Origin of the sequence: Rhodococcus sp. 4CII (genome assembly GCF_014256275.1) — a bacterium.
Taxonomy (GTDB): Bacteria; Actinomycetota; Actinomycetes; order Mycobacteriales; family Mycobacteriaceae; genus Rhodococcus_F; species Rhodococcus_F wratislaviensis_A.
Genome location: NZ_JACCFE010000002.1, coordinates 860,193 through 916,968, shown reverse-complemented (window position 1 = coordinate 916,968; position 56,776 = coordinate 860,193). Strand labels below are relative to the sequence as shown.

The window sequence follows — 56,776 nt, the reverse complement described above, 5'->3', positions numbered from 1 at the left end:
CAGCACCACGCGCACGGAGCCCTCGGGAAGGCTCGCGTCGGTGTCGGTGGGGAGCCCGCCGAGCGCGGCGGCGACGGCCTTCGCGCTGTCGTCGTCGGCGGAGTGCGCGAAGACGGTGGTTCCGTTCACCGACTTGCCGGTGTAGTTGCCGACCTCGCCCTGGCTGTAGCCGAGCGAGTTCAGCGCCTCGGCGACACCGTTCGCGAGACCTCCGACGTCGCTGGCGTTGGCGACGTCGACGGTGACGGTGGACTTGTCGATGTCGGGTGTCTTCGACGTGGTGGTGTCCTCGGACTCGGTGGGCTCTTCGCCGACGAGCCCGGCCACGTACTTCTTCACGTCCTTCGGCTTCACCTCGACGATCGACTCGCCGTAGTCGGTCATGCCGTTGAGGTCGGCTACCGGAATCGTCTCGAACTGCACCTTGCCGCCGGCGAGGTCCTGCAGTTGGGTGGCGAACTCGATGATGTCCCAGTCGTCGTCGAGCACCACCGAACGTTGCACCGCGTCGCTGAGTTCGTTCAGCTTGCCCGGGTCGCTGAGCGTCTTCGCGGACAGCACCTTGCCGACGAGGGACGCCATGAACACCTGCTGACGCACGATGCGGTCGAGGTCGCCGCGCGGGAGGTCGTGGCGCTGGCGGACGAAGCTCAACGCGTCCGCACCCTTCAACGTCTGTTTCCCGGCGGGGAAGTGTGCGCCCGACAGATCCTCGTCGACCGGCTGGTTGAGGCAGACGTCGACGCCGCCGACCGCGTTGGTGAGGAGCACGAACCCGAGCAGCCCGACCTCGGCGTAGTGGTCGACGGTGATGCCGGTGAGGTCTGCCACCGATTTGACGAGTGCCTCACGGCCGGCCTTCGTCGACTCCGCCTCGGCCTCCTTGTCGGTGGCTCCGTCCTCGACGAGTTTCAGCCGCTCGGTCTCCTTGGTGGCGCCGTAGGCGGCGTTGATCTTCGACATGCCGATGCCCGGCACGTTCACGTAGGAGTCGCGGGGGATCGAGATGGCGGTGGCGGAGCTCCCGTCGTTCGGGACCCGGATGAGGACGATGGTGTCGGTGTTGGACGCCACTTCCTCGCCGGCGCGCAGGGAGTCGAGCTCCTCCTGCGAGAGGGGGTTGCCGTGGGCGTCGGTGCGGCTGTCCGTGCCGACCATGAGGATGTCGACGGCGCCGTCGGCGCTACCGCCGAGTCCCAGACCGCCCGCGGTTGCCAGATTGTTGCGCAGCGAGTCGATGCTGCGCCACGCGAATCCCGTGACGGCGAGGGCGAGCACCGACAGCACCGCGACAGCGATGTGAAGCGGCCGCCGAGCCGTGCTCGGGGGTGCGTCTGGTGCGGGTTGCTCGTGTGACACGGAAACCAGGCTACTGGTCGACGCGCCGGGAGCAGGGAGGCGTGGATCGGCGTGCCAGACTGGTCCTCGTGACGAACATCCTTGTGACCGGTGCCGGGGGGCAACTGGGTGGACACCTTCTCCGACGGGCCGGCGCGATGGGCGTCACGGCCCGTGGTGTGGGGTCGAACGAGCTCGACATCACGGATCGCGCCGCGGTGGATGCGCAGGTCGAGGGCGGATCCGTGGTGATCAACTGCGCGGCCTACACCGCGGTCGATGCCGCGGAGTCGGACGAGCAGACCGCGTCGGCGGTCAACGAACTCGGGCCGGCGAACCTGGCGGCGGCGTGCGCACGGGTGGGGGCCCGGCTGATTCACGTCTCCACCGACTACGTGTTCGCCGGTCAGGGCGACACGCCGTACGAGGTGGACGACCCGACCGGTCCCGCGACTGCGTACGGACGCACCAAGCTAGCGGGCGAGCGGGCCGTCCACGCTGCGCTTCCGTCAGCGCACGTCGTCCGCACCGCGTGGGTGTACACGGGAGTCGGTTCCGACTTCGTGTCGACCATGCGCCGACTGGAGCGGGAACGTGACGCGATCGACGTCGTCGACGATCAGGTGGGCTCGCCCACATTTGCCGGCGACCTGGCGGACGCGCTGCTCGAACTCGCCGGTCGCAGCGATGTCGACGCACCGGTGCTCCACGCCACCAACGGGGGCCGGGCGAGTTGGTTCGACCTCGCGCGGGCCGTGTTCGAGGAGGCGGGTGCCGACCCGCAGCGAGTGCGCCCGTGCACGAGCGCCCAGTTCGTGCGGCCTGCGCCGAGGCCGGCCTTCTCGGTCTTGTCGGGCAGCGCCTGGTCCGGCGCCGGGCTGACCCCGCTGCGCCCGTGGCGGGACGCACTGCATGCGGCGCTGCATGCAGTGGTGTGAGGCGGACCCTCGTCCAACGGCTACGCTTGCCCGCGTGAGTTCGAAGCTGGCCGTGGTGACGGTGACCTATTCGCCAGGTGAGCATCTGGAACAGTTCCTGTGCACTCTCGCCGAGGCGACGAAGGAAGATCCGCAGGTCGTGATGGCCGACAACGGATCGACGGACGGCGCCCCCGAGGCCGCGGACGCGGCGCACGAGCACGTGCGCCTGCTGCGGACCGGCGGGAACATCGGCTATGGCGGTGCTATCAACAGGGCTGTGGCGGAGATCGACGAGGACATCGAGTTCGTCGTCATCGCCAATCCGGATGTGCGCTGGGCGCCCGGATCGATCGACGTTCTCCTCGCGGCCGCTGAGCGCTGGCCACGGGCGGGCGCGCTCGGACCTCTCGTTCTCGAACCCGACGGAAGCGTCTATCCGTCTGCGCGCCAGGTACCCGACCTCGTGTCGGGGGCGGGGCACGCCGTGCTGGGCACGGTGTGGCCGTCGAACCCGTGGACCGCCGGTTACCGGCAGGAGAACGAGACGGTCAGCGAGAGGACGGTCGGCTGGTTGTCCGGCTCGTGCCTGCTGATGCGTCGTGTGGCGTTCGACTCGATCAACGGTTTCGACTCCCGCTACTTCATGTACATGGAGGACGTCGATCTCGGTGACCGCCTGGGCAAGGCCGGATGGCTCAACGTGTACGTGCCGTCCGCCGAGGTCACCCACGCGAAGGGTCACGCCGCGGGCAAGCACCCGGAACTGATGCTGCCCGCGCATCATCAGAGCGCATACCGGTTCCAGGCCGACCGCCATCCGCACTGGTGGCAGGCGCCCCTGCGGTGGGCGCTCCGGGGAGGATTGGCGGTGCGGTCGAAGATCGCCGTGGCTGCGGCGGTCCGGGAACGTCGGAAGAATCGGAACGAGGGGGGAACGACTCATGGCAATTGAGAAGACGACGGATGCGGTGGTGCTGGTCGGCGGTCAGGGGACGAGGCTTCGTCCGCTGACACTGTCGGCGCCCAAGCCCATGCTGCCCACTGCGGGCCTTCCGTTCCTCCAGCATCTGCTCGCGCGGATCGGGGCGGCGGGGATCACGCACGTGGTTCTCGGGACGTCGTTCAAGGCGGAGGTCTTCGAGGAGTACTTCGGCGACGGATCCAAGCTGGGTCTGGAGATCGACTACGTCACCGAGACCGAGCCTCTCGGAACCGGCGGTGGCATCCGGAACGTTCTGCCGAAACTACGCGGCGAACACGCCATGGTCTTCAACGGCGACGTTCTCGGGGGCACCGACCTCGGAGCGATCCTCGACACCCACCGGACCCGGCACGCCGACGTGACCCTGCACCTGGTTCGGGTCGGGGATCCGCGGGCGTTCGGCTGTGTGCCCACCGACACCGACGGCCGGGTCACCGCGTTCCTCGAGAAGACGCAGGACCCGCCGACCGACCAGATCAACGCCGGGTGCTATGTCTTCAAGCGGGAGATCATCGAACAGATCCCCGAGGGACGCCCGGTGTCGGTGGAGCGCGAGGTGTTTCCGTCGCTGCTGGCCGACGGCGCCAAGGTGTACGGCCACGTCGACTCCTCGTATTGGCGCGACATGGGTACCCCCGAGGACTTCGTGCGGGGTTCCGCGGACCTGGTCCGCGGCATCGCCCCGTCACCCGCGCTGGACGGCCCCCGCGGCGAATCGCTCGTCCACCCGGGTGCAGGTGTCGCCCCCGGCGCACTGCTGATCGGCGGAACGGTCGTCGGCCGCGGCGCCGAGGTGGGTGCGGGTGCGCGCCTCGACGGGGCGGTGCTGTTCGACGGTGCCGTGGTCGAGGCCGGAGCGACCGTCGAACGGTCCATCATCGGATTCGGCGCGCGGATCGGTCCGCGGGCCCTCGTGCGTGACGCGGTGATCGGTGACGGCGCCGACGTCGGCGCCCGATGCGAACTTTTGCGCGGGGCACGCGTGTGGCCCGGTGTGACGCTGCCCGACGGCGGGGTCAGGTTCAGCACGGACGTGTGAGAGGCGTAGCGCCGCTACCGCAGTCCGGCCACGTGCACGAGGTGGTCGATCGTCGCCTTCTCCGCGTTCGGCGGCAGCGCGTCGACCGGCCACCACCGGAGATCCGTCGATTCGGAGCTTCGCACGATGTGCGCATCGGGACGCGCGCGGACGAGGAATCGGAGATCCAGGTGCCGGGTCGGCTGTCCGAGTGAACACGTGATCGGGTGGGTGTGCGCCGACAGCAGGTCCGGGTCGATCCGGAGGTCGGGAATTCCCGATTCCTCGCACGCCTCCCGCAGCGCGGCGTCGACGACCGTGTCGTCGGAAGGCTCACAGTGCCCACCCAATTGGATCCACCGGCCGACCCGAGGATGCAGGGTGAGAAGCACATGACATCCTCCCTCGTCGAGGACGAGGGAGGACGCCGTGATGTGTCCGGGTGCGTATTCACGCAGGCAGCCGAGAGGCGCCGACGCGAGGAACGCGAGCATGGTGTGCCGCAGCGATTCGTCGTTCTCGTCGAGGGTCTTCCAGCCCTCGAGCGCGGCGGTCGCGGTTCGGTGTAGTGATTCGGCGCTCATGGCTCGACGGGTTATTTCTCGATCAGGGCGTCGCCGGGGTCGGCGGCGGTGCGGGGTGTCAGTGGTTCGAGGGGGTGACCGACCGCGATCGCGCCGAGGGGGTGCCAGTCCGCGGGCAGGTCGAGGACGTCGCGGACGGTGTCGGCGGCGAAGATCGTCGAACCGATCCAGCAGCTCCCGATTCCCTTGGTCGCCAACGACACCAGCAGACCCTGCACCGCCGCACCGACCGCGACGGTGAACATCGTTGCCTCCGCCGCCCGCCTCCGCGGATCGGGATAGTCGTGGGCGCCGTCGGGGATGCAGAACGGGACGATCACCTCCGGGGCATCCCACAGGATGTTCCCGCGGGCCACCCGCGCCTGCACGGCATCGGCGCTCAGGCCGTCGGACGTGAGGTCGCCGCGCCACTGCTCGGCCATCCGGGACAACAATTCGTCGCGGACCGCGCGGGTGCGGACCCACACGAACCGGACCGGCCGGGTGTGGTGCGGCGCCGGAGCGGTCAGCGCCTGCGCGATCGACGCCCGCACCGCCGCCGGGTCGACCGGGTCGTCGGCGAACTCCCGCACCGAGCGGCGCAGCAGCACCGCCTCCGACCGTCCCATCTCGACGGATTCGGCGGTGCCGAGCCAGAACAGGTCCTCGGCGCCGCCGCGGATCAACTGGCGGGCCCGGGACCCGTCGTCGGGCAGGTCCAGACCGCGCAGCACCGCGACCGGGACCCCACCGAGTTTGCCCTTGACGAGGTCACCGGCGGCGGCGATCTCGTCGGCGACCGCGACCTCCGTCACCAGCAGTTCGTTGCCCTGGCCGTCCACCGCGCCGGCGTAGCCGTGCAGCACCGGAACACCGGCCGCGCCGATCGCGGCGTCGATCTGCCCGTTGCGCCACGCCCGGCCCATGGTGTCGGTGACCACCACGCCGACGGTCACCCCCAGGGCGGCGAGGATCGTCTCGCGCAGGGCGGCGGCGCTGCCGTCCGGATCCTCCGGCAGCAGAGCGAGTTCGGAACCGTCGACGTTGGAACCATCGATCCCGGACGCCGCTTGGACGATCCCGAGCCGGTTCTCGGTGATCAGGGTCCGGCCCTTGCGTGCGACGACGCGCACCGCTTCCTGCTCGACCAGCCGGCGGCGGGCCGCGTCCCGTTCCTCGGGGTCGGTCGGGGACGTCACGATCCGGCCCTCGACCTTCGAGAACACCTTGCTGGTGACCACCAGGACGTCCCCGTCGCGCAGCCACGGCGCCGCCGCGACGATCGCCGCGGCCAGGTCGTCGCCGGGCCGGAACTCCGGCAGCCCGGTCACCGGGACGATCTCGATCGTCCCGCCGGGCGCGTGATCACGCCGCACGGCGGTGGGGTCGGTCATCGGGTCACCCTCACCACATCGAACGCGGCCTGAACCATCGCCGCGGTGACGTCCGGGTCGGTCATCAGCAGCGGGACCGCGGCCACCGCCACCCCGGGCACCTCGGCGGAATCGGTGTCGTGAATCAGCCAGCCGTCGAGGATCCCGGTCCCGCTCCGCGCCCCGTACCAGCGGCCGATCGCTTCCGCGGAGGTCTCCACACCGATGACGTCGAGGCAGGCGTCGGCCATGCCGCGCAACGGTTTTCCGCCGATGATCGGGGAGATCCCGACCACCTTCGCCGCGGTGGTCCGCAACGCACCCCGGATCCCGGGGACCGCGAGGATCGCCCCGACGCTGACCACCGGATTGGACGGAGCCAGCAACACGATGTCGGCGTTCTCGATCGCCGCGAGCACCCCCGGTGCCGGGGTGGCCTGCTCGGCGCCGATGTGCGCGAAGCTGTGCGTCGGCACCTGCGCGCGGTGCCGAACCCACCACTCCTGGAAGTGGATCGCCCGCTGCTCCCCGTCGTAGGGATCGGTGATCACGACGTGAGTTTCACTACGATCGTCGGTCACCGGGAGCAGCGTCACCCCCGGCTGCCACCGGTTGCACAACGCCTCCGTCACCGCCGACAACGGATACCCGGTGCGCAGCATCTGCGAGCGGATCAGGTGCGTGGCGATGTCCCGGTCGCCGAGCCCGAACCACTCCGGCTTCGCCCCGTACGCGGCGAGTTCCTCCTTGGCATTCCAGGTTTCGCCCGCATGCCCCCACCCTCGCTCGGGATCGATACCCCCACCGAGGGTGTACATGCAGGTGTCCAGGTCCGGGCAGATCCGCAGACCGTGCATCCACACGTCGTCACCGACGTTGACCACCGCGGTGATCCGATCCGCAGAATCCGCACCGAGCAGGCTGCGCACCCCCTGCAGGAACCGGGCCCCACCGACCCCACCAACCAATACAGTCACGTTCACGATGCAAGCCTAGGCGGTGGGCGCCGCCTTCCCGGAAGTGCTTCCCCCGGGTGATTCGAGAGCGCGAAATAGTAATGGACTTTCGACGCTTAGCTTGACCGCGACACGCTGGGCGTGTCTAATCACAAATATGTCATTCCAACGTTGCGGGCGTGGAATCACTTGCAGCGGGGATCAATTCGAACAGCTGTTCGAAGGGGTGGCAGGGGTGTTCGGTTCGGGGTTCATGATCAATCGAAATTTTCTGCGCTATCACAGGTGAGGAGGCGGAACGATGCCCAATGAGCAGGTTGAGTCGGAGACTCGCTGGAGCACAGTAAGCGACGAACCGCAGACCAATTCCGAAGCAGGCGCAGTGGACAGCGTCTTTGCTCGAGAAGTCTGTGTGCAAGAAGACAATGTTGTGCAAGAAGGCCGTGTGAATCACAGTCCTGTGCCGGAACTCGTCGCACAGGAAGTCGAGACGACGGGCACTCGGCCCGCGTTGAGTCTGGTGACCGGTTTCGACGAGCTTTTCGAGACCATCGAGGATCAGTGGCAGGAACGCGCGCTGTGCGCGCAGACCGACCCTGAGGCCTTCTTCCCGGAAAAGGGAGGGTCCACCAGGGAAGCGAAGCGTATCTGCCTGGGCTGCGAGGTCCGGGACGAATGCCTCGACTACGCATTGGCCAACGACGAGCGGTTCGGAATCTGGGGTGGCCTGTCGGAGCGTGAGCGCCGGCGCCTGAAGCGGGGGATCGTCTAGGTCAGTCTTCGTCGCCCGGTAAGTCCGGGTCGATGACTTCGGGTTCGACCCCGAGATACGTACTCACCTGCTGTACGAGCACGTCGTGCACCAGGTCGGTGAGGTCGTCCGGGTCCTTGGCGCGCTGTTCCAGCGGTCGCCGGAACAGGACGACCCGCGCCCGCGTCGTGGCCCCGTGGCGGTCGATACCCGCGGGGATCAAACGCGACAGCGGCACGGGGCCGTCTGCCACGACCTCGGCGGGCCAGTTGACCGAATCCGGGTCGAGCGCATGAATCTTCGGGACCTCGTCGACGGCGATGTCCAGTTTCGTCAGCCGCTCGCGCCAGCGCGCATCGATCGGCGCGAACGCTTCCAGGACCACGAGGTCGAATTTCTCCGCGCGGCTTCGACGCGCCGGCGCGTCCGGAGGGAACACGGACCCGCGGATCCCACGTCCCCGTCGGTCGACGGATCGGGTGGTGACGGGACGCCTGCGTCGTGCTCTGGACATGGTGTGGACATTACGACAGCCGCACACTCTCGGTGTGTCCGAGTAGGTGTCGGGCCCCCGTGGGGCTAGGCTCCCTAGCTGTGAGATCTCTGCGTCGATGCTGCCGCCCCGGGTGCAAGAACCCCGCTGTCGCGACGCTCACGTACGTCTACTCGGACTCCACTGCCGTCGTCGGCCCGCTCGCGACGGTCGACGAGCCGCACTCGTGGGATCTGTGCGAAACGCATGCGTCGAGGATCACCGCACCCAAGGGCTGGGAACTGGTTCGCTACGAGGGCGGATTTTCGTCGAGCACTCCGGACGAGGACGATCTGACCGCGCTGGCGGAAGCCGTGCGGGAAGCGGGTCTCGGCGATCGCGGGCGGTCCGAACGGTCCGTGTCCACCGAGGATCGTGCGGAGACCGGCACCCATCCCGGCCCGGCGCGCACCGGTCGCCGCGGTCACCTGCGGGTTCTTCCCGACCCTGCCAACTGAAGTCCCAGCTCGTCCCGGGCCCGAGGTCCGCGGCGTGCCGTGCCCGCAACGGGCAGGCATTAGGCTTGCGCCAGCACTGGTGCTCGTAAAGGAGAAAACAGAAGTGGCGCGATCAGCCGAGTCCGTTCATGCCGTGATCAAGGCTTACGACGTGAGGGGTGTCGTCGGTGAACTCATCGACGCCGCGTTCGTGCAGGACGTGGGTGGCGCATTCGCCCGGCTCGTTCGCGAGGAGAGCGCCACGAAGGTCGTGATCGGCTACGACATGCGCGCATCCTCCCCGGAACTGGCCCGCGCGTTCGCCGACGGCGTCACCGCTCAGGGTCTCGACGTCGTCCTCGTCGGTCTCGCATCCACCGACCAGCTGTACTTCGCGTCGGGGCTGTACGACTGCCCGGGTGCGATGTTCACGGCGAGCCACAACCCCGCGAAGTACAACGGGATCAAGCTGTGCCGCGCCGGCGCCAAGCCGGTGGGGCAGGAAACGGGCCTCGCCACGATTGCAGCCGAGGTCATCGACGGGGTTCCGGAGTACGACGGCGCCCCCGGCACGGTATCCGAGGAGGACGTCCTCGATCAGTACGCGAGTTTCGTCCGCGGGCTCGTGAACCTCTCTGACCTCCGTCGGCTGACGGTTGCCGTCGACGCAGGCAACGGCATGGGCGGCCACACGGTTCCCGCCGTGTTCGAGCCGATGCCGGTGAAGCTGGAACCGCTGTATTTCGAGCTCGACGGCACGTTCCCGAACCACGAGGCGAATCCGCTGGACCCCGCGAACCTCGTGGACCTGCAGCGGTACGTGCGGGAGACCGGCGCGGACATCGGTCTGGCCTTCGACGGCGACGCCGACCGCTGCTTCGTGGTCGACGAGCTCGGCAACCCGGTGTCGCCGTCCGCGGTGACGGCGCTCGTCGCCGCGCGCGAGCTGGCCAAGGAGCCCGGCGCGACCGTCATCCACAACCTGATCACCTCCCGCGCGGTGCCCGAACTGGTCACGGAGCTGGGCGGACACCCGGTGCGCACCCGGGTGGGGCACTCGTTCATCAAGCAGCAGATGGCTGAGACGGGTGCGATCTTCGGAGGCGAGCACTCCGCGCACTACTACTTCCGCGATTTCTGGGGCGCCGATTCGGGCATGCTCGCCGGACTGCACGTCCTTGCGGCTCTGGGGGAGCAGGATCGCCCGCTGTCCGAGCTGATGGCCGAGTACGAGCGGTACGCGGCGTCGGGAGAGATCAACTCGACCGTCGCGGACGCGGCCGAGCGGACGGAGGCGGTGGTGACGGCATTCACCGATCGCACAGCAGGCGTGGACCGGCTGGACGGTGTCACGGTCGAATTGACGGACAATGCATGGTTCAACCTGCGTGCGTCCAACACCGAACCGCTGCTGCGACTCAACGTCGAAGCGCCCACGAAGGCAGACGTAGATGCACTCGTTACCGAGATATTGGGCATCGTCCGAGCCTGACTGCCATAGTTGGAACTAACGGATTCTGCTCGTGCTGCGAATGTGGCGTGCACTGACGAAGAAAGGGGGTGCGGTGTCATGACAGCGCCGACGCCCCTGCTCGATCTGGACGACGGGGACGCATTGGTCGCCGCGGACACCGAGGGCGTCCTGCGGTCCGCGGCGATGGGGGGCGCCCAGATCCGGGCGACCCGCTCCGCGGTCGAGGAAGGGACCCTCGAGCGACTGCACGGGCTGCGGCCGCGCAGTGTCGTGGTGGTCACCGGTGCCGGCCGGGCCAGCCGCGGTGCGGCGATCCTCACCGCGGTCCTCGCCGAACGGATCGGATTCCCGCTGCTGCGCACCACCCGCACTCCCGTGTGGGTCGGCCCGCTCGACGTGGTCGTCGTGGCCGGCGACGACGCCGGCGACCCTCGGCTCGTGCAGGCCATCGATGCCGCCGTGCGGCGCGGCGCCGAAGTGGTGGTGGCGGCACCGGACGAGGGACCTCTGCAGGCGGCGGCCGCGGGGCGGGTCGTGATGTTCGCGCCGCGGGTGCATGCTCTCACACGGCACGGTCTGTTGCGGTACTTCGCCGTCCTGCTCGCCGTCCTGCGGGTGGTCGGTTCGGAGCGCTGGGGCGACGAGGTCCCCGACCTCGAGCAACTCGCCGACGCCGTCGACGGTGAGGCGCTGCGCGACAGGCCGAACAGCGAGGTGTTCCACAATCCGGCGAAGTCGCTGGCCTCCCGCATGCAGGGGCGGCGCATCGTGCTCACCGGCGATTCGGAGAGCACGGTGGAGCTGGCCCGGCACGGCGCCGAGGCGCTCCTGCACGCGGGCCGGGTGGCCACCGCGTCCGAGCTGCCCGACGTCCTGAGCGCAGCGGGCGCGTTCCGCGTCGACCAGGCGCTCGCAGCGCACGACTCGATATTCCACGATCCCGAACTGGACGGTCCGTCGCCGGCGAGCCCGGTCCGCACGTTCGTGTTCTCGGCAGATGCGGACCGCATGCTCACCGAACGCAAGATCATGGTCCTGGGCGACGCCGACCTCGTCGTCGCGTCGTCCGACGAGGGGCAGGTCGCCTCGCAGCGTCCCGAACTGGAACAGGCGGCGGTTCTCGTCGGCCGGCTCGACATGACTGCGGCGTATCTGCAATTGATGGGTGGTATCTAGTGCACCGACTCGAAGGTGCGCTTCGGTCCTACGCATGGGGATCGCGCACAGCCATCGCTCAGCTGCGCGGACTTCCGGTTCCGACGGCACATCCGGAGGCGGAACTCTGGCTGGGCGCGCACCCCGGCGATCCGGCCCGCGTCCTCACCGACGAGGGGCCCCGGTCGCTTCTGGACCTGGTGCATTCGGAACCCGAACGCCAACTCGGGAAGAGGAGTGTGGAGTCGTTCGGCGAGCGTCTCCCGTTTCTGCTGAAGTTGCTCGCATCGGAGGAGCCCCTGTCGTTGCAGGCGCACCCGAGCGCGGAACAGGCTTGGGAGGGATTCGCGCGGGAGAACGACGCGGGCATCCCACTCGAGTCGCCGGTCCGCAACTACAAGGACGCCAGCCACAAACCGGAACTGGTGGTGGCGCTCAGCCGGTTCCACGCGCTCGCCGGTTTCCGGGATCCGCAGCGCACCGTCAAGCTGCTCGAGGCGATCGCGGTCCCGGAGTTGCAGCCGTATGTCGGACTGATTGCGGGGCAACCCGACTCGGACGGTCTCCGCGCGTTGTTCACCACATGGATCACGCTGCCGCAGCCGGTGCTCGGCGCGCTGATGCCGCGGGTGCTCGACGGCTGCGTCGACTACCTGTCGAACACCAAGGACGGGGAGTTCGCGGCGGAGATACGCACGGCCCTCGAATTGAGCGAGGTGTACCCCGGGGACGCGGGTGTGCTCGCGGCGCTCCTGCTGAACCGGGTCACTCTCGAACCGGGGCAGGGCCTGTACCTCGACGCGGGCAATCTCCACGCCTACCTGCACGGTATGGCCGTGGAGATCATGGCCAACTCCGACAACGTGCTGCGCGGGGGACTCACTCCCAAGCACGTCGACGTTCCGGAGTTGCTGCGTGTCCTCGACTTCGACACCGTCGACATTCCGATCCTGGAGGCGCAAGAGTGCCCGGGCAGTGGCGAATTCGTGTACTCGACGCCGGCGCCGGAGTTCGTGCTCGCACGGATCGACCTGTCGCCGGACGGCCCCGCGGAGCACCGCCTCGACACGGAGGGACCGCACATCCTGCTGTGCACATCGGGTTCGGTGGAGCTGCGATGCGGATCCGATTCCCTCGATCTGACTCAGGGCAACGCGGTCTGGATCGCGGCCCAGGACCCCGAAGTGGTGGTGACAGCGGGGACCGATCACGCCCAATTGTTCAGTGCGAGGGTCGGCCCGCCGATCGCGTAGCCTGTGAGCCGCCCTGCGATCCGAGAAGGGCACCGCGGCCCGTCGTGAGGACCGTGTGCGACCGAGAGGAGAAGTCAGTTGTCGGCTCATGGGGGAAAGAAGGCGATCCTCGCCGCTCTCGGCGCCAATGCCGGTATCGCGGTGGCCAAGTTCGCCGGCTTCCTGATCACCGGTTCGTCGTCCATGCTGGCGGAGTCCGTGCACTCGGTGGCCGATACCTCCAACCAGGGCCTGCTCCTGCTCGGTCAGAAGAAGGCCGAACGCGCCGCCGACGATCTGCACCAGTTCGGTTACGGCCGTAGCCGCTACTTCTACTCTTTCGTCGTCGCGCTCGTGTTGTTCAGTCTCGGTTCGCTGTTCGCAATCTACGAGGGCATCCACAAGATCCAGCACCCCGAGGAATTGTCGTCGCCGCTCGTCGCGGTGATCATCCTCGTGATCGCCATCGCATTGGAGGGGTTCAGCTTCGTCACCGCCGTGCGTGAATCGCGTCCGCTCAAGGGACGGGCGACCTGGTGGGGATTCATTCGCACGTCGCGCAGTCCCGAACTGCCCGTCGTGCTGCTCGAGGACACCGGGGCGCTGATCGGCCTGGTTCTCGCGCTCGGCGGCGTCGGACTGACGATGCTGACCGGCGATCCCGTGTGGGACGGCGTCGGCACCCTGTGCATCGGCGCGCTGCTCGGAATCATCGCGATCATCCTCATCGTCGAGATGCAGAGCCTGCTGATCGGGGAGGGGGCCACCGCCGACGAGGAGGCGAGCATCCTCGCCGCTCTCGTCGACGGCGACAAGATCGAACGTGTCATCCACTGCAAGACGCAGTACCTCGGACCGGAGGAAATCCTCGTGGCCGCGAAGGTGGCGGTGGCCGCCGGATCGGACATCGGCACGATCGCCGACGCCATCGACGGAGCCGAGGCGCGGGTGCGTGCAGCCGTCCCGGCGGCTCGCCGCATCTACATCGAACCCGACCTGTTCCGGGCGAGTGAAGGCATAGGCTGAACGGCAACTTTCGATTGAGGAGGCTGATGTGGCCATCCAGGACAAGGACAGCGGAGAACCGGACCTCGGCGGCAGGCCGACCGGATTGTTCCGCACCAAGTCGATCGAGCAGTCGATCCGAGACACGGACGAACCGGAAACCAAACTCCGCAAGGATCTGACCGCGTGGGATCTCACCGTCTTCGGTGTCGCGGTCGTCATCGGTGCCGGTATCTTCACGCTCACCGCGCGTACCGCGGGAAACGTCGCGGGGCCCGCGGTGTCGGCGGCGTTCGTGATCGCTGCCATCGCGTGTGGTCTCGCGGCCCTCTGCTACGCCGAGTTCGCCTCGACCGTTCCCGTCGCGGGCAGCGCTTACACGTTCTCCTACGCGACGTTCGGTGAACTCGTGGCCTGGATCATCGGCTGGGACCTCATCCTCGAATTCGCGCTCGCCGCGTCGGTCGTGGCGAAGGGCTGGTCGCTGTACCTCGGCGAGGTGATCGGCAATCACACGCCGATCGCCCAGATCGGTTCGGTGACATTCGACTGGGGCGCGGTCCTGATCGTCGCGATCATCACCGTCGTGCTGGCCACGGGTACGAAGCTGTCGTCGCGGGTCTCCCTCGTGATCACCTCGATCAAGGTGGCCGTGGTGCTCGTGGTGGTCGTCGTCGGCGCGTTCTACATCGACCCCGACAACTACTCCCCGTACATCCCCCCGTCCGAGGCGGGCAGCACGGGTGAGGGAATTCACCAGTCCCTGTTCTCCTACGCCACGGGTGCGGGCGGCAGCACGTTCGGCTGGTACGGCCTCCTCGCGGCGGCGAGCCTGGTGTTCTTCGCGTTCATCGGTTTCGACATCGTCGCCACCACCGCCGAGGAGACGAAGAATCCGCAGAAGGCGCTCCCCCGGGGAATTCTGGGATCCCTGCTCATCGTGACGATCCTCTACGTGGCGGTGACGCTGGTCCTCACCGGTATGGTCGACTACCACGAATTGGCCGGGGACAGTTCCAATCTGGCCACCGCGTTCGGCATCCACGGGATCACGTGGGCCAAGAACCTGATCTCCTTCGGTGCGCTGGCGGGACTGACGACCGTCGTGATGGTGCTGATGCTCGGGCAGACCCGGGTGTTGTTCGCCATGTCCCGGGACGGGCTGATGCCGCGACAGCTGGCGCCGACCGGCAAGCACGGCACCCCCGTTCGGATCACCGTCCTCGTCGGTGTCGTGGTGGCGGTACTCGCGGGCGTCTTCCCGATCGGCACCCTCGAGGAGATGGTGAACATCGGAACGCTGTTCGCGTTCGTCCTCGTGTCGATCGGGGTGATCGTGCTGCGCAGGACCCGCCCGGACCTGCCGCGCGGATTCCGGGTGCCGCTGGTTCCGTTGGTGCCGATCCTCGCCGTGCTCGCCTGCTTGTGGTTGATGATCAACCTGTCCGTCGAGACGTGGATCCGGTTCGTCGTCTGGATGGTGCTCGGTGTGATCATCTACTTCGCCTACAGCCGACGGCACTCGATGATGGAGCGGCGCAGCCGCGGCGAGGTCTGATCCGGCACCGGTGCGGGTTCTCCGGCTGGGGCGCAGGAGGTTTCGCAGGCCCGGGGCAGCGGCGCGCCGGAACTCGTTGGGACGACGTCCCGCACGTCGCCCGGATTACGGTGGGGCGAAAGCGGGGCACTACAGTTCTCGTCATGACTTCGTCGCGTGTCCGGGTGCCCTATCAGGAGGCCGCTCGGCTACTGCTGCGTCAGTCGGTGCTCGACGCGATGCGGGATCTCTTGTTCGAGAAGGACTGGTCGGACATCACGATGTCGGATGTCGCGGCCGGGGCCGGAGTGAGCAGGCAGACGCTCTACAACGAGTTCAAGTCACGGCAGGGCCTGGCCGAGGCGTACGCCCTGCGCCTGGCCGACGAACTGGTCGACGCCGTCGACGGCGCGCTGGTGGCGAACGTCGGGAAGGGCCGCGCCGCGCTCCTCTCCGGGTTCACCGCGTTCTTCGCGGGCAGCCTGTCCGATCCGCTCGTTCAGTCGCTTCTGCGCGGCGAGACCAAGCCCGACCTGCTGCGGCTGATCACCACCGAGAGTGCCCCGATCATCGAACGGGCGTCCACGAGACTGGCCGAGGTCTTCCAGCGGGGCTGGGTGCGGGCGAGCCCGTCGGACGCCGGGATCCTCAGCCGGGCCATCGTGCGCCTGGCCATGAGTTACATCTCGATGCCCCCCGAATCCGAGGCCAACGTCGCCGAGGACCTGGGCGCTCTCCTGGGACCGTTCGTGGACGCGGCCGTGGACGGAGTCGACCGGGAGTGACCGCACGGTGGTGCGGCGTCATGTGAGTGTCACCCTCGGGCCGTCGTACCGATAGCCTTGATCGAAACAGCAGTCAAACAGGAGAGGCAGATGACGACCTCAGTTTCAACCACGCCCGTGGCCGAGAGCCGAAACGGGATCGATTTCAAGGTGGCGGACCTTTCGCTCGCCGAGTTCGGGCGCAAGGAGATCCGGCTCGCCGAGCACGAGATGCCGGGACTGATGGCGCTTCGCCGCGAGTACGCAGAGGTGCTGCCGCTGAAGGGCGCTCGAATCTCCGGTTCGCTGCACATGACGATCCAGACGGCCGTCCTCATCGAGACGCTCACCGCGCTGGGCGCCGAGGTCCGATGGGCGTCGTGCAATATCTTCTCCACGCAGGATCACGCCGCCGCCGCGATCGTCGTCGGACCGCACGGAACGCCCGAGGAGCCGCAGGGCACCCCGGTCTTCGCGTGGAAGGGCGAAACCCTCGAGGAGTACTGGTGGGCGGCGGAGCAGATGCTCACCTGGCCGGACGCCGACAAGCCCGCGAACATGATCCTCGACGACGGCGGCGACGCAACGATGCTCGTCCTCAAGGGCGCGCAGTTCGAGAAGGCCGGCGTCGTGCCGCCCACGGACGACGAGCAGGATTCCGACGAGTACAAGGTATTCCTCGCCCTGCTGCGTCAGTCCCTCGAAGCGGACAAGACCAAGTGGAGCACGGTCGCGGAGTCGGTACAGGGTGTCACCGAGGAGACCACGACCGGCGTCCTGCGCCTCTACCAGGTCGCGGCTGCCGGTGAACTCGTGTTCCCGGCCATCAACGTCAACGACTCGGTCACCAAGAGCAAGTTCGACAACAAGTACGGGACGCGCCACTCGCTGCTCGACGGCATCAACCGCGGCACGGACGTCCTGATCGGCGGCAAGGCGGCGCTCGTCTGTGGTTACGGCGACGTCGGCAAGGGATGCGCCGAGGCTCTGCGCGGCCAGGGCGCCCGCGTCGCGGTCACCGAGGTCGACCCGATCAACGCCCTGCAGGCATTGATGGACGGCTTCGAGGTGAAGACGGTCGAGCAGGCCATCGGCTGGGCCGACATCGTCATCACGTCCACGGGCAACAAGGACATCATCACGTTCGACCACATGCAGAAGATGAAGCACCAGGCGATCCTGGGCAACATCGGCCACTTCGACAACGAAATCGACATGGCCGGGCTCGAGCGTTCCGGTGAGGTCACCCGCATCAACATCAAGCCGCAGGTGGACGAGTTCCGGTTCAAGGACGGCCACTCGATCATCGTGCTGTCCGAGGGTCGCCTGCTGAACCTCGGCAACGCCACCGGCCATCCCTCGTTCGTGATGAGCAACAGCTTCTCCAACCAGGTGATCGCGCAGATCGAACTGTGGACGAAGCCGGAGGAGTACGACAACGAGGTGTACCGCCTCCCGAAGCACCTCGACGAGAAGGTCGCGAAGATCCACGTAGAGGCGCTCGGTGGCACGCTGACCAAGCTCACGAAGGAGCAGGCGGAGTACATCGGCGTCGATGTCGAGGGCCCGTTCAAGCCCGAGCACTACCGCTACTAGAGATCACGGCGTCCCCCGGTCCGATCGGTACGGGCCGGGGGATAGCCTTCTTCCTCGTGGGAACACTGATTGCGCTGGAAGGCCTGGACGGCGCCGGCAAGCGAACGCTCGTCGGCAAAGCGGTGTCACGCCTCACCGAGCAGGGCGTGACCGTCGGCACGCTGGATTTCCCCCGGTACGGCAGGTCCGTGCACGCCGACCTGGCGTCCGAGGCCCTCAAGGGTGCGCACGGTGACCTCAGTGACTCCGTGCACGCGATGGCCGTGATGTTCGCCCTGGACCGGTCCGGCGCCGTCGGGGAGTTGTCCGCCCTGCTCGCCGGTCACGACCTGGTGATCCTCGACCGCTACGTGGCGTCCAACGCCGCCTACGGTGCCGCCCGGCTCCACCAGGGGGCGGACGGGGAATTCGTGGGCTGGGTCGCGCACCTCGAGTTCGAGCGGCTGGGACTCCCAAGGCCCAGCCTGCAGCTGTATCTGGACGTTCCGGTCGCACTGGCCGAGCAGCGGGCCCGGGGCCGCGAATCGGCCGACGCGAGCCGGGTGCTCGATGCCTACGAGCGCGACCGCGGACTGCAGGAACGGACCGGCGAGGTGTACCGCGAGCTGGCCTCGAACGGGTGGGTTTCGCCGTGGTGGGTGCTCACCCCGGACACCGATCCGGTCACGCTCGCCGAAAACCTGGCACTCTGGAAAGACAGCACGGCACGCCGTGACGAGAAAGAACACGGCACGCCGTAACGGCGAACGGGCTGTTACGGCCTCCGAAGATGCAACGATAGGGACATGAAGCCAAGGATTCTGGTTGTCGACGACGACACTGCGCTCGCGGAGATGCTCACGATCGTGCTCCGCGGCGAGGGATTCGACCCGTATGTGGTGGGGGACGGGACCCAGGCGCTCACCGCGGTCCGGGAGACACGCCCGGACCTGGTGCTGCTCGACCTGATGCTGCCCGGCATGAACGGTATCGACGTGTGCCGCGTCCTGCGGGCCGATTCCGGTGTCCCCATCGTGATGTTGACCGCGAAGACGGACACCGTCGACGTGGTTCTGGGGTTGGAATCCGGCGCGGACGACTACATCATGAAGCCCTTCAAGCCGAAGGAGCTGGTGGCGCGCGTCCGGGCCCGGCTCCGCCGCACCGAGGACGAGCCGGCCGAGCTGCTCAGCATCGCCGACATCGTCATCGACGTTCCCGCCCACAAGGTGAGCCGGGGCGAGGAACTGATCTCACTCACCCCCCTCGAGTTCGACCTCCTGGTGGCCCTGGCGCGCAAGCCCCGTCAGGTGTTCACCCGTGAGGTGCTGCTCGAGCAGGTGTGGGGTTACCGACACGCAGCCGACACCCGCCTGGTCAACGTGCACGTTCAGCGTCTGCGGGCCAAGGTCGAGACTGATCCCGAGAATCCCGAAGTGGTTTTGACGGTCAGGGGGGTCGGCTACAAGGCCGGACCGCCGTGACAGGTGTTTCCCGATGGCGGCGTCGTGTCAATCGACGCGTTTCGCCGATCCTTCGGTGGGGTCACTCACTGAGCAATACCCTCGCGCACACGTGGCGTCGTTCGCTGCAGCTGAGGGTCGTCGTCTCGACGTTGACGTTGTCGCTGATCGTCATCGTCGTTCTCGGTGTGGTGCTCACGAGCCAGATCACCGACCGCCTGCTCGAAACCAAGATCAACGCGGCCACCGAGGAGATGGACCGTGCCCGCAGCACCGTCGAGGGGCAGCTGGCCGGTGCGGACGACAGTAGTTCGCCCACCACCCAGCTCGACGGCGCGCGGGCCGCGCTGACCAACCGCGAACCCGACGCCGGGCAGGCGTCGGGTTCGGCGGGGACGTTCGACCCGGTGCTGATCGTGCCCGGCGACGGCCCGCGCGCGCCGACGTCGAGTGGTCCGGCGGACCAGATCCCGGAATCGCTGCGCGCGTTCGTCCAGGCCGGACAGGTGGCCTACCAGTTCGCCACCGTCAACGACCCTGAAGGCTATTCGGGCCCCGCGCTGATCGTCGGCAGCCCGACGGCGTCGGCCATCTCCACACTCGAGCTGTACCTCGTGTTCCCGCTGGCCAGTGAGGACCGCAGCCTGTCGCTCGTCCGCGGCACCCTGCTGGTGGGCGGTGCGGTGCTCGCGGTGCTGCTCGCGGCGATCGCGCTTCTCGTCGCCCGGCAGGTGGTCCTGCCCATCCGGTCGGCGTCGCGGATCGCGGTGCGTTTCGCCGACGGCCGGTTGAAGGAACGCATGCCCGTGCGCGGTGAGGACGACATGGCCCGGTTGGCGATGTCGTTCAACGAGATGGCGGAGAGCCTGTCCAAACAGATCACCCAGCTCGAGGAATTCGGCAATCTGCAGAAGCGGTTCACCTCCGACGTGAGCCACGAACTGCGGACACCGCTGACCACGGTGCGCATGGCGGCCGATCTGATCCACGACGGCAGTGACGATCTCGATCCCGTGCTCCGACGGTCGTCGGAACTGTTGGTCGCGGAACTCGACCGGTTCGAAGGCCTCCTGGCCGATCTCCTCGAGATCAGCAGGCACGACGCCGGTGTCGCGGAGCTGGCCGCCGAGCAACTCGACGTCCGGATGTGTGCGCGGGCGGCGATCTCGACCGTGCGCCATCTCGCGCGGGAAAGCGGGACCGAGCTGATCGTCGACCTGCCCGACGAGGCAGTGATGGCCGAGGTGGACCCGCGCCGGGTGGAACGGATCCTGCGCAACCTCCTCGCCAACGCGATCGATCACGGAGAAGGCAAACCGGTGCTGCTGCGCCTGCGCGCCGACGACAGCGCCACGGCGTTCATCGTGCGCGACCAGGGTGTGGGACTGCGGCCGGGCGAGGAGAAGTTGGTGTTCAACAGGTTCTGGCGGTCCGATCCGTCGCGCGTGCGACGGTCGGGCGGTACCGGCCTCGGTCTCGCGATCAGTGTGGAGGACGCGAATCTCCACGACGGCAAGCTCGAGGCGTGGGGTGAACCCGGCCACGGCGCCTGCTTCCGGCTGACGTTGCCCCGGGTGCGGGGCCGCAAGGTCGTGACGAGTCCGCTGCCGCTGAAACCGGGAACCGCGAAATATGTTCAAGGACAGCCGGTCCCGGGTGACTCGACGCTGCCGGTGCGCAACGAGAGCGCGCAGACGTCGGTCGACGAGTCCCGCACGCCTCCGCAGCAGCGGGAGCGTGAGCGGGCGCACGTCGGCGATCGCGAGGGCTCGCAGCTGCCGGAGCAGGACCTGTGACGCGCCCGCGGACCGTTCCGGTGTCGCGTTCGGTGTGCGGTGCGATCGTTCTGGCGGCGCTCGTCGCGGTCGGTGGCTGCGCGAGCCTCCCTGATTCCTCGACGCCGCAGGCGATCGGCACGATCAACCGGGACTCGCCGGGATCGAGTGTGGCGGCCCCGGCGCCGGGGCGTGAGCCCGACCTGTTGCTGCGCGACTTCTTCAAGGCCAGCACAGACCCGACCGATCGGCATCTGTCGGCCCGCCAGTTCCTCACCGCCGGGGTCTCCGGCAGCTGGGACGACGCGGCCAGCGCGACCATCGTCGACAAGGTCGACGTCCTGCCGGAGACACGGTCCACCGACAAGGCGACCTACACGATCCGCGCCAACAAGGTGGGGCAGCTCGAGCCGGGCGGACTGTATGTGGCGGAGGAGGGCAGCTTCGAGACGAAGATCAGCCTCGAACTCCTCGACGGCGAGTGGCGGATCTCCGAACTCCCGGCCGGCGTGATCCTGGACCGGGCGCAGTTCCTGAACACCTACCAGCGCAAATCGCTGTACTTCCTCGACCCTGCCGGGACGACGGTCGTACCGGATCCGCGGTGGGTGTCGGGCCCCCAGGACCAGATGGCGTCGCAGCTGATCAGCCTGCTGATCGACGGGCCGAAGGCGGCCCTGGCGCCCGCCGTGCGCAACGAACTGGCCGGCGTGTCGGTGCGCGGCCCGATCACGAAGGCCGACGGCCGCACCGCGCAGGTCGGTGTGGGGCTCGGCGGGATCCGGATCGACTTCACCGGGGTACCGCCGATGGACGAACAGGCGAAGCAACTGTTCGCGGCGCAGGTGATCTGGACACTGGCCAATGCGGAGATCTCGGGACCCTACGTGCTGCTCGCCGACGGTGAGCCGTTCGACGAGCGGTTCCCGAACGGGTGGACCACCGCCGACGTCGCGTCGATGAATCCGTTCGCGACGTCGAGCGCGACCGTCGGACTGCACGCGCTGCGTGAGGGTTCGCTGGTGAGCGTCACCGAGACCGGGGTCACGCCGGTCCCCGGATACTTCGGTTCGGCCCGCAACATGCGCTCGCTCGCGCTGTCGCAGGACGGGAAGCTGGTCGCCGCGGTCGCGGACACCGGTCGTCCCGCGCCGGAACCCGCGAGTTCCCTGATGGTCGGCGCCTACGAGGACGGTGCCGCGTCGGTGCTCGAGGGCGGCGCGATCACCCGCCCCACGTGGGCCCCCGACAACTCGGCGATCTGGGCTGCGGTCAACGGCAACACGGTCATTCGCGTGCTGCGCGAACCCGGCACCGGCCGGACGTCGGTGGTCAACGTGGACGCCGGAGCCGTCACCGCACTGGGCACGACGATCACGGAGTTGCGGCTGTCCCGGGACGGGGTGCGAGCGGCGCTGATCGTGGACGGGAAGGTCTATCTGGCCATCGTGACGCAGATGCCCGGAGGGGAGTACGCGCTGACGAATCCGCGAGCTGTCGCGATCGGCCTGGGGAGCCCGGCGCTCTCCCTCGACTGGAGCACGAGCGACACGATCGTCGTCGCGCGCGCCGCCTCCGACATCCCGGTGGTGCAGGTGGCCGTCGACGGTTCGCGGATGGACGCGCTGCCGAGCCGCAACCTGACCGCGCCGGTGGTGTCGGTGGACGCGTCGACGACCACGGAGTTCGTCGCCGACTCGCGAGCGGTGTTCCAGTTGAACAACAACGATCCGGCAGGGGACCGCTACTGGCGGGAGGTTCCCGGGCTGACGGGAGTGAAGGCCATCCCGATCCTGCCGGGCTGAGGCTCTCGGACGCGGCCTGTCGGTGCGGTCACGGATACTGCCCGCATGCCCGTCCTGCCCGGTCTTCGGAGCCTGCTCGACCTCATCCTGCCGGCCGAATGCGGCGGGTGCGGGGTACCGGGCCCGCAGTGGTGCGCCCGCTGCGCCGCGGAGTTGGCCGACGATCCCGTGCTGCTTCGGCCCCGCGTGGATCCCGGTGTCGACGTGTGGGCGCTGGGACCCTATTCGGGTCCACGCCGGCGAGCGGTGATCGCCGCGAAGGAACGGGGCCGCCGCGATCTCGCAGTGCCGCTCGGAGCCGCCCTGGCGGGCGCGGTGAGCCGTCTGCAGCAGTGGGGTGAACTCGACCCACCGGACGTCGCGCCGGTGGTTCTCGTGCCGGCTCCGACGCGGCCCCGGGCCGCCCGCGCCCGCGGCGGCGACCCCGTCACCCGGATCGCCGTCGCGGCAGTGGGGGCGAGGCGCGTGTGCCCGGCCCTCGTCATGCGGCGTGGCGTGCGCGATTCCGTCGGATTGAGCGCCGATCAACGTCGAGTAAACCTCGAGGGTGGCGTCCGGCTGACGCGCAGCGGTGCAGGATTCGCCCGTTACTTTTCCTCGGAAACCGCTGCGCTGCAGCGTGTCTCGGTGATTCTGGTGGACGACGTGTCCACTACCGGCGCGACCGCTGCCGAGTCGGTTCGGGTGCTGTCGCGAGTGGGTATCCGAGTGGGTGCGGTTGTCGTCGTGGCGGGTGTTGGATGAAATTCTGCCGAACAGTGGCACTCACGCGAGTTACGTACTAGCGTCGCGGACACACCCGAAAACACAGGTAGGAGGTGGAACTTCGAACCTGGTGCCGGGCGGACCCCCTTCCGGCATTGCTCAAACTCGCCGCCGCCCACCAAGGGCGGGGCCGTAATCGGGAGGTACGAGTGACGACCCCTTCGCAAGCCTCGGTTTTCGTCGACGACCGCACTACGGACGCAACAGAGAAGACGGATACCCCCCACGCCGAGATCGTAGTCAAGGGACGCAACGTCGAGGTACCCGACCACTTCCGCGTGTACGTCTCCGAGAAGCTGTCGCGCCTCGAGCGCTTCGATCCCTCCATATTCCTGTTCGATGTCGAACTTCAACACGAACCCAATCGACGCCAGAGGAAGAGCTGCCAGCGCGTCGAGATCACTGCCCGAGGCAAGGGGCCGGTAGCCCGAGCCGAGGCATCCGCCGACAGTTTCTACGCAGCATTCGAGTCGGTGACCGCCAAGCTCGAGAGCAGGCTCCGCCGCACCAAGGATCGGAAGAAGGTTCACTACGGGGAAAAGACCCCGGTGTCGGTCGCGGAGGCCACCGCCGCACTCGCCGAGGACGAGAGTCTCGGGATCAGTCCCGACATCTCCCTGGACGGTCAGGTGTCGGAAGAGCACACACCGGGTCATGTCGTGCGTACCAAGGAACACAAGGCAACGCCGATGACCATTGACGACGCGTTGTACGAGATGGAACTGGTAGGGCACGACTTCTTCCTGTTCCACGACAAGGAGTCGGACAAGGCGACCGTCGTCTACCGGCGGCACGCGTTCGACTACGGATTGATACGTCTGGCGTGATGTAGCCCGTTCCGTTCGACGATCCGAGCGGTCGGTCTACTCGTCCGATCGCAGAAGCGCCTACCATGGAATCCGGCCGGGGTTCTCGGACCTCCGGCCGGATTTTGTGTGTCACCCATCCACTGCCGAAGATTGAGGACGAACAAGACTGTGCCGTCGCTGTCGCTATCGAAGCTGCTCCGTGTTGGTGAAGGTCGCATGGTCAAGCGGCTCAAGCACATCGCCGACCACGTTTCCTCGCTGTCACCCGAGGTCGAAGACCTGACCGACGAGCAGCTGCGCGCGAAGACCGAGGAGTTCCGCGCCCGCTACCGGGACGGCGAGACCCTCGACGAACTGCTTCCCGAGGCGTTCGCGGTCGCCCGCGAGGCGTCCTGGCGGGTCATCGACCAGCGCCACTTCCACGTGCAGATCATGGGCGGCGCGGCCCTGCACTTCGGCAACATCGCCGAGATGAAGACCGGTGAGGGCAAGACCCTGACCTGCGTGTTGCCCGCGTACCTCAATGCGATCGCCGGCGACGGCGTTCACGTCGTGACGGTCAACGACTACCTCGCCAAGCGCGACTCCGAGTGGATGGGCAGAGTCCACCGTTTCCTCGGCCTCGACACCAGCGTGATCCTGTCCGGCATGTCACCCGCGGAGCGCCGCGCCGCGTATGCGGCCGACATCACATACGGCACCAACAACGAGTTCGGGTTCGACTACCTGCGCGACAACATGACGCATTCGCTGGACGACCTCGTCCAGCGCGGTCACAACTTCGCCGTCGTCGACGAGGTCGACTCCATCCTCATCGACGAGGCCCGGACGCCCCTCATCATCTCCGGCCCCGCCGACGCCTCGAGCAAGTGGTACGCGGAATTCGCGCGCATCGCGCCGCTGCTCAAGCGTGACGTGCATTACGAGGTCGACATCCGCAAGCGCACCATCGGCGTCCACGAGGCCGGTGTCGAACTGGTCGAGGATCAGCTCGGCATCGACAATCTGTACGAGGCCGCCAACTCGCCCCTCGTGAGCTACCTGAACAACGCCATCAAGGCCAAGGAGCTCTACACGAAGGACAAGGACTACATCGTCCGCGACGGCGAAGTGATCATCGTCGACGAATTCACCGGCCGCGTCCTCGTCGGCCGCCGGTACAACGAGGGCATGCACCAGGCGATCGAGGCCAAGGAGAAGGTCGAGATCAAGGCCGAGAATCAGACCCTCGCCACGATCACGCTGCAGAACTACTTCCGCCTGTACGACAAGCTGTCGGGCATGACGGGTACGGCCGAGACCGAGGCCGCCGAGTTGCACCAGATCTACAACCTCGGTGTCATCCCGATCCCCACCAACCGGCCGATGGTGCGCGTCGACAACGGTGACCTGATCTACAAGACCGAGGAAGCCAAGTTCGATGCGGTCGTCGACGACGTCGTCGAGCGCCATCAGAACGGCCAGCCCGTCCTGATCGGTACCACGAGCGTCGAGCGGTCCGAGTACCTGTCCAAGCAGTTCACCAAGCGCGGCGTGGCCCACAACGTGCTGAACGCGAAGTTCCACGAGCAGGAAGCCCAGATCATCGCGGAGGCCGGCCGGTCGGGTGCGGTCACCGTGGCGACCAACATGGCCGGCCGTGGTACCGACGTCGTGCTGGGCGGCAACCCCGACATCATCGCGGACATCGCGCTGCGCAAGCAGGGACTCGACCCGGTGCACACACCGGAGGACTACGAGGCGGCGTGGGACGACGTCCTCGACCAGGTCAAGGCCGAGGTGAAAGCCGACGCGGACAGGGTCCGCGAGGCGGGCGGGCTGTACGTGCTCGGCACGGAGCGGCACGAGTCCCGGCGTATCGACAACCAGTTGCGCGGCCGGTCCGGCCGTCAGGGCGACCCCGGTGAGTCGCGGTTCTACCTGTCGCTCGGCGACGAATTGATGCGGCGGTTCAACGGCGCGGCGCTCGAGTCGATCATGACCCGGCTCAATCTGCCCGACGACGTCCCCATCGAGGCGAAGATGGTCTCGAAGGCCATCAAGAGCGCTCAGACGCAGGTCGAGCAGCAGAACTTCGAGATCCGTAAGAACGTCCTCAAGTACGACGAGGTGATGAACCAGCAGCGCACGGTCATCTACAACGAGCGCCGCCAGATCCTCGAAGGCAAGGACATGGAGGGCCAGGTCGAGAAGATGATCACCGACGTGGTCACCGCCTACGTCGACGGTGCCACCGCCGACGGGTACGTCGAGGACTGGGATCTCGAACAGCTGTGGACGGCCCTCCGGACGCTGTACCCGGTCGGCATCGACTACAAGGAACTGGTCGGCGACAGCGACGAGGGCGACACGAAGGACATCACCGCCGAGGAGTTGCGCGAGACCCTGCTGAAGGACGCGCACGAGGCGTACACCCGCCGGGAAGCCGAGATCGACGGTGTGGCCGGCGAGGGATCCATGCGTGAGCTGGAACGCCGGGTCCTGCTCAGCGTGCTCGACCGCAAGTGGCGCGAACACCTCTACGAGATGGACTACCTCAAGGAGGGCATCGGTCTGCGGGCGATGGCCCAGCGCGATCCGCTCGTCGAATACCAGCGCGAGGGCTTCGACATGTTCGGCGGCATGCTGGAAGGGCTCAAGGAGGAGTCGGTCGGATTCCTGTTCAACCTTCAGGTCGAGGCCGCCGCACCGCAGGCGGCGCCGGCTCCGGGCATCGCCGTCACCGCGTCGTCCGCCGCGGCAACGGCGTCCGCCGCACCCGCTCCGGCCCCGCCGCGTCCGCTGCCCACCCAGGAAGCAGCACAGCAGGCGCAAGGCACGGCCGCGCCGTCCGCCCTCCGCGCCAAGGGACTGGACGACGGCGAGCCGCGCGGGCTCACCTATTCCGGGCCCGCCGAGGACGGCAACGCCCAGCTCAGCCGCCGTGGAGCGGCCGAGTCGGACGATGCCGCCGACGCCGGCACCCGCCGCCAGCGGCGCGAAGCCGCGCGGTCGCAGGCGAAGGGCAAGAAGGCTCCGCGGACCAAGCGCAAGCGCTGACCTCCCGGATCAGCCGACCACCATCGAGGTGACGGTCCAGCCCGTGTCGGACGCTCGTTCGACACGGGCTGCGATCACGAAGACCCGGGAACCCCGGCCGTAGGTGCCGAACGCCTCGTACGCCCCGGGTCCCACCGCGCGCAGATGCACGCGGACGAGCGTCGCGACGCCGAGTCGCCTGCCCGGAGCATCCGCCAGCGCGAGCGTGCGCACGACGTCGATCAGCGACGGCGACACCAGCGGCCGCAGTTGCCGCACATTGCGGCGCCGATCCAGAACTTCGAGAACGAGCCGGAACGCCTGCTCCGTGAATCGATGGACATCCCGCGGGGGAAGCGGCGCCGTGTCCGGCTGCGCCGCGGGAGATCGCGGCGACGCCCCCGAGTGGGGCGACGGACGGTGCCGACCGCGGCCCGGTGCGGGGCGCCCACGCGCAGGCGCGTCCGGAGCTGCCGGCAGCGGCGGTGCGGGAACGTCGCGGGCGGCCGGCTCGAAGTGCGGCACCCGTGACAGGAACGTGTAGGACTCACTCATTTCTTACCCCCCGGTTTCGGCATGAGACGGCCGTCGTAGCGGTCATACTCGCACGGATCCCGTCGTCGTGTCGCCGAACCGGGGAGCGGACCCTAGGGTGGGGACGTGCGGGGATTGATTTTGGACTTCGGCGGAGTTCTGGCGGGCCCCGGTTCGGACATGGACGGCCTGTCGTCAGTCCTTGCCGGTGCCCGCAACCGTGGTGTGCGCACTGCAATCCTCAGCAACGATCCGGGGGGCCCCGCCGCGCAGTGGCTGCGGGAACTCGGCGACGGCCGGTTCGTCGACCACGTCGTGCTGTCCGGGGATGTCGGTGTTGCCAAACCTGATCCGCGGATCTACCGGCTGACCGCCGATGCGCTCGGCCTGGATCCGGGGGACTGTATCTTCGTCGACGACCTGCCGGTCAACGTCCGGGGTGCGGTGGCGGCCGGGATGGTCGGGGTTCACCACGTCGACGGCGCGGCCACCGCGGACGAGATAGCGATACTTCTCGACGTGGATCGAGACGGGATGCAAGGGGGACAGGCGCCGACATGGTGACGAGACTGACTACGCAGGACGCGTCGTTCTACTTCCTCGAGGCGAGCAGTACGCCGATGCACGTGGGTTCGCTCGCGATCTTCCGGAAACCGCGAAACGGGTTGTCCTACGAGGAATTACTGAGCCTCGTCGAGGAGCGGCTGAGTCTGGTGCCGCGCTACCGCCAGAAGGTGCGGGAGGTGGCGCTGGGGCTGTCGCGTCCGGTGTGGGTGGACGACCAGGACTTCGACATCGAGTACCACGTCCGGCGGTCGGCGCTGCCGAAACCCGGATCGGATGCCCAGTTGCACGACCTGGTCGCGCGGCTCACGTCCCGCCCGCTCGACAACACGCGCCCGCTGTGGGAGATGTATCTGGTGGAGGGGTTGTCGAACAACCGTTTCGCCATCTTCACGAAGTCTCATTCGTCGCTCGTCGACGGCGAGACGGCGCTCGAGATCGGGCAGGTGATCCTGGACCCGGCGAAGACCCGGCGGCCGATGGCCGAGGAGTTGTGGATGCCGAGCCCCGCGCCCAGCGAGTCCACGCTCATCGCCGGTGCGCTCGCGGAGATGGTGTCGCGGCCGGGCGAGGGACTGGCGGCGCTGCGGGTGACGTTGGGTGACATGGCGTCGGCGGTGGGTGAGACCGTGCGCGCGGTCGGCAAACTCGCCGCCGTGGTGCGTACCGCCACGCAGGTGGCGCCGGCGAGTCCGCTCAACGCGACCATTTCCCGGAACCGGCGCTTCGCCGTCGTCAAGACCGAATTGGGCGATTACCGGAAGATCCGCGCGCAGTACGGGTGCGAGGTCAACGACGTGATCCTCGCCGTCGTGTCGGGGGCGATGCGGTACTGGTTGCTGTCCCGCGGCGAACCGGTGGCCGAATCGACGACAGTCCGTGCGATGGTTCCGATGTCGGTGTACGCGACGGACCCGGAGGACGCCGAGGAGGCGTCGCGTCGCGGCGAGTGGGCGGATCCGCGGAGCATGGTGTCCTCGTTCCTCATCGACCTGCCGGTGGGGGAACCGAATGCTGTGGTGCGGCTTTCGCACGTGGCACACGCGATGGAGGCGCACGCGAAGCAGAGTCAGCGGGTCACCGCGGAGACCCTGGTGCGGTTGTCGGGTTTCGCACCGGCCACGCTGCACGCGATGGGTGCCCGGGTGGCGAGCAGCTTCTCGCAGCGGATGTTCAATCTGATGATCACCAACGCGCCGGGTCCGCAGCTGCCGCTGTACGTCGGGGGAGCGCGGATGCTCGAGATGTATCCGGTGTCGCCGCTGCTGAAAAACCAGACTTTGAGCATTGCGCTGACGTCGTACGACGGCAACGTCTATTACGGTTTGAATGCAGACCGTGACGCCATGGCCGACGTGGACGTGGTGGCGGCGCTGCTGCACGAATCTCTCGAGGAGTTGTTGGATGCCAGCCGGTGAGAAGTCCGCGGTGCGAATGACGGGTGTCGCATGACGAGGGTGTACGTTCCTGCGACGATCGAGATCCTCCATCGGCTCGTGGCCGACCAGGAATTCGACCCGATGAGCCGTACCGCCTTCGCCGTCACCGCCACCCTCCGTGAGGCGTACTCGTCGGGAGACGACGACGAACTGGCCGAGGTCGCGATGGCGGAGGCAGCCCGGGCGTCGCTGCGTCTGATCGCGGGCCGGGTCGCGGAGGGCGGAACCGACGGGGTCCGCTTCCGTCGCGCCGTGGTCGCCGCGGACGTGGATGACGTGACGCCGCGTCCGGACCTCGACGACGCGGTGGTCCGCCTGCCCGGTCCGGTGACGATCGGCCGGGTTGCGTCGGTGCACGTCGACCTCGCGGAGGCGGAGCCGGACATCGAGCGAGCGGTGTCGGCAATCGACGAGGCGGATCTCGGGGACCCGGACGCCGAGTTCGTTCTGGGTGACGCCGAGGATCACGTACTGGCGTGGTATGCCACCCAGGAGCTTCCGTTCCTGCTCGAACTGCTCTGACCGGTCCATCCTCTTACCTTGGGGTAACCTACGGTACCGTAACTTAAAAACCTACGGTAGCGTAGGTCGTGACGGAAAAGGTGGAGGTCGAATGGGTCTCAAGGATTGGATCGAGGCGCCCGCAGCAGCGGTCGTGCCCGCCAAGCGGTCCAAGCTCAATTGGTTGCGCGGTGCGGCGGCACGTCTGACGACGCCGTTGCTCCCCGACGACTACCTGCACCTGGCCAACCCGCTGTGGTCGGCCCGCGAACTGCGCGGACAGATCGTGGAGGTACGCGCGGAGACGGCGGACTCTGCGACGATCGTCATCAAGCCGGGCTGGGGATTCGACTTCGACTACGAGCCCGGCCAGTACATCGGCATCGGCCTGCACATCGACGGACGATGGCACTGGCGTTCGTACTCCCTCACCTCACCCCCGAACTGGGACGACAAACTCATCTCCATCGCCGTCAAGGCGATGCCCGAGGGATTCCTGTCGAGTCACCTCGTCAACGGTGTGCCGTCGGGCACGATCGTGCGGCTCGCGACGCCCACGGGCAACTTCGCGCTGCCCGACCCGCCGCCGCAGCGCATCCTGTTCCTCACCGCGGGCAGCGGCATCACTCCCGTCATGGCGATGCTCCGCACGATGAACCGGCGCGGCCAGCTTCCCGACGTCTTCCACGTCCATTCGGCGCCCACCGACGCCGACGTGATGTTCGCCGACGAACTCACCCAGCTCCACGAGGAGCACGACGACTTCCGGTGCAAGATCCAGCTCACCCGCAGCCAGGGCAAGTTCGCGTTGTCCTCGCTCGACGAAGTGTGCCCGGACTGGCGCGAACGGCAGACGTGGGCCTGTGGGCCGCTGCCGATGCTCGACGAGATCGAGACGCTGTGGCGCGACGAGAACATCGAGGACAAGTTGCACCTCGAGCGTTTCGCCGTCTCCCGCGCGGACACGTCCGGCGAGGGTGGAACGGTGACGTTCGCCAAGGCCGACAAGACCGTCGCGATCGACGGTGCCACCACTCTCCTCGAGGCCGGTGAGAAGGTCGGGGCACTGATGCCGTTCGGCTGCCGGATGGGTATCTGTCAGACCTGTGTCGTGCCGATTCTCGCCGGGCACGCGATCGACCTGAGGTCCGGCAAGCAGCATGCCGAAGGTGACCGAGTCCAGACTTGTATCTCGGCGGCGGCAGGGGACTGCACGCTCGACGCGTGAGCGTGAGCGTGTTGTTCACCTGACTCCGCTATTCTCGGACTCTCACCAGACGGAGGAGCACGGTGGCGATCACCGACATCAAAGAGTTCGCGCATCTGACCGAAGCGGACATCGAATCGCTCGGGCGTGAGTTGGATGCGATCCGGCTCGACGTGGAGGATTCGCGAGGCGTCCGCGACGCCCGTTACATCCGCCGGGCCATCAGGGCGCAACGACTGCTGGAGCTCGGTGGCCGGCTCGCGCTGTTCGGCAGCAGGTACCGGCCGGCCTGGCTCGCGGGCACCGCGATGCTCTCCCTCTCGAAGATCATCGAGAACATGGAACTCGGCCACAACGTGATGCACGGCCAGTGGGACTGGATGAACGATCCCGAGATCCACTCGATGTCGTGGGAGTGGGATCAGACGGGCCCCTCGGAGCATTGGAAGCGGGCCCACAACTACTCCCACCACACGTTCACCAACATCGTGGGAATGGACTCCGACGTCGGTTTCGGCATCCTCCGGATGACCCGCGACGAGGAGTGGCGGCCGATCAATCTGCTGCAGCCGTTCGCCAACATCGTCCTCGCCGCCACGTTCGAATGGGGGATCGCGCTCCACGACCTCACGTTCGCGGCCGAGTTGGAGGGCGCCGAGAAAGGGCAGCTCAACTCGCAGGCCAACAAGGATTTCGCCCGCAAGATCTTCCGGCAGGTCGGCAAGGATTTCTTCCTGTTCCCGCTGCTCGCGGGCCCGGCGTGGAAGTCGACGCTGTCGGCGAACACTGCCGCGAACCTCGCCCGGAATCTGTGGGCGTACGTCGTGATCTTCTGCGGCCACTTCCCGGACGGTGCCGAGAAATTCACCGTCGCGGAGTACGAGAACGAGACCCGGCACGAATGGTATCTCCGGCAGATGCTGGGCAGCGCCAATTTCGATTCCGGCAAGATCATGGGCTTCATGAGCGGCAACCTCAGCTACCAGATCGAGCATCACCTTTTCCCGGACCTGCCCAGCAACCGGTACCCGGAGATCGCCGTGAAGGTGCGGGCGCTGTGCGAGAAGTACGACCTGCCGTACACGACGGGTTCGCTCGCGAAGCAGTATCTGCTGGCTCTGCGCACGATCCACAAGCTCGCGCTGCCCGACCGCTTCCTGCGGGCGACGGCCGACGACGCCCCTGAGACGTCGTCGGAGCGCAAGTTCCGCGAGGCCCGCGATGCGGGTGCAGCGATGGTGGAGACGCTGCGCACGGACCCCGTCACGGGGCAGCGCCGGGGTCTGCTGTCGGCGCTTCGTGCCCGCGCCGAGGCCAAGATTCCTCGACGCCGCCGGTGATTTCACTCACACCTACACTCAGGTAACCTACGGTGTCGTAACTTACGGTACGGTAGGTCGAGTCAGCGCCTACCGGGTGTGAACTGTCGACCCAGCCAGGAGGAGGTCCCCCATGGCGATTGCAGATGTCAAGGAATACGCACATCTCACCGAAGCCGATGTCGAGGCGCTCGGGCGCGAGTTGGATGCGATCCGCCGCGATATCGAAGAGTCCCGCGGGGAGCGCGACGCGCGCTACGTGCGGAACACCATCAGGCTGCAGCGCGGACTCGAGATCAGCGGGCGCGCAGTGCTGTTCGCGAGCAAGCGGCGTCCCGCCTGGCTCGCGGGCACGGCCTTGCTCTCCCTCTCGAAGATCATCGAGAACATGGAACTCGGCCACAACGTCATGCACGGCCAGTGGGACTGGATGAACGATCCCGAGATCCACTCCACCTCGTGGGAGTGGGACGTGACGGGACCGTCCGCTCACTGGAAGCAGACGCACAACTACATTCACCACAAGTACACCAATGTCCTCGGCATGGACGACGACGTGGGATACGGGCTGCTGCGCGTCACGCGTGACCAGCGGTGGAAGCCGTTCAATACCGGCAACCTCCTCTACAACACCCTGCTCGCGCTGTTCTTCGAGTACGGCATCGCGGCGCAGCACCTCGAACTCGGCAAGGTCGCCAAGGGGCGCGTACCGAGCGAGGAGACCCAGCGCAAGCTTCGCGAGGTCGGCGAGAAGGTCGGCAAGCAGATCCTCAAGGACTACGTGATCCACCCCGCGGTCACCGGTCCCGCGTGGAAGAGCACGCTCACTGCCAACATCGCCGCGAACATGATCCGCAACGTGTGGACCAACGCGATCATCTTCTGCGGGCACTTCCCGGACGGCGCCGAGAAGTTCACGAAGGCCGACATCGACAAGGAAACGCCCGCGCAGTGGTACCTCCGGCAGATGCTCGGTAGCGCGAACATCGACGGCGGCAGGCTGATGGACTTCATGTCCGGCAACCTGAGCTACCAGATCGAGCACCACCTGTTCCCCGACCTGCCGAGCAACCGCTACGCGGAGATCGCCGTGCGGGTGCGGGAACTGTGCGAGAAGTACGACCTGCCCTATACCTCCGGGCCGTTCCTCGTGCAGTACGCGAAGTCGTGGCGGACCATCGCCAAGCTGTCGTTGCCGAACAAGTACCTCAAGGCGACCGCGGACGACGCGCCGGAGACGGCGTCGGAGCGTAAGTTCGGTGGAAACACCACGGCGACAATCGATCCCGTGACCGGTCGCCGTCAGGGGCTCGGTTCCGCGATCAAGCGCACGCGCAAGCGCGGCGGTCTGCGCGCGCTGCTCTCCCGCTAGAAGGTTCCGCTACAGGCGCGGTTCGTCCCTCACCAGGCTTCGTTGGACGCGATGGCCGTGAGGAGGTGACGGACCGCGTCGACGCGTTTGGCGGCCTTGCCCTCGAGGTGGTCGAGCGCGCATTCCGGGTCCGCGGGCGGGCCGAGGTGGGTACAGCCTCGCGGGCAGTCCTCGATGGCCGCGGCCAGGTCGGAGAACGCGGCCACCACGTTCTCCGGGGAGATGTGGGCCAGCCCGAACGAGCGGATGCCCGGCGTGTCGATGACCCAGCCACCGCCCGGGAGGGGCAGCGCGACCGACTGCGTGGAGGTGTGGCGGCCCTTGCCGACGCCGGAGACCACACCGACGGCGCGGTCGGCGTCGGGCACGAGGCGGTTGACGAGAGTCGACTTGCCGACCCCGGAATGACCGATCAGTGCGGTGAGCCGGCCGGAGAGCATCGACACGACCTCATCGACGGGATCGTCCCGTCCGGCCACGACGACGGGCACGTCGAGGTCGGCGAACGCGCTCGCGAACTCCTCGGGTGACTCGAGATCGCTCTTCGTCAGGCACACGATGGGGCTCAACCCGCCGGCGTACGCGGCGACCAGTGCGCGTTCGACGAATCCGGTTCGCGGCGGCGGGTCGGCGAGTGCCACGACGATCAGCAGCTGCTGGGCGTTGGCCACGACGATCCGCTCGTACGGATCGGTGTCGTCGGCGGTGCGCCGCAGCACGGTGGAGCGGTCGGCCACCCGCACGATCCGGGCGAGTGTGTCGGGTTTGCCGGACAGATCGCCGACGACGCTCACCTCGTCGCCCACCACGATCGGGGTGCGGCCCAGTTCGCGGGCGCGCATCGTGACGAGGGGCCGTTCGGGGTCACCGCCCAGTACGCATCCCCAGCGGCCGCGGTCGACCGAGACGACCATCGCGGATTCCGCGGCGAGATGTTCCGGCCGGGTCTTCGTGCGCGGACGCGTGCCTCGGCCCGGGCGCACCCGGACGTCGGACTCGTCGTACTGCCTGCGGCTCAGAAGCTCGCCTTCCGTTCGGTCGCTGTGCCTGCGGACAGCATTGTGGCCCACAGGTTCTCGAACCCGGGAAGGGTCTTGGCCGTCGTGCCGACGTCCTCGATCTCGATGCCGTCGACCGTCAGGCCGACGATGGCCCCGGCGGTCGCCATCCGGTGGTCGGCGTAGGAGCGCCACGTCCCCCCGTGGAGGGCTGCCGGGACGATGGTGAGGCCGTCCTCGGTCTCGGTGGCGTTTCCGCCCAGCGCGTTGATCTCGTGCGCGAGAGCGGCCAGCCGGTCGGTCTCGTGACCGCGTAGATGCGCGATGCCGCGCAGGTGGGACGGCCCGTCGGCGAGAGCGGCGAGTGCCGCGACGGTGGGGGTGAGTTCGCCCACGTCGTGCAGGTCGATGTCGATCCCGGTCAGCTTGTGGGGGCCGCGCACCGTCAGACTCGACCCGTCCAGCCGGACGTCCGCGCCCATCGCCAGCAGGATCCCGCGGATCGCGTCGCCGGGCTGCGTCGTCCGGCTCGGCCACAGCGGAACCGTCACCTCACCCCCGGTGACGGCGGCGGCGGCCAGGAAGGCGGTCGCGTTGGACAGGTCGGGCTCGATCACCCGGTCGATCGCCCGCACGACGCCGGGGCTCACCCTCCACGTATCGGCCTCCCCACCGGTCGCGGGGGTCGACACCTCCACACCCGATTCACGGAGCATGTCGACGGTCATGTCGATGTGCGGCATCGACGGGACGGTCTTGCCGTCGTGATGGACCGTGACGCCCTCGTCGAACGCGGCCGCCGACAGCAGCAGCCCGGAGACGAACTGCGACGAGCCCGACGCGTCGATCGTGACCCGCCCACCGCGCAGCGAGCCCGCGCCGCGCACGGTGAAGGGGAGGGAGTCGCCGTCGATGTCCGCGCCGAGGCCGCGCAGCGCGTTCAGGATGGTGTCGAGGGGGCGGGTCCGGGCCTGCTCGTCGCCGTCGAAGTGGACGGTACCGTCGGCGAGAGCGGCGACCGGCGGAAGAAACCGCATCACGGTGCCCGCGAGCCCGCAGTCGACCGCACCGCCCCGGAACCGGCCCGGCGTGACGCGCAGCATGGTCTCGGCGTCGACGGTGTCGATGCTCGTTCCGAGCGTGCGGAGGGCGTCGATCATGAGGTCGGTGTCGCGGCTGCGCAGTGCTCCGGTGAGGGTGGACGGCCCGTCCGCGAGTGCGGCGAGGATCAGCGCGCGATTGGTGATCGACTTCGATCCGGGGAGGGCGACCGTCGCGACGACGGGCACTTCGGCACGGGGGGCGTTCCACAGGCTCAGGCTCACGGTCTCCATCTTCGCCTATCGGACGGGCCGCCGGGCGGGGTGGGCGGCGTGTCGCGGGTGTCGGTGGTTCGTGCCACTCTGGTGGGCATGTGCGGCAGGTATGCGACCACTGCGAATCCGGCGACACTCGCGGTCGACCTCGATGCGATCGACGAGACGGGCGACGACGAGAGTCAGCCCGACTACAACGTCGCACCCACCACGCAGGTGCTGACGGTGGTCGATCGTCACAACGCCCGCCGGATCCGGAGAATGCGGTGGGGGCTCGTCCCGTCGTGGACGAAGGAACTCGGCAAGGGTCCTGTGCTGTTCAACGCACGAGCAGATTCCGTCGACACCAAACCGGCTTTCCGGAACGCCTTCAAATACAAGCGCTGCCTCGTCCCGATGGACGGCTGGTACGAGTGGCAGACGGAGGTCGACGAGGCGCCCGCCGGGAAGAAGGCGGGCAAGGCGAAGAAGATTCCGTACTACATGTCACCGGACGACGGCTCCCGCCTGTACATGGCCGGGCTGTGGTCCGTGTGGCACGATCCCGCGGTCGCGGAGTCGCCCCCGGTCCTGAGCTGCAGCATCATCACGGTCGACTCCGTCGCGCAGCTCGAGAACGTGCACGACCGGATGCCGTTGGTGATGCCCCGCGACCGCTGGGCCGCGTGGCTCGATCCCGAGCATCCCGCGTCGACGGACCTGCTCGCGGTGTCACCCGACGCCATCGCCGACATCACGGTCCGGCGGGTGTCCACACTGGTGAACAGCGTGAAGAACAACGGACCGGAACTTCTCGACCCCGACGCCGGGCGTGACGAGGCGCGGGTAGGGGAGCAGATCAGCCTGCTGTGACCGCCGCGGTGACGGCACCGCTGAGGCGCACCAGGTCGGCGGGCGCGAGTTCGATCTCCAGCCCGCGCCTGCCGGCGCTGCACAGTACCCGGTCCCAGTCGAGCGCCGAGGCGTCGACGACCGTCGGAAGAGGCTTGCGCTGCCCGAGCGGGGAGATGCCTCCGAAGACGTACCCGGTGGAGCGCTCGGCCTCGGCGCGGTCGGCCATCACGGCCTTTCCCGCGCCGAGCGCCGCAGCCGCAGCCTTCAGCGACAATTTCTCCGGCACCGGCAGCACCGCGACCGCCAGTTTGCCGGTGTCGAGTTTGATCACGAGTGTCTTGAACACCTGGTGGGCGGTGACGCCGACGGTCGCACCCAGCGCGTCGACGGCCTCGGAACCGTACGAGTCCGCCCGCGCATCGTGCACGTAGCTGTGCACGGCGTGGTCGATCCCGTGCTTGTCGAGCAGCGTCGTCGCGGGAGTGGCGGTTCCGGCCATGGACAGACACTGTGCCACCCCTGGGCCGGGGCCGTGTCACGCGGTCCGGGAACACTGAGGGCGGGAGGCGTGTTGGTACGTGGTGAAGATCAGCGTGCATCGAAGGGAGTGGTCCGTAACGTGATGTCCTCGGTAATGGAGCCCGCGTCGCGTCTCCGGTTGGCGGTAACCTTGACGCCCACGGCGACCGAAGGGATCAGCGTGCAGGAACATGACCGTCCGACGGCAGACCAGGCCGAGCCACAGGACGAGTTGATCGCGCGTTTCGAAAGGGATGCGCTCCCACTTCTGGATCAGTTGTACGGCGCTGCCCTGAGGATGACCAGGAATCCGGCGGACGCCGAGGATCTGGTGCAGGAAACGTACGTGAAGGCCTACACGGCGTTCCGTTCGTTCCGTGAGGGCACCAATCTCAAGGCGTGGCTGTACCGCATTCTCACGAACACGTACATCAACTCGTACCGCAAGAAGCAGCGCCAGCCCGCGCAGTACCCCACCGACGAGATCACCGACTGGCAGTTGGCGGCAACGGCGGAACATTCGTCGACCGGTCTGCGGTCCGCGGAGGTCGAGGCGCTCGACGCGCTCCCCGACGATGACATCAAGGAAGCACTCCAGGCCCTGCCGGAGGAGTTCCGGATGGCCGTCTACTACGCCGACGTCGAGGGTTTTCCCTACAAGGAGATCGCCGAGATCATGGGCACCCCCATCGGGACCGTGATGTCGCGACTGCACCGGGGGCGCAAGCAGCTCCGGGGCCTCCTCGCGGACGTCGCACGTGAACGTGGATTCAATCGTGGGGGCACCGAAGACGTGCCCGCCGGCGCTGTCGTGAGTTCGGAGCAGGAGGTTTCCCGGTGAGCGAGCAGGACGAATTCGAGCAGCTCGACTGCTCCGCCGTCATCGCGGACGTCTGGCTGATGCTGGACCGCGAATGCGACGAGGCGTCGAGGGCGCGGTTGCAGCGACATCTCGACGAGTGCGGATCGTGCCTCGAGGCGTACGGAATCGAGGAGAGGGTGAAGAGCCTCGTGAACCGCAAGTGCGGCGGTGAGCACGCACCGGAAAGCCTCCGTCAGAGGCTCTCCGTCGAGTTGCGCCGGACGATCCTCATCACGAACACCGAACCCGACTCATAGCCCGTCAGAACAGCAGTCAGGGGCCGGAAAGCAGCGATGCTCTCCGGCCCCTGGTGCGTTCTACGGCGCGTCAGGCGTTGGGACGCTTGCCGTGGTTTGCGGCGTTGCCCTTGCGACTGCGCTTCTTGCGACCACGCTTACCCATGAGTAGATCTCCCTTCTTTTCACCACAGTCTTCCACGTGTGGTTGGGTGTCCTTGCAACAGGGCTTTCTCGACACCCGGGAGTGAAGGATCACGATGGCAGAAGACGTGCGGGCCGAAATGGTTTCGACGGTGTACCAGGTTGTGGTGAGCGCGGGTGACGAGGTGAAGGAAGGCGACACGCTCGTCATCCTCGAGTCGATGAAGATGGAGATCCCCGTCATCGCCGAAGAGCCCGGCACGGTCACCTCCGTGGACGTCAAGGTCGGCGACGTGATCCAGCAGGGCGACCTGATCGCGGTCATCTCCTGAGCTGACACCCACCGACGATGTCCACACTGAGCGACCTGCTCGCCGAACACACCGACCTGCCGGGTGAGGCCGTCGACCACCTCCAGCGGGTGGTCGGCGAATGGCAGTTGCTCGCCGACCTCTCCTTCGCGGACGTCCTGCTCTGGGTCGGAACGGACTCCGCGGCCACCGACCCGGCCGGCACCGTGATCTGCGTCGCGCACTGCAGGCCCACCACCGCGTCGACCGCGTTCCCGGAGGACGTCGTCGGGACGGTCGTGTCGGAGTCCGAACACCCACAGGTGCTGCAGGCTCTCGTCCAGGGCAGCGTCGTCCGGCCCGAACCCGGTGGCGGTCACGCCGGCCTGCCGCCACGCGGGGAAGCGGTGCCGGTGCGATGGGGCGGTGACGTGATCGCCGTCCTGAGCCGCGATACGAATCTGTCGCATCAGCGGGCGCAGAGCCCGCTCGAGGTCGCGTATCTCGACTGCGCCGAGGATCTGTGCCAGATGATCAGCGACGGCACCTTCCCCATCCGCGAGGCCCGCTCCGACACCAACTCGAGCCCCCGCGCCGGCGACGGTTTCATTCGCCTCGACACCGACGGCAGTGTGGTCTACGCGAGTCCCAACGCGCTGTCCGCCTATCACCGGATGGGTCTCAGTTCGGACCTGATCGGTCAGAACCTCGCCGCCACCACCCGGTCGCTCGTGACGGACCCGTTCGAGTCGCAGGAGGTCGCCGGGTACATCCGCGACACGATCGCCGACAAGCCCGGCCGCCGCATGGAGATCGAGGCCAGGGGAGCGACGGTCCTGCTCCGGGCGCTGGTGCTCAAACCCGGCGGGAAGCGGGTCGGCGCCGCCGTGGTCGTGCGTGACGTCACCGAGGTCAAGAGGCGGGATCGCGCCCTGCTCAGCAAGGATGCGACGATCCGCGAGATCCACCACCGGGTGAAGAACAACCTGCAGACCGTCGCGGCCCTCTTGCGACTGCAGGCACGCCGCACCAACAACGAGGAGGCCCGGCAGGCGCTCAGCGAATCGGTGCGCCGCGTCACCTCGATCGCCCTCGTGCACGACACGTTGTCGATGTCGGTGGACGAGGAGGTGAACCTCGACGAGGTCGTCGACCGCCTCGTGCCGATCCTGTCCGACGTGGCGACGGTGAGCACGCCGATCAAGGTCCGCCGGGAGGGCAGTCTCGGGGTGTTCTCCGCGGAACGGGCCACGCCCCTGGTGATGGTGCTGACCGAACTCGTGCAGAACGCGATCGAGCACGCCTTCGAACCGGGTGCCCCGGGCACGGTCACGATGCGGGCCGAACGGTCCGCGCGGTGGCTGGACGTCGTGATCCACGACGACGGGAGGGGATTGCCGCCTGGATTCAGCCTGGAGCGGTCCGACCGCCTCGGTCTGCAGATCGTCCGGACGCTGGTGGCCGCCGAGTTGAACGGCTCCCTCGGATTGCATCCCGGGGCGGACGGGGGAACGGATGCCGTGCTGCGGGTACCGCTGGGGCGCCGTGGACCACGCTACTGATCGCCCCGGGGCAAGCAAAAGGCCCGGCACCATGTGGTGCCGGGCCCGTCTCCTTCTGAAGTGTCAGACGGTGGTGCGGGCACGCGTCCGAGCGTTGCGGCGCTTGAGTGCGCGTCGCTCGTCTTCGCTCATGCCGCCCCACACACCGGCGTCCTGGCCCGACTCGAGTGCCCACGAGAGGCAATCGGCGGTCACCGGGCAGCGGTTGCAGACAACCTTGGCATCGGCGATCTGCGCGAGAGCCGGACCGCTGTTGCCCACAGGGAAGAACAACTCGGGGTCTTCGTCGCGACAGATTGCCTTGTGGCGCCAGTCCATCCTTCTGCTCCTTAACTGGGTGCGTCGTGCACCGTTTCGTCTTGGTGAGTTCATGTGTGCGTAGAGAATGTTTCCGCACTGTTGCTTGTGAATGCTTTCACGAACTGGCGGGATGTCAATAGAAAACCGCCGCACCGTGGGGGAGCTCACGTAGTTAGGCTGTCCTAATAAGGACGTGGTCCTTTATACCCGCTGCGGGCAGATCCCGCTAGGTGAAAACAGGAATTCCGAAATGCGCTCAGGGCCGAGCCGGCGCGACCACGTCCAGCGCATCCGGCACCGACACGAACTCGACCACCTTGCGCAATCCGATGTAATCGCCGTCCATCTGGAGTCCGATGGGCTCCGTCGCGGTGATCCGCACACAGGGGACGTCGTCGACCCGGACGAGTTTCTTCGCCTTCGGGCGGGTGCCGGGGGTCAACAGCTGCCGGGCCACCCGCAGTGTCGTGAGGATCGCGGTGGACCTCATCGCGAAAATGCCGAGTCCGGTGTCGTACGTGGTGTCGGGATTCGTGTGAACTTCGCGCTTGTTGAGATAGGTCCACGGACTGGCGTTCGACACGAAGGCGTAATGAACGCCCTCGACCGGGTCGCGATCGGGAACCTCTACGGTGAGCGTCGGATCGGCGTACTTCGATCGGAAGAACACCCGGACCGCCGCGCGGACGTACTGGGCCGGTGTAGCGGGGCGACCGTTCTTGCGGTGCATGTCGACCGCCTCACACACCTGGGCGTCCCAGCCGAGACCGGCGTTGAACGTGAACCAACGGTGGTCACAGTGCGCGAGGCCGATCCGGCGCCGCTGCCTGCGGGCGAGGAGGTCGATGAGCTGGTTGGTGGCGTCCACCGGGTCGGGCGCGATGCCGAGCGAGCGGGCGAAGACATTTGCGGAACCGCCGGGAACGACGGCGATCGGGGGAATGGGTCCCACCGTCACCGCGCTCATGGATGTCGGTTCCGGGGTGCCGAGCAGGCCGTTTACCACCTCGTTCACGGTGCCGTCACCGCCATGGATGATGATCAGGCCCATTCCGTCCACGCACGCCTGCTGCGCCAGCTCGGCGGCATGGCCACGGTGGGTCGTGTGCGCCACCGTCAACCGCACGCGGCTGGACAGTGCGTGGGCGAGCAGATCACGCCCGGCCGGGGTCGTCGACGTGGCATTGGGGTTGACGATCAGCAGCGCGCGCACGGGGCCCAAGCCTAGCCGGGGGAGGCGGTGTCACCGTCCCGAGGCCGACGGCGACGGGGTGTTCTAGGCTGGCCGACGTGCCGAATCCGTCTCTCCGCAAGTCCACGCCCACCACGGTCCGCGCGGCGGGCGCCCTGGTGGCGCTCGAGGGCGCGGTCGCCGTCGGCGTGGCCGTCGTGCTGGTGATTCGCGGTCTGCTCGGACACGACCAGAGTGTCAGCAGTGGATATGGAACCGCGGCGTGGTTCGCGATTCTCGGTGGCGCGGTGCTCGCCGCCGGACTCGCTCTCATCTTCGGCCGGCGCTGGGGACGGGCCATCGCGATCGTCGCCCAACTGCTCCTGCTCCCGGTGGCGTGGTCGCTGCTCACCGATTCGCACCAGCCGTTCTTCGGTGTGCTCCTCGGCGTCATCGTGGTGGCGGCCCTCGGGTGCCTGTTCAGCAGTCCCACCTCGAAGTGGCTGGCAGCCGAGTACGGGCAGGATGCCGACGCCGACAACCCGACGGACCGCTAGCTCACCTCGGCGGCGAGGCGCCCGAGCGGATCCCCGGTGAGCCGGTACGTGGTCCATTCGTCCTGCGGGTGTGCGTCCAGCGACTCGTAGAACGCGATCGACGGCTTGTTCCAATTGATCACCGACCACGACAACCGGGTGTAGCCGTTGTCGACGCACTCCTTCGCGAGTGTGGCGAGCAGGGCCTTGCCGTGCCCCGAACCGCGCTCGGACGGGCTGACGAACAGGTCCTCGAGGTAGATGCCGTGCGTTCCGTCCCAGGTGGAGAAGTTCCGGAACCAGACCGCGATCCCGACCACCCGGTCGTCGTCACTGACCGCGACGTGGGCGAACGTCGACGGCCGCGGACCGAACAGGGCGACGTCCATCTGCTCGGCGGTGACGGTGCACTGGTCGCGGGCCTTCTGGTAGTCGGCGAGTTCGTAGATCATGGCGGTGATCGCGGCGACGTCCTCGGGTACTGCGCGTCTTATCATCGGGCACCTTTCTCCGTGGTCACGTTGTGGCTGATCACCTGTTGCGCCCCGTGCTCGAAGCCGAGGACGGAGTACGCGCCGGGTGACATCGCGAAGCGGCGGCCCTCGCTGACGGGAAGTTCCGCCCAGCGGGCGATGAGTGCGCGGGAGAAGTGCCCGTGCCCGACCAGGATCACGTCGCGGTCGACGAGTTGTGAATGCGCGACGGACAACACGAGGTCGCACCGGGTGTGTACCTGCTCGGCCTGCTCCCCGCGCGGACACGGATGGGTCCACACGGTCCAGTCGGGCACCTGCTGCCTGATCTCCGGGGTCGTCATGCCCTCGTAGATGCCGTAATCCCATTCGGCGAGGGCGTCCCAGGTGCGCTGAATCTTCAGTCCCGCCAGTTCCGCAGTCTCCTGGGCGCGTTGCCGCGGGCTGACGATCACGAGGGGGTCGCGCAGTTCGAGCGCGTCCATCGCCGGACCCAGCGCCCGCGCCTGGGATTCGCCCAGTTCGGTGAGGTGGACGTCGGTTCGACCGGTGTGTTTACCCCAACGGGCCCACTCCGTTTCGCCGTGTCGGAGGAGGACGATCCGACGGCCGCGCGGCGAATCACTGGGTGGCATCCATTCATCATGTCAGTCAATCTGCGTGTATGGCTCGCCTCCGGCGACGAAGTAGGTAAGGATCGAGCCGTGACAACGGTTCTTGCAGTGGCAAATCAGAAGGGTGGGGTCGCGAAGACCACCACGGTGGCCTCACTCGGTGCGGCTCTCGTCGCGCTGGGTCAGCGGGTTCTGGTGGTGGACCTCGACCCACAGGGGTGTCTGACGTTCTCCCTCGGGCACAACCCCGACCGATTGGACGCCTCCGTCCACGAGGTGCTGACAGGCGATCTGGCGGCGCAGGACGCGGTGATCGACACCGAGGACGGTGTGGCGCTCCTCCCGGCGACAATCGATCTCGCGGGCGCGGAAGCATTGCTGCTCATGCGTCCCGGTCGCGAGTTCGCCCTCAAACGTGCTCTGGCGCCGCTGCTGGACGACTACGACACCGTCATCATCGACTGCCCGCCCTCGCTCGGCGTCCTCACGCTCAACGGGCTCACGGCGGCGCAGTCGGTCCTGGTGCCGCTGCAGTGCGAGACGCTCGCGCACCGCGGTGTGGGGCAGTTGCTGCGGACGGTCACGGAGGTGCAGCAGATCACCAACCCCGACCTGGTGCTGCTCGGCGCGCTGCCGACACTGTACGACGCCCGCACCACCCACAGCCGCGATGTGCTCTCCGACGTGTCGGACCGCTACAACCTGCCGGTCCTCGCACCGCCGATCCCGCGGACGGTGCGTTTCGCGGAGGCGACGGCCTCGGGGGCCACCGTCCTGGCGGGGCGGAAGAACAAGGGTGCCCAGGCGTACCGGGATCTGGCCGAGAACCTTGCCAAGCACTGGGCGGGATCGGAACTCGCTACTTTTTCGCCTGGAAGTGCCGAGTAAGTTCTTCCGTCGTGGGATTCCACGCGGCGGGCCAATCCCGTTGGCGTAACTGGGCATCCGTGCCCCCGTCAGCGAAGACGACGCTGCCGCAGAGCAGCGTCGACCCCGGCCCGAGCAGAAATTCGACGAGCGCGGCGATCTCGTCCGGACGTCCGCGTCGGCCGAGCGGCACCGGGTAGAAATCCAGCGCCTTCGCCAGTTCGGGGTCGAGATCGTCTCCGCTGGTCATCGGTGTGTCGATCATGCCCGGCGCGATCGCGTTGAGCCGTATCCCGGAGCCGATCCATTCGGGTCGTACGGCTTCACGCCGGATCCACCAGGCCAGCGCCAATTTGGAGGCCGGGTACGCGGGGATCGCGGTCACCTCGTCGCCGATGCGCCTCGCCTCCGCTTCGTCGCCGTCCAGGCACGCGGTTACCAGATGGTCGGGAATTCCCGGTTGCGTGGTGGTGCTGCTCGACGAGATCGCCACCACCGAGGCGGCGCCGGCCCGTTGCAGCGCGGGCTTCAGGGCCGTCACCAGTTCGACGGCTCCGAAGTAGTTGACGGCGACGAGTGTGCCGCCCGGGACGTGGGACAGCGAACCCAGTCCCGCGCAGCAGACGAGACCGTCCACGACGCCCCCGGTCGCATCGTCGACCGCGGCCGCGGCCGCTGCTCGTCCGCCGGGGGTCGACAGGTCCGCCACCACGTCCGTCTGCGCTCGGTCGACGCCGACGACGGTGTGGCCTGCGGCCTCGAGTCTGCGGCGACTCGCCGCTCCGATACCAGAGGCCGCGCCGGTGATCACATAGGTTGCCATGCCGTGAATTAGAACACGTTACAGTGCGCGGTGGGTGTGGACTCCACCTCGAATCCCTGAGAGTAGGTACCCGGGTCCGCGTAGTGGGCGCGCACTCCCGTGAGCCCGCGGGCGAGATCCTCCCGTAGCACGAATCGGTCGTCGTAGTCGCCGCCGTCCTGCGTACGGAACGGCAACGGCGCCTCGACGGGCAGACCGGCGAGGCGTTCGATCAACCGGGCCGCGATGCCGGGGTAGTGGTCGGCGGACAGTCGGTCCGCGCTGTCGATCAGGACCGGCGGCAGCACGGACATCCCCGTGTACCAGAAGATTCCGTGATGGATCGGGAACAGGACCTCGTCCATCTGGCCGTTGATCCCGCGCGGTCCGACGCTGTCCGCACTGCCGCCGAAACTGACGACCGTCATCGCCCGTTTGCCCGCGAGGGTGCCGTCTCCGTATCGCCGGGTGGAACCGTCCGCGCGGCGGACACCGTAGCCGTAACCTTCGACGAAGACGCGGTCGAACCAGCCTTTGAGGATCGCGGGCATGCCGTACCACCACAGCGGGAACTGCACGATCACCGTGTCTGCCCAAGCGAGCTTGCGCTGTTCCGTCCCGATGTCGGGGGCGAGGGTTCCCTCGGCCAACGCCTGCCCCGACCGCGCGCCGACCCGGAGGCGACGCCGCGGGTCGTGGCCGAAGTCTGCTGCCGTGACCGCCGGGTTCCAGTGCATCGCGTAGAGGTCGGAGGTCCGTACCTCGTGGCCCGCCTCGCGCAGCGCGGTGAGCGCGTCACCGCGCAGCGCGGCGTTGAGGGACTTCGGCTCGGGATGCGCCGATACCCACAGGATCTTCATGGTCCACCTTCCGCTCCGTGTCGTCGTGACTCCTCCGATCATGCGTGCGTGAATGCCGTGGCAACAGTGGCCGGGGAGACACTATGTGAAATAATCGGGCCATGTCCGATATTGCAGGCCACCCGCAGGCAGTGCGTCCGCATCGCGTGGTCGTGTTCGTGCGCGACGGCGTTCTCCCGATCGAGTTCGGCATCGTCCACCGACTGTTCGGTGAGGCGCGGTCGCGGGACGGCGAACCGCTGTACGAAGTCCTGACGTGCGCACTCACGCCCGGCATCGTCCGAACCGACACCGACGTGACGATCTCGGTCGAGCACGGTCCCGCACTGCTCGGCACCGCCGACACCGTCGTGGTCCCAGCCTCGGACCAGGACTACGACCCGCCCGACGACGGATGCCTGCCCCGCGCGCTCGCCGACGCCTTCGCGCATATTCGTCCCGGCACCCGGATGGCATCGATCTGTACCGGTTCGTTCGTTCTCGCGGCCGCCGGTCTCCTCGACAACCGGCGCGCCACCACGCACTGGAAGTCGGCGGACGCGTTCCGGCGGCTCTACCCCGACGTTCGTCTCGACCCCGGGGTGCTCTACACCCACGACGGCGGAATCCTCACCGCCGCCGGCGTCGCCTCGGGAATCGATCTGTGCCTGTACATGATTCGGGTCGATCACGGGGCGTCGGTGGCCAACGAGGTGGCGCGGGGAACGGTGGTGCCGCCCCACCGCACCGGTGGTCAGGCACAGTTCATCACCGAGCCCGTCCCGGAAGCCGACGGCGCGTCGACCGCGGGAGCGCGGGCCCGGGCGCTGACCCGGCTCGATCAACCGCTGTCGTTGCGGGAGCTGGCCGCGGGGGAGTCGATGAGTGTGCGAACGTTCACGCGGCGATTTCGCGCCGAAACGGGGATGTCGCCGACCCAGTGGATTCTCGAACAGCGGATCATGCGCGCGCGCGAACTGCTGGAGAGCACCGATCTGCCGGTCGAGGACGTGGCCGGGGCTGCGGGCTTCGGAACCGCGACGTCGATGCGACAACATCTCTCACGCACGGTCGGCGTCTCACCCACCGCGTACCGCGCGACGTTCCGGTGACGGGTGTGGAGCGCCCATTCGTCCAAGTGCGCGGGGAGCGCGCAGCGATAGCGTTCTCACCATGACAGAAGCACCCCGGCTCGACACCTTCAGGATTCGAGCTCAGCCGCTTCTCGCCGTCGGCGACGTCGAACGGTCCGGCGAGTGGTACCGGACGATCCTCGACGCGCGTAGCGGGCACGGTGGCCCCGACTACGAGCAACTTCTCGTCGACGGGCACATGGTGCTGCAGTTGCACCGGCTCGACGAGGGGCACCACCACGGCACCATCGGTGATCCGGCACTCCCGCGGGGCAACGGGGTGGCGATCTGGTTCGAGGCCGCCGAATTCGACGCGACCGTCGCGCGACTGCGGGAAGTGGGTGCCGACGTGATCACCGACGTGCACGTCAATCCCAATGCGGGACACCGCGAGATCTGGATCCGCGACCCCGACGGCTACCTCGTCGTGTTCGCCGAACCCGGGTGAGTGGTCGCGTCAGCGCAACGCCACGACCCGGTCCGCACGCTGTTCGAGGACGACGTCCCCCGCCACGGTCGTGGTGATCGGACCGGTCCGGGCGTCGCGCGCCACGGGGATCGTCCGCAGCAAGGCTCCGGTCGACAAGTCGAGCACGGCGATGCCGGAGTCCACCGGAACCAGTAGGTCGCCGGCCATCACGGCACCGGGACCGAGGGCGCCCGGAAAGGCCCAGCGGGGTGCGAGATCGGAGGTGCCGAGGGACACCACCTCGGAGCCGGTCCACCACGTGATCACCGAACTGCCCGTCGAGGTGACCGTGTCCGACCCGACCGGACCGGACAGCGCGTACTCGGACACGGCGTTGCCGGTGCCGTCGAAGAGGCCGATCCGAGGGCCGGACGTCTTCCCGGCGGGGAGATACACGGCTGTCGTCTCGCCCGACACCCCGAGGATGCGGGCACCCTCGACACCGGCGTCGACACCCGCGAGGACGCTGGAGCCGTACTCCTCGGGTTCCTGGTTGTCCTTCGGCGACGGGTTCATGACCGTCAGACGATCGGCCACCTCACCGGGACAGCGCTCGAGAACCGAGAGCCGGGTGCTGCTCGAACCGGCATCGATCAGGGTGCACCCGCTTCGAGGCTGCTTCTTGGGATTCACGGGCGCGTCCACCCGGCCGTACTCTACGGTCCGCACCAGGTCGGAGCGCCACAGTTCCAGGCGACTGTCGCCGACGGAGGCCACATAGGTGCCGTCGGAAGTCACCGACACCTCGGCATCCGCGTCGCTGTTTCGTTGCGCCAACCGCTGACCGGTGCCGCCGTCGAGTTCGGTGACCTGCGAGCATCCCCGAGGGTCGCGGTACACGGCCACGACCTTGTCCCAGGACGCCGTTACACCGCACAGTGCGAGGTCACGTTCGTACCGCCACAGTTCGGTACCCGACATGCGGTCCCGTCCCACGACGGCTCCGCCCTCCGCCGTGACGACTGCACCGCCGACGACGAGTGGCGCGGTCGTGGTGGGGCTGGCGGAGTCCCAGATCGGATTCAGGGTCTCGGGCACGGTCAGGGCCGTGACGGCCGCGGCGGGCGGCTCGGCCGCGGTGACCGAGGTGGTACCCCGGGCGTCGCTGCGGAACCACACCACGGTGATGGCGACCACCACCGCAAGTGCGATCCCGGCCGCGACGACGAGATCGGCGCGCGAGCGCCGCTCAGGTGCGAGCACGGTGGCCGGCTACTCCGCGTTCGTCGCGGCGGCGCCGACCTTCGTTGTCCGCCGGCGACGGCGCCGGCGAGGCTTGGATGTCCCGTCGCCGTCGGCGTCCGTCCCCTGAGCAGCGGATTCGGGTGCCGTCGGCTCCGGCGACACGGACTTGGGGCCCACGGAATCGGTGGGACGACCACCGCGGGTGCGGCGCCGGGTCCGGGTGCGCGCCGGGCGCTCAGTGCGTTCGGCCCTCTCACTCTGCTCTGCGTTATCGTCCTGCTCGGCCGCGGCCTTCTCGGCCTTCTCGGCCCGGGCGCGCTTGATCGTGCCGGTGGCGTCGTCCGGAATCGAGAGCTCCTCGTACAGGTGCGGTGAGCTGGAATACGTCTCCACCGGATCGGGGATACCGAGGCCGAGGGCCTTGTCGATGAGCTGCCAGCGGGGAATGTCGTCCCAGTCCACGAGGGTCACGGCGATGCCGGTACGGCCCGCGCGGCCGGTACGGCCGATCCGGTGGACGTACGTCTTCTCGTCCTCCGGGCACTGGTAGTTGATGACGTGCGTCACGTCGTCGATGTCGATGCCGCGTGCCGCGACGTCCGTCGCGACGAGCACGTCGATCTTGCCGGAACGGAACGCCTTCAACGCCTTCTCGCGGGCAACCTGGTTGAGGTCGCCGTGCACGGAACCGACGGCGAACCCGCGCTCGGTGAGTTCGTCCGCGACCTTCTGCGCGGTGCGCTTGGTGCGGGTGAAGATCATCGTCGCGCCGCGGCCGTCGGCCTGCAGCACGCGGGCGACCATCTCCGCCTTGTCCAGCGCGTGCGCGCGGTAGATGTGCTGGGTGGTCCGGTCGTGCACCGCCGAGTCGTCGGCCTGCTCGGCGCGGATGTGCGTCGGCTGCGTGAGGAACGTGCGGGCCAGCGTGATGATCGGGCCGGGCATGGTGGCCGAGAACAGCATCGTCTGCCGCTTGTCCGGGACCATTCCCAAGATGCGCTCGATGTCGGGCAGGAAGCCCAGGTCGAGCATCTCGTCGGCCTCGTCCAGGACGAGGACCTCGACCTTGCCCAGGATCAGGTGGCCCTGGTTGGCGAGGTCGAGCAGGCGGCCCGGGGTGCCGACGACGACGTCCGCGCCCTTCTGCAGGGTCGCAATCTGTGTCTCGTAGGGGCGGCCGCCGTAGATGGCGAGAACCTCGAGCTTGTTCTTCTCGCCCTTCAGGTACTTCGCCGCGCCCTCGAGATCCTTGGTGACCTGGATGCACAGCTCGCGGGTGGGAACGATGACCAGTGCCCGGGGCGTGCCGTCGAGCGCGGCGGTCCCGGTGGTGCCGGTGGAGATGCGGTGGAGCAGCGGGACGCCGAAACCGAACGTCTTGCCCATGCCTGTGCGGGCCTGGCCGATCAGGTCGTCGCCGGCGAGGGCGAGGGGGAGCGTCAGCTCCTGGATGGCGAAGGTGCGCTGGATGCCGATCTCGTCGAGCGCGCGAACGATTTCGTCACGCACTCCGAGCTCGGCGAATGTGGGGGCGACGTGGGTGGAGTCGAGTTGCGCCGAGAGAGTGGTCTCGGTGGCGTCGTCTTCATGGTCGACAGTGATCTTGCTCAGTGGACTGGCCTTCCTCATAGCTGCACGCACGCACGAGGTAAGGGCCAGGCCGCTGGTCGGCCCGATTTCCCAGTCGACGCTCTCGTCGATGTCCTCTTTCGAGTCGATCCTGCCTCTGCCTCAGCGCAGAAATCGGAGATTCCGGCGAGGCGCGGCTGGGACCGTCGATCAGGTGCGCGCACATTATCGGTGGGAACCGCTGGTCTGACCGCATTCGATCATCGCTCCACCCGCGTTCTCGGTGGAGACGAACGTGGTCGCGAGCGGTTGCCCACGATCATTGTAGCCGGAGAACGCCCCGCAACTGGTTACTCATGGCAAACATCACTGCCCGACGCACTAGGCTGTGGCGCCATGGAGCCCAACACGCCTGCATCCTCTGATTCCACCATTCCCGCTGATCACCCCGGGGTCAGTGAACTCTTCGCGGTCCTCGCGTACGGCGAGATCTCCGCGTTCTACCGGTTGTCCGAGGACGCGCAGATGGCGCGCACCCTGCAGGGCAAAGTGGCACTCGCGAGCATGGCGGCCGCCGAGATGGGTCACTTCGAGATGCTCGAGAAGGCTCTGACGGCCCGCGGGTTCGACATCTTCGAGGCGATGGACCCGTTCGTCCGCGCACTGGACAACTACCACGCGTCCACCGCCCCGTCGACGTGGCTCGAGGCCTTGGTGAAGGCGTACGTCGGCGACGGGATCGCCGCGGACTTCTACCGCGAGATCGGGCACTCGCTGCCCGCCGAGGCTTCACGGACGGTCGAGGAAGTTCTTTCACAGACCGGTCACTCGGAGTTTGTCGTCCACGAGGTGCAGCAGGCCATCAAGGCCAGCAACCGCGACAAGGACCGCCTCATGCTGTGGGGCAGACGCCTGCTGGGCGAGGCCATCACCCAGGCGCAGTTCGTCCTCGCCCAGCGGGAGGCGCTGACCGAACTCGTCATCTCCGCGTCCGGCGACCTCAACGGAGTCGTCGCGCTGTTCGACCGCATGCAGGAGATGCACGCCGAACGCATGGCCGTGCTCGGCCTCGTGTGACGGCACCGCCGTCGTGACTCGTGTGACGGCACCGCCGTCGTGTTCGCTCAGGGCACAGCCCGCGGACGCACACCCGCGGCGGCCACTGCATTAGCCTGGCCAGGACAGCTGATGTTTCTCGGAGAGTTCGGAGGTTGACCGTGGAGGTCAAGATCGGTGTAATCGACAGCCCGCGTGAGCTCATCGTCAGCAGCGAGCAGACCCCGGACGAGGTCGAGGCATTGGTCTCGGACGCCCTCGCTGGAGGCGACGGGATCTTGTCTCTGCAGGACGACAAGGGACGCAAGTACCTCGTTCAGTCCAGCAAGATCGCCTACGTGGAGATCGGCCCGTCCGATATCCGCAAGGTCGGATTCGCTCCGACCAAGTGAACACACGAGAAAGGGCCCGCAGTCGAGTCGACTGCGGGCCCTTTCTCGTCGGTGTCGTCAGCGCTGTTCGGGATGCAGCGGCACGCGGGACAGACCACCCCAGGCAAGCGTGACGGTAGTGTCGACCGCCTCTTCCTTCGGGATCGGACGTGCTGCCTCCAGCCAGTACCGCGCGGTGAACTGGCTGGCGCCCACCAGGCCGACCGCGAGGATGCGGGCGCGGTAGGGGTCGAGCCCGGAGTCGTGGCTGACGAGGTCGAACACGGCGTCCACGCAGGCCTCGGTTGCCTGCTCGACACGGCTCTGCACCTGGGGCTCACCCATCAGGTCCGACTCGAACACCAGGCGGAAGCCCTGCGAGTCGTTGTCGACGAAGTCGAAGAACGCCTGCACAGCGGCGCGGACGCGCTGCTTGTTGTCCGTGGTCGAACGCAGCGCCTGCCGCACGCCGGAGATCAGACTGTCGACATAGCTCTGCAGCACGGCCACGTACAGCTCGAGCTTGCCGGGAAAGTGCTGGTACAGGACGGGCTTGCTTACACCGGCGCACTCGGCGATCTCGTCCATACCGGCAGCGTGGTACCCGCGCGTGACGAAGACCTCGCTGGCTGCGGCGAGTAGCTGCAGTCGCCGGGCGTCACGAGGGAGTCGCGTGCTGCGGCGGCCCCCGGTGCCCTTTCCGGTGGTGGCATCGCGATCGGAGTTCGTCCGATCCGCGAGTTCAGTCATAGCGCTTCCAATCTGCACAAGTATTCCGCGTCACATTCTGTGTAACTGTGTGAACGATACCCGCGCGTAGTGAACCGTTCATGGTGGACTCGCTGGACTCGCCCAGTCAAGGGTATTGCCTGACCGGTAACTGGCGCACGAGGGGCGCCCGGGGACCCTGGTGATGTAGGTAGCCGCGACGTTGCGGATCTCTCCGGCCAGACACGCCGGATGAGCAGCGGGTGGTGCACTCGGACGCGGCGGTGCCGGACTGTGAGATTCTGGCTGCGTGACTGACCGAGGAGGACCGCGCGTGCAAGGCCGGGCTCCGCAGAGCTCCGAGGACGGGGAGCGATCGCGGAGCATCGACCAGCGTGACAGCCGGCCCCGCGCGTCCAAGTCGGCACCGCGGGCGCAGTCGCATCAACCGCTGCGCGCGCAATGGGACCCGACCAGCCGTGACGTCGGCCGGCCCCGGAACCCGCGGCCCGAGCGGCAGGCGAGGAAGCAGAGCCGCGTCGGCCGGTTCGTCTCCACCTACGGCTGGCGGGCCTACGCCATCCCGATCCTGCTGATCGTCACCGTCCTCGTCGTCATCGATGCGGTCCGCGACACCGGGGGCACCGACACCACCGCTGAAACCGACAGCCCCGGATTCGGCACTTTGTCGCGCGACACCGACGGTTCGAGCGTCATCGGGGTCCCGCCGGAGGCGGACGGGAACTTCGCAGCCGAGCTTCCCTCGGGTGCGCTGCCCGAGGGGGGTCCGTTCACAGCGGTGGGCGCAGGCACCTGGCACGTGATCCCCGGAGCCGGGCCGAAGGTCGGGCAGGGCACCGAGCGTGAATTCACTTACAGCGTCGAAATCGAGGACGGCGTCGACACCTCCGGATTCGGCGGCGACGAGTCGTTCGGCCGGATGGTCGACCAGACGCTGTCGAACCCGAAGAGCTGGACGAACGACCCTCGGTTCGCGTTCCGCCGCGTCGACCAGGGAAACCCCGACTTCCGGGTGTCGCTGACGTCTCAGATGACGATTCGCGAAGCGTGCGGCTACGACATCCAACTCGAGGTGTCCTGCTACAACCCCGGCATCGACCGCGTCGTCCTCAACGAGCCGCGCTGGGTGCGCGGTGCGATCGCGTTCCAGGGCGACATCGGGTCCTACCGGCAGTATCAGATCAACCACGAGGTCGGGCACGCCATCGGCTACCAGGACCACCAGCCGTGCGAGACCGAAGGTGGCCTCGCGCCGGTGATGATGCAGCAGACGTTCGGGACGGCCAACAACGACATCGCGAGACTCGACCCCGAGGGCATCGTCCCGATGAATGGTCTGACCTGCCATTTCAACCCGTGGCCGTTCCCCCGGGCATGAGTCCGGTCTGCCTGCTCGAGACTGCTCGCGGGAGGGAAGAATTGACCTCGTCGGGGTGTTGAATTCAATGCTGTCCGGCACATCGCTGTCCGACATATCGCAAGTTTGTAGCGCAATCGTCAGGAGTGGACCGTGTCGCTTGACCGTTCTGTGAAGACCACCGAGGCACTTCCGCCACTGGTGGAACCGGACGCCGAACTTTCCCGTGACGAGGTGGCGCGCTACAGCAGGCACCTGATCATCCCGGACGTCGGCATGGCGGGGCAGAAGCGCCTCAAGAACGCGAAGGTCCTCGTCATCGGTGCGGGCGGTCTCGGCTCGCCGGCCCTGCTCTACCTGGCGGCGGCGGGTGTGGGAACGATCGGCATCGTCGAGTTCGACGAGGTCGACATGTCGAACCTGCAACGTCAGGTCATCCACGGCCGTTCCGACGTGGGCCGTCCCAAGGCGGAGAGCGCGCGCGACTCGATCCGCGAGATCAACGACAACGTCGATGTCCGGTTGCACGAGTTCCGCCTCGAACCCGACAACGCCGTCGAATTGTTCGAACAGTACGACCTGATCCTCGACGGCACCGACAACTTCGCCACCCGGTACCTCGTCAACGATGCCGCCGTACTCGCCCACAAGCCGTACGTGTGGGGTTCCATCTACCGTTTCGAAGGCCAGGCGTCCGTGTTCTGGGAGGACGCGCCGAACGGCCGCGGACTCAACTACCGCGACCTCTACCCGGAGGCGCCGCCGCCCGGCATGGTGCCGTCCTGTGCCGAGGGCGGCGTGCTCGGCGTGCTCTGCGCGTCGATCGGTTCGATCATGGCCACCGAGGCGGTGAAGTTGATCACCGGCATCGGCGAATCTCTGCTCGGACGGCTGATGGTGTACGACGCGCTCGACATGACGTACCGCACCATCGCGTTGCGCCGCGACCCGGCGCGTACCCCGATCACCGAGCTGATCGACTACGACGCGTTCTGCGGTGTCGTCTCCGACGAGGGGCAGGCCGCGGCGGCCGGGTCGACCATCACCGCCACCGAACTGCGCGACCTTCTCGACTCCGGCAAGGAGATCGAATTGATCGACGTGCGCGAACCGGTCGAGTGGGACATCGTCCACCTACCCGGCGCGGTGCTGATCCCGAAGGACCGCATCCTGTCGGGCGAGGCGTTGTCGGAGCTTCCGCAGAACAAGCCGATAGTGCTGCACTGTAAGACCGGCGTGCGGTCGGCGGAGGCGCTGGCCGCGCTGAAGAAGGCGGGCTTCTCCGATGCGACGCATCTGCAGGGCGGCGTCATCGCGTGGGCGAAACAGGTGGACACGAGCCTGCCCGTCTACTGACCCGCTCGTCTACTGGTCCCGGCCGCGTGTGATTGCCGTCGCCAGGCCAGCGTGCCTTGCGCTGTCACCGGGCAACCCGGCGGTAGCGTTGAGTCCGTGAGCACAGGCCAACCCCCTCAACACGTGTGCTCCACGTTCGGCCTCCGGGAAGTCGAGCCCACGCCGCTCGGTGCGGACTGGGACGGCGGGTGGCTCTGTGGAGACGTCGTCCTGTCAGCCGTCGCCGACCACGCGCGTGCCGCATGGTCCGCCAAGGTCCGCGAGACGCTCGAGGTGGACGGGGTGCGGCTCGCCCGTCCGGTCCGTTCGACCGACGGCAGGTACGTGGTCTCGGGGTGGCGGGCCGACACGTTCATCGAGGGCACCCCCGAACCGCGGCACGACGAGGTCGTCTCGATGTCCGGGCGCCTCCACGCAGCCACGTCCCAGCTCGACCGCCCCCGGTTCCTGGTGCAGCCCCCGGTCGCGCCGTGGGCGGAGGTCGACGTATTCGTGGCGGCGGACCGGGCCGCGTGGGAGAAGATCCCGCTCCGTAGCGCGAAGGGCGCCGAACAGCTCGAGACGCCGTCCCCCGACGGTCGGAAGAGTCTCGAGCTGATCACCGGTCTCGCGACGCTGCGCAAACCCGTCACGTGCCCGGATCAGCTGGTGCACGGCGACCTGTTCGGCACCGTTCTGTTCGCCGGCGCCCTCGCACCCGGCATCACCGACATCACCCCGTACTGGCGTCCCGCGTCGTGGGCGGCGGCGGTGGCCGTGGTGGACGCCATCTCCTGGGGCGGGGCCGACGAGGCCCTGATCGGGCGCTGGGAGGATCTGCCCGAGTGGCCGCAGATGCTGCTGCGTGCGGTGCTCTTCCGGCTCGCCGTCCACGTGTTGCACCCGCGGTCCACGGCGGAGGCGTTCCCCGGACTCGCCCGCACGGCCGACGTGGTCCGTCTCCTTCTCTAGGTGAGCAGTTCGGCGAACAAGTCGCGGGCAGCCCCGGTCGCCGCGGTCTCGTCG

The 56,776-nt window shown here is 67.8% G+C and carries 59 protein-coding genes (2 of these 59 only partly in view); 39 read left to right on the top strand and 20 right to left on the bottom strand.

Annotated features, from left to right (window positions below):
- A protein-coding gene (locus H0B43_RS05225) for an LCP family protein (protein WP_185730091.1) crosses the window boundary here: on the bottom strand, positions 1–1,299 show its 5' portion. It extends 174 nt beyond the left edge of the window; 1,299 of the gene's 1,473 nt are visible here — the first part of the coding sequence; it begins with the start codon at positions 1,297–1,299; its stop codon lies beyond the left edge, outside the window.
- Between the two features lie 128 nt (positions 1,300–1,427).
- Here H0B43_RS05225 and rfbD point away from each other — a divergent pair, with 128 nt between their 5' ends.
- From rfbD to H0B43_RS05210, 3 genes are read left to right on the top strand one after another with little or no spacing between them, the layout of a single operon-like run.
- A complete protein-coding gene (rfbD, locus tag H0B43_RS05220; protein ID WP_185729001.1) occupies positions 1,428–2,276 on the top strand; it encodes a dTDP-4-dehydrorhamnose reductase in 849 nt (282 codons plus the stop codon).
- A gap of 34 nt (positions 2,277–2,310) precedes the next feature.
- The gene (locus tag H0B43_RS05215) at positions 2,311–3,210 is read left to right on the top strand and encodes a glycosyltransferase family 2 protein (protein WP_185729002.1); all 900 of its coding nucleotides are present in this window, start codon (positions 2,311–2,313) and stop codon (positions 3,208–3,210) included.
- Positions 3,200–4,279, top strand: coding sequence for a sugar phosphate nucleotidyltransferase (locus tag H0B43_RS05210; RefSeq protein WP_185729003.1), 1,080 nt, complete (start codon positions 3,200–3,202; stop codon positions 4,277–4,279). Before H0B43_RS05215 ends, H0B43_RS05210 begins: the two co-directional genes overlap by 11 nt.
- Positions 4,280–4,293: 14 nt before the next feature.
- On the opposite strand, the gene H0B43_RS05205 is transcribed toward H0B43_RS05210, so the two are convergent.
- From H0B43_RS05205 to cofD, 3 genes are read right to left on the bottom strand one after another with little or no spacing between them, the layout of a single operon-like run.
- Complete coding sequence (locus H0B43_RS05205; RefSeq protein ID WP_185729004.1) at positions 4,294–4,842, bottom strand: NUDIX hydrolase; 549 nt, start codon at positions 4,840–4,842, stop codon at positions 4,294–4,296.
- Between the two features lie 11 nt (positions 4,843–4,853).
- Positions 4,854–6,215: a coenzyme F420-0:L-glutamate ligase gene (locus tag H0B43_RS05200; RefSeq protein WP_185950056.1), complete on the bottom strand. Its 1,362-nt coding sequence runs from the start codon at positions 6,213–6,215 to the stop codon at positions 4,854–4,856.
- Complete coding sequence (cofD, locus tag H0B43_RS05195; RefSeq protein WP_185729005.1) at positions 6,212–7,177, bottom strand: 2-phospho-L-lactate transferase; 966 nt, start codon at positions 7,175–7,177, stop codon at positions 6,212–6,214. The genes H0B43_RS05200 and cofD overlap by 4 nt, the downstream gene beginning before the upstream one ends.
- Positions 7,178–7,661: 484 nt before the next feature.
- Between cofD and H0B43_RS05190 the strand changes: the two genes are divergently transcribed.
- Positions 7,662–7,922: a WhiB family transcriptional regulator gene (locus tag H0B43_RS05190; protein ID WP_166680705.1), complete on the top strand. Its 261-nt coding sequence runs from the start codon at positions 7,662–7,664 to the stop codon at positions 7,920–7,922.
- Position 7,923: 1 nt separating this feature from the next.
- Here the strand turns inward: H0B43_RS05190 and H0B43_RS05185 are convergent, their stop codons facing one another.
- Positions 7,924–8,415 carry a metallopeptidase family protein gene (locus H0B43_RS05185; RefSeq protein WP_141472187.1) on the bottom strand — a complete coding sequence of 164 codons (492 nt, stop codon included), beginning with the start codon at positions 8,413–8,415 and terminating at the stop codon, positions 7,924–7,926.
- Positions 8,416–8,495: 80 nt separating this feature from the next.
- Between H0B43_RS05185 and H0B43_RS05180 the strand changes: the two genes are divergently transcribed.
- The 15 genes from H0B43_RS05180 to secA all read left to right on the top strand — a co-directional run bounded on the left by H0B43_RS05180 (position 8,496) and on the right by secA (position 27,268).
- Positions 8,496–8,891, top strand: a complete 396-nt coding sequence (locus H0B43_RS05180; protein WP_185729006.1) for a DUF3499 domain-containing protein — start codon at positions 8,496–8,498, stop codon at positions 8,889–8,891.
- A gap of 103 nt (positions 8,892–8,994) precedes the next feature.
- On the top strand, positions 8,995–10,362 hold the full coding sequence (locus H0B43_RS05175; protein ID WP_185729007.1) for a phosphomannomutase/phosphoglucomutase: 1,368 nt from the start codon (positions 8,995–8,997) through the stop codon (positions 10,360–10,362).
- A 78-nt stretch (positions 10,363–10,440) separates the two neighbouring features.
- Positions 10,441–11,520: a tobH protein gene (locus H0B43_RS05170; RefSeq protein ID WP_185729008.1), complete on the top strand. Its 1,080-nt coding sequence runs from the start codon at positions 10,441–10,443 to the stop codon at positions 11,518–11,520.
- Positions 11,520–12,752 (top strand): mannose-6-phosphate isomerase, class I, encoded by a 1,233-nt coding sequence (gene manA, locus H0B43_RS05165; protein ID WP_185729009.1) that lies wholly within the window; start codon positions 11,520–11,522, stop codon positions 12,750–12,752. The genes H0B43_RS05170 and manA overlap by 1 nt, the downstream gene beginning before the upstream one ends.
- A 78-nt stretch (positions 12,753–12,830) precedes the next feature.
- Positions 12,831–13,757, top strand: coding sequence for a cation diffusion facilitator family transporter (locus H0B43_RS05160; RefSeq protein ID WP_185729010.1), 927 nt, complete (start codon positions 12,831–12,833; stop codon positions 13,755–13,757).
- Between the two features lie 28 nt (positions 13,758–13,785).
- Entirely contained in the window at positions 13,786–15,294 is a 1,509-nt protein-coding gene (locus tag H0B43_RS05155) for an amino acid permease (protein ID WP_185729011.1), read from the top strand.
- Between the two features lie 143 nt (positions 15,295–15,437).
- Entirely contained in the window at positions 15,438–16,058 is a 621-nt protein-coding gene (locus H0B43_RS05150) for a TetR/AcrR family transcriptional regulator (protein ID WP_185729012.1), read from the top strand.
- Between the two features lie 90 nt (positions 16,059–16,148).
- Positions 16,149–17,633, top strand: coding sequence for an adenosylhomocysteinase (gene ahcY, locus H0B43_RS05145; protein WP_185729013.1), 1,485 nt, complete (start codon positions 16,149–16,151; stop codon positions 17,631–17,633).
- Positions 17,634–17,689: 56 nt separating this feature from the next.
- Complete coding sequence (locus H0B43_RS05140; protein WP_185729014.1) at positions 17,690–18,373, top strand: dTMP kinase; 684 nt, start codon at positions 17,690–17,692, stop codon at positions 18,371–18,373.
- 45 nt (positions 18,374–18,418) lie between these two features.
- On the top strand, positions 18,419–19,096 hold the full coding sequence (gene mtrA, locus H0B43_RS05135) for an MtrAB system response regulator MtrA (protein ID WP_005240059.1): 678 nt from the start codon (positions 18,419–18,421) through the stop codon (positions 19,094–19,096).
- Entirely contained in the window at positions 19,093–20,871 is a 1,779-nt protein-coding gene (gene mtrB / locus H0B43_RS05130) for an MtrAB system histidine kinase MtrB (protein WP_185729015.1), read from the top strand. Before mtrA ends, mtrB begins: the two co-directional genes overlap by 4 nt.
- 20 nt (positions 20,872–20,891) lie before the next feature.
- The gene (lpqB, locus tag H0B43_RS05125) at positions 20,892–22,655 is read left to right on the top strand and encodes an MtrAB system accessory lipoprotein LpqB (protein ID WP_185730093.1); all 1,764 of its coding nucleotides are present in this window, start codon (positions 20,892–20,894) and stop codon (positions 22,653–22,655) included.
- 45 nt (positions 22,656–22,700) lie between these two features.
- Positions 22,701–23,399, top strand: a complete 699-nt coding sequence (locus tag H0B43_RS05120; RefSeq protein WP_185729016.1) for a ComF family protein — start codon at positions 22,701–22,703, stop codon at positions 23,397–23,399.
- Positions 23,400–23,569: 170 nt separating this feature from the next.
- Entirely contained in the window at positions 23,570–24,247 is a 678-nt protein-coding gene (gene hpf, locus H0B43_RS05115; RefSeq protein ID WP_185729017.1) for a ribosome hibernation-promoting factor, HPF/YfiA family, read from the top strand.
- 150 nt (positions 24,248–24,397) lie between these two features.
- Positions 24,398–27,268, top strand: a complete 2,871-nt coding sequence (gene secA, locus H0B43_RS05110) for a preprotein translocase subunit SecA (protein ID WP_185730094.1) — start codon at positions 24,398–24,400, stop codon at positions 27,266–27,268.
- A gap of 9 nt (positions 27,269–27,277) precedes the next feature.
- Here the strand turns inward: secA and H0B43_RS05105 are convergent, their stop codons facing one another.
- A complete protein-coding gene (locus H0B43_RS05105; RefSeq protein ID WP_185729018.1) occupies positions 27,278–27,802 on the bottom strand; it encodes an Rv3235 family protein in 525 nt (174 codons plus the stop codon).
- 105 nt (positions 27,803–27,907) lie between these two features.
- Between H0B43_RS05105 and H0B43_RS05100 the strand changes: the two genes are divergently transcribed.
- The 6 genes from H0B43_RS05100 (at position 27,908) to H0B43_RS05075 (ending at position 34,183) form a co-directional block, all read left to right on the top strand.
- Positions 27,908–28,345: an HAD-IA family hydrolase gene (locus tag H0B43_RS05100; RefSeq protein WP_185729019.1), complete on the top strand. Its 438-nt coding sequence runs from the start codon at positions 27,908–27,910 to the stop codon at positions 28,343–28,345.
- Positions 28,339–29,763 (top strand): wax ester/triacylglycerol synthase family O-acyltransferase, encoded by a 1,425-nt coding sequence (locus H0B43_RS05095; RefSeq protein ID WP_185729020.1) that lies wholly within the window; start codon positions 28,339–28,341, stop codon positions 29,761–29,763. The genes H0B43_RS05100 and H0B43_RS05095 overlap by 7 nt, the downstream gene beginning before the upstream one ends.
- A gap of 30 nt (positions 29,764–29,793) precedes the next feature.
- The gene (locus H0B43_RS05090; protein ID WP_185729021.1) at positions 29,794–30,306 is read left to right on the top strand and encodes a DUF6912 family protein; all 513 of its coding nucleotides are present in this window, start codon (positions 29,794–29,796) and stop codon (positions 30,304–30,306) included.
- A gap of 91 nt (positions 30,307–30,397) precedes the next feature.
- Complete coding sequence (locus H0B43_RS05085) at positions 30,398–31,513, top strand: ferredoxin reductase (protein ID WP_185729022.1); 1,116 nt, start codon at positions 30,398–30,400, stop codon at positions 31,511–31,513.
- A 62-nt stretch (positions 31,514–31,575) separates the two neighbouring features.
- Positions 31,576–32,832, top strand: a complete 1,257-nt coding sequence (locus tag H0B43_RS05080) for an acyl-CoA desaturase (RefSeq protein ID WP_185729023.1) — start codon at positions 31,576–31,578, stop codon at positions 32,830–32,832.
- 112 nt (positions 32,833–32,944) lie between these two features.
- On the top strand, positions 32,945–34,183 hold the full coding sequence (locus H0B43_RS05075; protein WP_185729024.1) for a fatty acid desaturase: 1,239 nt from the start codon (positions 32,945–32,947) through the stop codon (positions 34,181–34,183).
- 29 nt (positions 34,184–34,212) lie between these two features.
- Here the strand turns inward: H0B43_RS05075 and rsgA are convergent, their stop codons facing one another.
- Both rsgA and aroA read right to left on the bottom strand, forming a co-directional pair.
- A complete protein-coding gene (gene rsgA / locus H0B43_RS05070; RefSeq protein WP_185729025.1) occupies positions 34,213–35,253 on the bottom strand; it encodes a ribosome small subunit-dependent GTPase A in 1,041 nt (346 codons plus the stop codon).
- Positions 35,199–36,515 carry a 3-phosphoshikimate 1-carboxyvinyltransferase gene (gene aroA / locus H0B43_RS05065; RefSeq protein WP_185729026.1) on the bottom strand — a complete coding sequence of 439 codons (1,317 nt, stop codon included), beginning with the start codon at positions 36,513–36,515 and terminating at the stop codon, positions 35,199–35,201. The genes rsgA and aroA overlap by 55 nt, the downstream gene beginning before the upstream one ends.
- 78 nt (positions 36,516–36,593) lie before the next feature.
- Here aroA and H0B43_RS05060 point away from each other — a divergent pair, with 78 nt between their 5' ends.
- Positions 36,594–37,349 carry an SOS response-associated peptidase gene (locus H0B43_RS05060; RefSeq protein WP_185730095.1) on the top strand — a complete coding sequence of 252 codons (756 nt, stop codon included), beginning with the start codon at positions 36,594–36,596 and terminating at the stop codon, positions 37,347–37,349.
- On the opposite strand, the gene ybaK is transcribed toward H0B43_RS05060, so the two are convergent.
- Positions 37,336–37,830: a Cys-tRNA(Pro) deacylase gene (gene ybaK, locus H0B43_RS05055; protein ID WP_185729027.1), complete on the bottom strand. Its 495-nt coding sequence runs from the start codon at positions 37,828–37,830 to the stop codon at positions 37,336–37,338. The two genes, H0B43_RS05060 and ybaK, sit on opposite strands and share 14 nt — an antisense overlap.
- A 201-nt stretch (positions 37,831–38,031) precedes the next feature.
- Between ybaK and H0B43_RS05050 the strand changes: the two genes are divergently transcribed.
- Both H0B43_RS05050 and rsrA read left to right on the top strand, forming a co-directional pair.
- Complete coding sequence (locus H0B43_RS05050) at positions 38,032–38,691, top strand: sigma-70 family RNA polymerase sigma factor (protein WP_397517488.1); 660 nt, start codon at positions 38,032–38,034, stop codon at positions 38,689–38,691.
- Positions 38,688–38,969 carry a mycothiol system anti-sigma-R factor gene (rsrA, locus tag H0B43_RS05045; RefSeq protein WP_185729028.1) on the top strand — a complete coding sequence of 94 codons (282 nt, stop codon included), beginning with the start codon at positions 38,688–38,690 and terminating at the stop codon, positions 38,967–38,969. The genes H0B43_RS05050 and rsrA overlap by 4 nt, the downstream gene beginning before the upstream one ends.
- A 70-nt stretch (positions 38,970–39,039) precedes the next feature.
- Here the strand turns inward: rsrA and H0B43_RS43075 are convergent, their stop codons facing one another.
- The gene (locus H0B43_RS43075; RefSeq protein ID WP_022597109.1) at positions 39,040–39,114 is read right to left on the bottom strand and encodes a 50S ribosomal protein bL37; all 75 of its coding nucleotides are present in this window, start codon (positions 39,112–39,114) and stop codon (positions 39,040–39,042) included.
- Between the two features lie 94 nt (positions 39,115–39,208).
- Here H0B43_RS43075 and H0B43_RS05040 point away from each other — a divergent pair, with 94 nt between their 5' ends.
- A complete protein-coding gene (locus H0B43_RS05040) occupies positions 39,209–39,424 on the top strand; it encodes a biotin/lipoyl-binding carrier protein (protein WP_005240095.1) in 216 nt (71 codons plus the stop codon).
- Between the two features lie 17 nt (positions 39,425–39,441).
- The gene (locus tag H0B43_RS05035) at positions 39,442–40,944 is read left to right on the top strand and encodes a sensor histidine kinase (RefSeq protein ID WP_185729029.1); all 1,503 of its coding nucleotides are present in this window, start codon (positions 39,442–39,444) and stop codon (positions 40,942–40,944) included.
- Positions 40,945–41,007: 63 nt separating this feature from the next.
- Here H0B43_RS05035 and H0B43_RS05030 read toward each other — a convergent pair whose 3' ends face one another.
- Positions 41,008–41,262: a WhiB family transcriptional regulator gene (locus tag H0B43_RS05030; RefSeq protein WP_073359278.1), complete on the bottom strand. Its 255-nt coding sequence runs from the start codon at positions 41,260–41,262 to the stop codon at positions 41,008–41,010.
- 238 nt (positions 41,263–41,500) lie between these two features.
- Positions 41,501–42,457: a diacylglycerol kinase family protein gene (locus H0B43_RS05025; RefSeq protein WP_185729030.1), complete on the bottom strand. Its 957-nt coding sequence runs from the start codon at positions 42,455–42,457 to the stop codon at positions 41,501–41,503.
- Between the two features lie 77 nt (positions 42,458–42,534).
- On the opposite strand from H0B43_RS05025, the gene H0B43_RS05020 reads away from it, so the two are divergent.
- Positions 42,535–42,972: a hypothetical protein gene (locus tag H0B43_RS05020; protein WP_185729031.1), complete on the top strand. Its 438-nt coding sequence runs from the start codon at positions 42,535–42,537 to the stop codon at positions 42,970–42,972.
- On the opposite strand, the gene H0B43_RS05015 is transcribed toward H0B43_RS05020, so the two are convergent.
- Positions 42,969–43,448, bottom strand: a complete 480-nt coding sequence (locus H0B43_RS05015; RefSeq protein ID WP_185729032.1) for a GNAT family N-acetyltransferase — start codon at positions 43,446–43,448, stop codon at positions 42,969–42,971. The two genes, H0B43_RS05020 and H0B43_RS05015, sit on opposite strands and share 4 nt — an antisense overlap.
- Positions 43,445–44,059 carry an acid phosphatase gene (locus H0B43_RS05010; RefSeq protein ID WP_185729033.1) on the bottom strand — a complete coding sequence of 205 codons (615 nt, stop codon included), beginning with the start codon at positions 44,057–44,059 and terminating at the stop codon, positions 43,445–43,447. The genes H0B43_RS05015 and H0B43_RS05010 overlap by 4 nt, the downstream gene beginning before the upstream one ends.
- Positions 44,060–44,128: 69 nt before the next feature.
- On the opposite strand from H0B43_RS05010, the gene H0B43_RS05005 reads away from it, so the two are divergent.
- A complete protein-coding gene (locus H0B43_RS05005; protein WP_185729034.1) occupies positions 44,129–44,926 on the top strand; it encodes a ParA family protein in 798 nt (265 codons plus the stop codon).
- Here the strand turns inward: H0B43_RS05005 and H0B43_RS05000 are convergent.
- Both H0B43_RS05000 and H0B43_RS04995 read right to left on the bottom strand, forming a co-directional pair.
- Positions 44,898–45,728: an SDR family oxidoreductase gene (locus H0B43_RS05000; protein WP_185729035.1), complete on the bottom strand. Its 831-nt coding sequence runs from the start codon at positions 45,726–45,728 to the stop codon at positions 44,898–44,900. The two genes, H0B43_RS05005 and H0B43_RS05000, sit on opposite strands and share 29 nt — an antisense overlap.
- An 8-nt stretch (positions 45,729–45,736) precedes the next feature.
- A complete protein-coding gene (locus tag H0B43_RS04995; RefSeq protein WP_185729036.1) occupies positions 45,737–46,567 on the bottom strand; it encodes an NAD(P)H-dependent oxidoreductase in 831 nt (276 codons plus the stop codon).
- A 101-nt stretch (positions 46,568–46,668) separates the two neighbouring features.
- Between H0B43_RS04995 and H0B43_RS04990 the strand changes: the two genes are divergently transcribed.
- Together H0B43_RS04990 and H0B43_RS04985 are read left to right on the top strand one after the other, a co-directional pair.
- Complete coding sequence (locus H0B43_RS04990) at positions 46,669–47,658, top strand: GlxA family transcriptional regulator (protein WP_185729037.1); 990 nt, start codon at positions 46,669–46,671, stop codon at positions 47,656–47,658.
- 61 nt (positions 47,659–47,719) lie between these two features.
- Positions 47,720–48,127: a VOC family protein gene (locus H0B43_RS04985; RefSeq protein WP_213015072.1), complete on the top strand. Its 408-nt coding sequence runs from the start codon at positions 47,720–47,722 to the stop codon at positions 48,125–48,127.
- A gap of 9 nt (positions 48,128–48,136) precedes the next feature.
- Here the strand turns inward: H0B43_RS04985 and H0B43_RS04980 are convergent, their stop codons facing one another.
- Entirely contained in the window at positions 48,137–49,351 is a 1,215-nt protein-coding gene (locus tag H0B43_RS04980) for a hypothetical protein (protein WP_185729038.1), read from the bottom strand.
- 9 nt (positions 49,352–49,360) lie between these two features.
- Positions 49,361–50,974 (bottom strand): DEAD/DEAH box helicase, encoded by a 1,614-nt coding sequence (locus H0B43_RS04975; RefSeq protein WP_185729039.1) that lies wholly within the window; start codon positions 50,972–50,974, stop codon positions 49,361–49,363.
- Positions 50,975–51,298: 324 nt separating this feature from the next.
- Here H0B43_RS04975 and H0B43_RS04970 point away from each other — a divergent pair, with 324 nt between their 5' ends.
- Positions 51,299–51,979, top strand: coding sequence for a ferritin-like fold-containing protein (locus H0B43_RS04970; protein ID WP_185729040.1), 681 nt, complete (start codon positions 51,299–51,301; stop codon positions 51,977–51,979).
- A 140-nt stretch (positions 51,980–52,119) separates the two neighbouring features.
- Entirely contained in the window at positions 52,120–52,350 is a 231-nt protein-coding gene (locus H0B43_RS04965; protein WP_185730098.1) for a DUF3107 domain-containing protein, read from the top strand.
- Between the two features lie 57 nt (positions 52,351–52,407).
- Here the strand turns inward: H0B43_RS04965 and H0B43_RS04960 are convergent, their stop codons facing one another.
- Positions 52,408–53,079 carry a TetR/AcrR family transcriptional regulator gene (locus H0B43_RS04960; RefSeq protein WP_141470304.1) on the bottom strand — a complete coding sequence of 224 codons (672 nt, stop codon included), beginning with the start codon at positions 53,077–53,079 and terminating at the stop codon, positions 52,408–52,410.
- A 268-nt stretch (positions 53,080–53,347) separates the two neighbouring features.
- Between H0B43_RS04960 and H0B43_RS04955 the strand changes: the two genes are divergently transcribed.
- The 3 genes from H0B43_RS04955 to H0B43_RS04945 all read left to right on the top strand — a co-directional run bounded on the left by H0B43_RS04955 (position 53,348) and on the right by H0B43_RS04945 (position 56,722).
- Positions 53,348–54,436 carry a DUF3152 domain-containing protein gene (locus tag H0B43_RS04955; protein WP_185729041.1) on the top strand — a complete coding sequence of 363 codons (1,089 nt, stop codon included), beginning with the start codon at positions 53,348–53,350 and terminating at the stop codon, positions 54,434–54,436.
- Between the two features lie 150 nt (positions 54,437–54,586).
- Positions 54,587–55,771, top strand: coding sequence for an adenylyltransferase/sulfurtransferase MoeZ (gene moeZ / locus H0B43_RS04950; protein WP_185730099.1), 1,185 nt, complete (start codon positions 54,587–54,589; stop codon positions 55,769–55,771).
- A gap of 96 nt (positions 55,772–55,867) precedes the next feature.
- Positions 55,868–56,722 carry a TIGR02569 family protein gene (locus H0B43_RS04945; RefSeq protein WP_185729042.1) on the top strand — a complete coding sequence of 285 codons (855 nt, stop codon included), beginning with the start codon at positions 55,868–55,870 and terminating at the stop codon, positions 56,720–56,722.
- Here the strand turns inward: H0B43_RS04945 and H0B43_RS04940 are convergent.
- Positions 56,719–56,776 carry the 3' portion of a FadR/GntR family transcriptional regulator gene (locus tag H0B43_RS04940; protein ID WP_185729043.1) on the bottom strand. Its footprint extends 608 nt past the window's final position, so 58 of the gene's 666 nt are visible here — the last part of the coding sequence; the start codon falls outside the window, past its right edge; its stop codon occupies positions 56,719–56,721. The genes H0B43_RS04945 and H0B43_RS04940 overlap by 4 nt on opposite strands.

Bases quoted from the DNA above. Each gene is read 5' to 3' on its own strand.
- H0B43_RS05210 (WP_185729003.1), top strand. From the start codon at position 3,200: ATGGCAATTGAGAAGACGACGGATGCGGTGGTGCTGGTCGGCGGTCAG.
- H0B43_RS05205 (WP_185729004.1), bottom strand. From the start codon at position 4,842: ATGAGCGCCGAATCACTACACCGAACCGCGACCGCCGCGCTCGAGGGC.
- H0B43_RS05200 (WP_185950056.1), bottom strand. From the start codon at position 6,215: ATGACCGACCCCACCGCCGTGCGGCGTGATCACGCGCCCGGCGGGACG.
- H0B43_RS05185 (WP_141472187.1), bottom strand. From the start codon at position 8,415: ATGTCCAGAGCACGACGCAGGCGTCCCGTCACCACCCGATCCGTCGAC.
- H0B43_RS05170 (WP_185729008.1), top strand. From the start codon at position 10,441: ATGACAGCGCCGACGCCCCTGCTCGATCTGGACGACGGGGACGCATTG.
- H0B43_RS05150 (WP_185729012.1), top strand. From the start codon at position 15,438: ATGACTTCGTCGCGTGTCCGGGTGCCCTATCAGGAGGCCGCTCGGCTA.
- ahcY (WP_185729013.1), top strand. From the start codon at position 16,149: ATGACGACCTCAGTTTCAACCACGCCCGTGGCCGAGAGCCGAAACGGG.
- mtrA (WP_005240059.1), top strand. From the start codon at position 18,419: ATGAAGCCAAGGATTCTGGTTGTCGACGACGACACTGCGCTCGCGGAG.
- H0B43_RS05120 (WP_185729016.1), top strand. From the start codon at position 22,701: ATGCCCGTCCTGCCCGGTCTTCGGAGCCTGCTCGACCTCATCCTGCCG.
- H0B43_RS05105 (WP_185729018.1), bottom strand. From the start codon at position 27,802: ATGAGTGAGTCCTACACGTTCCTGTCACGGGTGCCGCACTTCGAGCCG.
- H0B43_RS05095 (WP_185729020.1), top strand. From the start codon at position 28,339: ATGGTGACGAGACTGACTACGCAGGACGCGTCGTTCTACTTCCTCGAG.
- H0B43_RS05090 (WP_185729021.1), top strand. From the start codon at position 29,794: ATGACGAGGGTGTACGTTCCTGCGACGATCGAGATCCTCCATCGGCTC.
- H0B43_RS05085 (WP_185729022.1), top strand. From the start codon at position 30,398: ATGGGTCTCAAGGATTGGATCGAGGCGCCCGCAGCAGCGGTCGTGCCC.
- H0B43_RS05075 (WP_185729024.1), top strand. From the start codon at position 32,945: ATGGCGATTGCAGATGTCAAGGAATACGCACATCTCACCGAAGCCGAT.
- aroA (WP_185729026.1), bottom strand. From the start codon at position 36,515: ATGGAGACCGTGAGCCTGAGCCTGTGGAACGCCCCCCGTGCCGAAGTG.
- H0B43_RS05060 (WP_185730095.1), top strand. From the start codon at position 36,594: ATGTGCGGCAGGTATGCGACCACTGCGAATCCGGCGACACTCGCGGTC.
- ybaK (WP_185729027.1), bottom strand. From the start codon at position 37,830: ATGGCCGGAACCGCCACTCCCGCGACGACGCTGCTCGACAAGCACGGG.
- H0B43_RS05040 (WP_005240095.1), top strand. From the start codon at position 39,209: ATGGCAGAAGACGTGCGGGCCGAAATGGTTTCGACGGTGTACCAGGTT.
- H0B43_RS05035 (WP_185729029.1), top strand. From the start codon at position 39,442: ATGTCCACACTGAGCGACCTGCTCGCCGAACACACCGACCTGCCGGGT.
- H0B43_RS05030 (WP_073359278.1), bottom strand. From the start codon at position 41,262: ATGGACTGGCGCCACAAGGCAATCTGTCGCGACGAAGACCCCGAGTTG.
- H0B43_RS05015 (WP_185729032.1), bottom strand. From the start codon at position 43,448: ATGATAAGACGCGCAGTACCCGAGGACGTCGCCGCGATCACCGCCATG.
- H0B43_RS05010 (WP_185729033.1), bottom strand. From the start codon at position 44,059: ATGCCACCCAGTGATTCGCCGCGCGGCCGTCGGATCGTCCTCCTCCGA.
- H0B43_RS05000 (WP_185729035.1), bottom strand. From the start codon at position 45,728: ATGGCAACCTATGTGATCACCGGCGCGGCCTCTGGTATCGGAGCGGCG.
- H0B43_RS04995 (WP_185729036.1), bottom strand. From the start codon at position 46,567: ATGAAGATCCTGTGGGTATCGGCGCATCCCGAGCCGAAGTCCCTCAAC.
- H0B43_RS04990 (WP_185729037.1), top strand. From the start codon at position 46,669: ATGTCCGATATTGCAGGCCACCCGCAGGCAGTGCGTCCGCATCGCGTG.
- H0B43_RS04985 (WP_213015072.1), top strand. From the start codon at position 47,720: ATGACAGAAGCACCCCGGCTCGACACCTTCAGGATTCGAGCTCAGCCG.
- H0B43_RS04970 (WP_185729040.1), top strand. From the start codon at position 51,299: ATGGAGCCCAACACGCCTGCATCCTCTGATTCCACCATTCCCGCTGAT.
- H0B43_RS04960 (WP_141470304.1), bottom strand. From the start codon at position 53,079: ATGACTGAACTCGCGGATCGGACGAACTCCGATCGCGATGCCACCACC.